General features: G+C 45.5%; 52 protein-coding genes and 1 riboswitch (2 of these 53 running past the window's edge). Of the genes, 18 read left to right on the plus strand and 34 right to left on the minus strand.

Going from position 1 to position 57,671, the window contains the following annotated elements; all coding sequences use genetic code 11:
• On the minus strand, positions 1 to 861 hold the 5' portion of the coding sequence (locus tag EJA10_RS13400) for an ADP-ribosylglycohydrolase family protein (protein WP_125480501.1). It extends 189 nt beyond the left edge of the window; 861 of the gene's 1,050 nt are visible here — the first part of the coding sequence; the start codon lies at positions 859 to 861; its stop codon lies off the left edge, out of view.
• A gap of 195 nt (positions 862 to 1,056) precedes the next feature.
• On the opposite strand from EJA10_RS13400, the gene EJA10_RS13405 reads away from it, so the two are divergent.
• A complete protein-coding gene (locus EJA10_RS13405) occupies positions 1,057 to 1,527 on the plus strand; it encodes a LysM peptidoglycan-binding domain-containing protein (RefSeq protein ID WP_211340571.1) in 471 nt (156 codons plus the stop codon).
• A 173-nt stretch (positions 1,528 to 1,700) separates the two neighbouring features.
• On the opposite strand, the gene EJA10_RS23940 is transcribed toward EJA10_RS13405, so the two are convergent.
• Positions 1,701 to 1,832, minus strand: a complete 132-nt coding sequence (locus tag EJA10_RS23940) for a hypothetical protein (RefSeq protein WP_281274504.1) — start codon at positions 1,830 to 1,832, stop codon at positions 1,701 to 1,703.
• A gap of 98 nt (positions 1,833 to 1,930) precedes the next feature.
• On the opposite strand from EJA10_RS23940, the gene EJA10_RS13410 reads away from it, so the two are divergent.
• Positions 1,931 to 2,683, plus strand: a complete 753-nt coding sequence (locus tag EJA10_RS13410; RefSeq protein ID WP_125480502.1) for an AAA family ATPase — start codon at positions 1,931 to 1,933, stop codon at positions 2,681 to 2,683.
• Positions 2,684 to 2,836: 153 nt separating this feature from the next.
• A complete protein-coding gene (locus tag EJA10_RS13415) occupies positions 2,837 to 3,856 on the plus strand; it encodes an acyltransferase (protein ID WP_125480503.1) in 1,020 nt (339 codons plus the stop codon).
• A 107-nt stretch (positions 3,857 to 3,963) separates the two neighbouring features.
• On the opposite strand, the gene EJA10_RS13420 is transcribed toward EJA10_RS13415, so the two are convergent.
• Both EJA10_RS13420 and EJA10_RS13425 read right to left on the minus strand, forming a co-directional pair.
• The gene (locus EJA10_RS13420; RefSeq protein WP_125480504.1) at positions 3,964 to 4,779 is read right to left on the minus strand and encodes an EcsC family protein; all 816 of its coding nucleotides are present in this window, start codon (positions 4,777 to 4,779) and stop codon (positions 3,964 to 3,966) included.
• Positions 4,780 to 4,840: 61 nt separating this feature from the next.
• Positions 4,841 to 5,623 carry an arylamine N-acetyltransferase family protein gene (locus tag EJA10_RS13425; protein ID WP_125480505.1) on the minus strand — a complete coding sequence of 261 codons (783 nt, stop codon included), beginning with the start codon at positions 5,621 to 5,623 and terminating at the stop codon, positions 4,841 to 4,843.
• 448 nt (positions 5,624 to 6,071) lie between these two features.
• Here EJA10_RS13425 and EJA10_RS13430 point away from each other — a divergent pair, with 448 nt between their 5' ends.
• A complete protein-coding gene (locus EJA10_RS13430; protein ID WP_125480506.1) occupies positions 6,072 to 11,609 on the plus strand; it encodes a pullulanase in 5,538 nt (1,845 codons plus the stop codon).
• Between the two features lie 130 nt (positions 11,610 to 11,739).
• Positions 11,740 to 12,534, plus strand: coding sequence for an alpha/beta fold hydrolase (locus tag EJA10_RS13435; RefSeq protein ID WP_125480507.1), 795 nt, complete (start codon positions 11,740 to 11,742; stop codon positions 12,532 to 12,534).
• Positions 12,535 to 12,588: 54 nt separating this feature from the next.
• Here the strand turns inward: EJA10_RS13435 and EJA10_RS13440 are convergent, their stop codons facing one another.
• Together EJA10_RS13440 and EJA10_RS13445 are read right to left on the minus strand one after the other, a co-directional pair.
• Positions 12,589 to 12,786 (minus strand): hypothetical protein, encoded by a 198-nt coding sequence (locus EJA10_RS13440; RefSeq protein ID WP_125480508.1) that lies wholly within the window; start codon positions 12,784 to 12,786, stop codon positions 12,589 to 12,591.
• Positions 12,787 to 13,522: 736 nt separating this feature from the next.
• Positions 13,523 to 15,262 (minus strand): methyl-accepting chemotaxis protein, encoded by a 1,740-nt coding sequence (locus EJA10_RS13445; RefSeq protein WP_246017787.1) that lies wholly within the window; start codon positions 15,260 to 15,262, stop codon positions 13,523 to 13,525.
• Between the two features lie 147 nt (positions 15,263 to 15,409).
• On the opposite strand from EJA10_RS13445, the gene EJA10_RS13450 reads away from it, so the two are divergent.
• A complete protein-coding gene (locus EJA10_RS13450; protein ID WP_125480509.1) occupies positions 15,410 to 15,988 on the plus strand; it encodes an SMI1/KNR4 family protein in 579 nt (192 codons plus the stop codon).
• A 35-nt stretch (positions 15,989 to 16,023) separates the two neighbouring features.
• Here the strand turns inward: EJA10_RS13450 and EJA10_RS13455 are convergent, their stop codons facing one another.
• From EJA10_RS13455 to EJA10_RS13470, 4 genes are all read right to left on the minus strand, one after another.
• On the minus strand, positions 16,024 to 17,493 hold the full coding sequence (locus EJA10_RS13455; protein WP_125480510.1) for an alanine/glycine:cation symporter family protein: 1,470 nt from the start codon (positions 17,491 to 17,493) through the stop codon (positions 16,024 to 16,026).
• A 47-nt stretch (positions 17,494 to 17,540) separates the two neighbouring features.
• Positions 17,541 to 19,139 carry an amidohydrolase gene (locus tag EJA10_RS13460; RefSeq protein ID WP_211340575.1) on the minus strand — a complete coding sequence of 533 codons (1,599 nt, stop codon included), beginning with the start codon at positions 19,137 to 19,139 and terminating at the stop codon, positions 17,541 to 17,543.
• Between the two features lie 178 nt (positions 19,140 to 19,317).
• A riboswitch (Lysine riboswitch) is annotated at positions 19,318 to 19,495 on the minus strand.
• Positions 19,496 to 19,621: 126 nt separating this feature from the next.
• On the minus strand, positions 19,622 to 21,814 hold the full coding sequence (locus tag EJA10_RS13465) for a beta-propeller domain-containing protein (RefSeq protein WP_125480512.1): 2,193 nt from the start codon (positions 21,812 to 21,814) through the stop codon (positions 19,622 to 19,624).
• Between the two features lie 524 nt (positions 21,815 to 22,338).
• Positions 22,339 to 24,519 carry an EAL domain-containing protein gene (locus EJA10_RS13470; RefSeq protein ID WP_125480513.1) on the minus strand — a complete coding sequence of 727 codons (2,181 nt, stop codon included), beginning with the start codon at positions 24,517 to 24,519 and terminating at the stop codon, positions 22,339 to 22,341.
• A 176-nt stretch (positions 24,520 to 24,695) separates the two neighbouring features.
• Between EJA10_RS13470 and EJA10_RS13475 the strand changes: the two genes are divergently transcribed.
• Together EJA10_RS13475 and EJA10_RS13480 are read left to right on the plus strand one after the other, a co-directional pair.
• Entirely contained in the window at positions 24,696 to 25,838 is a 1,143-nt protein-coding gene (locus tag EJA10_RS13475; RefSeq protein ID WP_125480514.1) for a PP2C family protein-serine/threonine phosphatase, read from the plus strand.
• A gap of 1,599 nt (positions 25,839 to 27,437) precedes the next feature.
• The gene (locus EJA10_RS13480; RefSeq protein WP_125480515.1) at positions 27,438 to 27,692 is read left to right on the plus strand and encodes an ATP synthase subunit c family protein; all 255 of its coding nucleotides are present in this window, start codon (positions 27,438 to 27,440) and stop codon (positions 27,690 to 27,692) included.
• Between the two features lie 91 nt (positions 27,693 to 27,783).
• On the opposite strand, the gene EJA10_RS13485 is transcribed toward EJA10_RS13480, so the two are convergent.
• The 14 genes from EJA10_RS13485 to EJA10_RS13545 all read right to left on the minus strand — a co-directional run bounded on the left by EJA10_RS13485 (position 27,784) and on the right by EJA10_RS13545 (position 40,645).
• The gene (locus EJA10_RS13485) at positions 27,784 to 28,173 is read right to left on the minus strand and encodes a hypothetical protein (RefSeq protein WP_125480516.1); all 390 of its coding nucleotides are present in this window, start codon (positions 28,171 to 28,173) and stop codon (positions 27,784 to 27,786) included.
• Between the two features lie 60 nt (positions 28,174 to 28,233).
• Positions 28,234 to 28,782, minus strand: coding sequence for an HAD-IIIA family hydrolase (locus tag EJA10_RS13490; protein WP_125480517.1), 549 nt, complete (start codon positions 28,780 to 28,782; stop codon positions 28,234 to 28,236).
• Positions 28,783 to 28,793: 11 nt separating this feature from the next.
• Positions 28,794 to 29,705 (minus strand): hypothetical protein, encoded by a 912-nt coding sequence (locus tag EJA10_RS13495; RefSeq protein ID WP_125480518.1) that lies wholly within the window; start codon positions 29,703 to 29,705, stop codon positions 28,794 to 28,796.
• A 114-nt stretch (positions 29,706 to 29,819) separates the two neighbouring features.
• On the minus strand, positions 29,820 to 30,626 hold the full coding sequence (locus EJA10_RS13500; RefSeq protein WP_125480519.1) for a CheR family methyltransferase: 807 nt from the start codon (positions 30,624 to 30,626) through the stop codon (positions 29,820 to 29,822).
• A gap of 39 nt (positions 30,627 to 30,665) precedes the next feature.
• Positions 30,666 to 33,251, minus strand: a complete 2,586-nt coding sequence (locus EJA10_RS13505; RefSeq protein ID WP_246017788.1) for a response regulator — start codon at positions 33,249 to 33,251, stop codon at positions 30,666 to 30,668.
• Positions 33,252 to 33,284: 33 nt separating this feature from the next.
• On the minus strand, positions 33,285 to 33,449 hold the full coding sequence (locus tag EJA10_RS23800; RefSeq protein ID WP_246017789.1) for a hypothetical protein: 165 nt from the start codon (positions 33,447 to 33,449) through the stop codon (positions 33,285 to 33,287).
• 151 nt (positions 33,450 to 33,600) lie between these two features.
• Positions 33,601 to 34,587, minus strand: coding sequence for a carbohydrate kinase family protein (locus EJA10_RS13510; protein WP_125480520.1), 987 nt, complete (start codon positions 34,585 to 34,587; stop codon positions 33,601 to 33,603).
• A gap of 11 nt (positions 34,588 to 34,598) precedes the next feature.
• Positions 34,599 to 36,089, minus strand: coding sequence for a glycoside hydrolase family 32 protein (locus EJA10_RS13515; protein ID WP_125480521.1), 1,491 nt, complete (start codon positions 36,087 to 36,089; stop codon positions 34,599 to 34,601).
• A gap of 57 nt (positions 36,090 to 36,146) precedes the next feature.
• Positions 36,147 to 37,583 (minus strand): PTS transporter subunit EIIC, encoded by a 1,437-nt coding sequence (locus EJA10_RS13520; RefSeq protein WP_125480522.1) that lies wholly within the window; start codon positions 37,581 to 37,583, stop codon positions 36,147 to 36,149.
• 151 nt (positions 37,584 to 37,734) lie between these two features.
• Positions 37,735 to 38,724 (minus strand): LacI family DNA-binding transcriptional regulator, encoded by a 990-nt coding sequence (locus EJA10_RS13525; protein ID WP_125480523.1) that lies wholly within the window; start codon positions 38,722 to 38,724, stop codon positions 37,735 to 37,737.
• 81 nt (positions 38,725 to 38,805) lie between these two features.
• Entirely contained in the window at positions 38,806 to 39,198 is a 393-nt protein-coding gene (locus EJA10_RS13530; RefSeq protein WP_425462093.1) for a hypothetical protein, read from the minus strand.
• Between the two features lie 37 nt (positions 39,199 to 39,235).
• Positions 39,236 to 39,520, minus strand: a complete 285-nt coding sequence (locus EJA10_RS13535) for a hypothetical protein (protein WP_125480524.1) — start codon at positions 39,518 to 39,520, stop codon at positions 39,236 to 39,238.
• Positions 39,521 to 39,698: 178 nt separating this feature from the next.
• The gene (locus EJA10_RS13540; protein ID WP_125480525.1) at positions 39,699 to 39,992 is read right to left on the minus strand and encodes a hypothetical protein; all 294 of its coding nucleotides are present in this window, start codon (positions 39,990 to 39,992) and stop codon (positions 39,699 to 39,701) included.
• 410 nt (positions 39,993 to 40,402) lie between these two features.
• On the minus strand, positions 40,403 to 40,645 hold the full coding sequence (locus EJA10_RS13545; protein WP_125480526.1) for an ABC transporter: 243 nt from the start codon (positions 40,643 to 40,645) through the stop codon (positions 40,403 to 40,405).
• Positions 40,646 to 40,819: 174 nt separating this feature from the next.
• Between EJA10_RS13545 and EJA10_RS13550 the strand changes: the two genes are divergently transcribed.
• Positions 40,820 to 42,553 carry an ABC transporter ATP-binding protein gene (locus EJA10_RS13550; RefSeq protein ID WP_125480527.1) on the plus strand — a complete coding sequence of 578 codons (1,734 nt, stop codon included), beginning with the start codon at positions 40,820 to 40,822 and terminating at the stop codon, positions 42,551 to 42,553.
• 52 nt (positions 42,554 to 42,605) lie between these two features.
• Here EJA10_RS13550 and EJA10_RS13555 read toward each other — a convergent pair whose 3' ends face one another.
• Positions 42,606 to 43,832, minus strand: coding sequence for a helix-turn-helix domain-containing protein (locus EJA10_RS13555; RefSeq protein ID WP_125480528.1), 1,227 nt, complete (start codon positions 43,830 to 43,832; stop codon positions 42,606 to 42,608).
• A gap of 201 nt (positions 43,833 to 44,033) precedes the next feature.
• Here EJA10_RS13555 and EJA10_RS13560 point away from each other — a divergent pair, with 201 nt between their 5' ends.
• The 3 genes from EJA10_RS13560 to EJA10_RS13570 all read left to right on the plus strand — a co-directional run bounded on the left by EJA10_RS13560 (position 44,034) and on the right by EJA10_RS13570 (position 46,553).
• Positions 44,034 to 44,396, plus strand: a complete 363-nt coding sequence (locus tag EJA10_RS13560; protein WP_125480529.1) for a hypothetical protein — start codon at positions 44,034 to 44,036, stop codon at positions 44,394 to 44,396.
• Complete coding sequence (locus EJA10_RS13565; RefSeq protein WP_246017791.1) at positions 44,396 to 45,961, plus strand: sodium/solute symporter; 1,566 nt, start codon at positions 44,396 to 44,398, stop codon at positions 45,959 to 45,961. Before EJA10_RS13560 ends, EJA10_RS13565 begins: the two co-directional genes overlap by 1 nt.
• Positions 45,962 to 46,106: 145 nt before the next feature.
• Positions 46,107 to 46,553, plus strand: coding sequence for a hypothetical protein (locus EJA10_RS13570; protein WP_125480531.1), 447 nt, complete (start codon positions 46,107 to 46,109; stop codon positions 46,551 to 46,553).
• Between the two features lie 54 nt (positions 46,554 to 46,607).
• Here EJA10_RS13570 and EJA10_RS13575 read toward each other — a convergent pair whose 3' ends face one another.
• Positions 46,608 to 46,976 (minus strand): VOC family protein, encoded by a 369-nt coding sequence (locus tag EJA10_RS13575; protein WP_125480532.1) that lies wholly within the window; start codon positions 46,974 to 46,976, stop codon positions 46,608 to 46,610.
• Between the two features lie 253 nt (positions 46,977 to 47,229).
• On the opposite strand from EJA10_RS13575, the gene EJA10_RS13580 reads away from it, so the two are divergent.
• Together EJA10_RS13580 and EJA10_RS13585 are read left to right on the plus strand one after the other, a co-directional pair.
• Positions 47,230 to 48,441, plus strand: a complete 1,212-nt coding sequence (locus EJA10_RS13580; RefSeq protein WP_125480533.1) for a DUF438 domain-containing protein — start codon at positions 47,230 to 47,232, stop codon at positions 48,439 to 48,441.
• Between the two features lie 164 nt (positions 48,442 to 48,605).
• The gene (locus tag EJA10_RS13585) at positions 48,606 to 49,103 is read left to right on the plus strand and encodes a DUF2269 family protein (RefSeq protein ID WP_125480534.1); all 498 of its coding nucleotides are present in this window, start codon (positions 48,606 to 48,608) and stop codon (positions 49,101 to 49,103) included.
• A 59-nt stretch (positions 49,104 to 49,162) separates the two neighbouring features.
• On the opposite strand, the gene EJA10_RS13590 is transcribed toward EJA10_RS13585, so the two are convergent.
• Positions 49,163 to 49,687 (minus strand): hypothetical protein, encoded by a 525-nt coding sequence (locus EJA10_RS13590; RefSeq protein ID WP_125480535.1) that lies wholly within the window; start codon positions 49,685 to 49,687, stop codon positions 49,163 to 49,165.
• 123 nt (positions 49,688 to 49,810) lie between these two features.
• Here EJA10_RS13590 and EJA10_RS13595 point away from each other — a divergent pair, with 123 nt between their 5' ends.
• From EJA10_RS13595 to EJA10_RS13605, 3 genes are all read left to right on the plus strand, one after another.
• A complete protein-coding gene (locus tag EJA10_RS13595; protein WP_125480536.1) occupies positions 49,811 to 50,026 on the plus strand; it encodes a DUF1659 domain-containing protein in 216 nt (71 codons plus the stop codon).
• Positions 50,027 to 50,062: 36 nt separating this feature from the next.
• Positions 50,063 to 50,281, plus strand: a complete 219-nt coding sequence (locus tag EJA10_RS13600; RefSeq protein ID WP_125480537.1) for a DUF2922 domain-containing protein — start codon at positions 50,063 to 50,065, stop codon at positions 50,279 to 50,281.
• A gap of 74 nt (positions 50,282 to 50,355) precedes the next feature.
• Positions 50,356 to 50,493 (plus strand): YvrJ family protein, encoded by a 138-nt coding sequence (locus tag EJA10_RS13605; protein WP_125480588.1) that lies wholly within the window; start codon positions 50,356 to 50,358, stop codon positions 50,491 to 50,493.
• Positions 50,494 to 50,546: 53 nt separating this feature from the next.
• Here EJA10_RS13605 and EJA10_RS13610 read toward each other — a convergent pair whose 3' ends face one another.
• The 7 genes from EJA10_RS13610 to EJA10_RS13635 form a co-directional block, all read right to left on the minus strand.
• Complete coding sequence (locus tag EJA10_RS13610; protein WP_125480538.1) at positions 50,547 to 51,185, minus strand: uridine kinase family protein; 639 nt, start codon at positions 51,183 to 51,185, stop codon at positions 50,547 to 50,549.
• A 486-nt stretch (positions 51,186 to 51,671) separates the two neighbouring features.
• Positions 51,672 to 51,824 (minus strand): hypothetical protein, encoded by a 153-nt coding sequence (locus EJA10_RS23395; RefSeq protein WP_170169138.1) that lies wholly within the window; start codon positions 51,822 to 51,824, stop codon positions 51,672 to 51,674.
• A gap of 753 nt (positions 51,825 to 52,577) precedes the next feature.
• Complete coding sequence (locus EJA10_RS13615; RefSeq protein ID WP_125480589.1) at positions 52,578 to 53,228, minus strand: HAD family hydrolase; 651 nt, start codon at positions 53,226 to 53,228, stop codon at positions 52,578 to 52,580.
• 96 nt (positions 53,229 to 53,324) lie between these two features.
• Complete coding sequence (locus tag EJA10_RS13620; RefSeq protein WP_125480539.1) at positions 53,325 to 53,801, minus strand: 2-thiouracil desulfurase family protein; 477 nt, start codon at positions 53,799 to 53,801, stop codon at positions 53,325 to 53,327.
• 162 nt (positions 53,802 to 53,963) lie between these two features.
• Positions 53,964 to 54,824, minus strand: a complete 861-nt coding sequence (locus EJA10_RS13625; RefSeq protein WP_125480540.1) for an AraC family transcriptional regulator — start codon at positions 54,822 to 54,824, stop codon at positions 53,964 to 53,966.
• A gap of 222 nt (positions 54,825 to 55,046) precedes the next feature.
• Positions 55,047 to 55,772 carry a YwaF family protein gene (locus tag EJA10_RS13630; RefSeq protein WP_125480541.1) on the minus strand — a complete coding sequence of 242 codons (726 nt, stop codon included), beginning with the start codon at positions 55,770 to 55,772 and terminating at the stop codon, positions 55,047 to 55,049.
• A 215-nt stretch (positions 55,773 to 55,987) separates the two neighbouring features.
• On the minus strand, positions 55,988 to 57,070 hold the full coding sequence (locus tag EJA10_RS13635) for an AI-2E family transporter (protein WP_125480542.1): 1,083 nt from the start codon (positions 57,068 to 57,070) through the stop codon (positions 55,988 to 55,990).
• A 461-nt stretch (positions 57,071 to 57,531) separates the two neighbouring features.
• Here EJA10_RS13635 and EJA10_RS13640 point away from each other — a divergent pair, with 461 nt between their 5' ends.
• Positions 57,532 to 57,671 carry the 5' portion of a DUF3994 domain-containing protein gene (locus EJA10_RS13640; RefSeq protein ID WP_125480543.1) on the plus strand. It continues 748 nt past the right edge of the window, so 140 of the gene's 888 nt are visible here — the first part of the coding sequence; the start codon lies at positions 57,532 to 57,534; the stop codon falls past the right edge of the window.

A 57,671-nucleotide genomic window follows, 5' to 3' on the forward strand; every position in this document is an offset into this window, starting at 1 on the left:
CTTGAAGTCCGGTTCTTTCAGGGCACAATACAGGCCGATCGCGAGTGCTTCTTCAGCAATCCAGCCTTCACCCAGCTCTCCAATTGCGTCTTCAGGCTGCTTTTCGCTGCCAGCAAACCCGACCGATGCCTCCAACGCATGCAGTGTTTCTTCATGGTGCGGGTAACTTTTTAAAATGACTATCCCCTGTTCGACGCTGTTTGCCATGCTTTTACCATTGATCAATTCTGCAATGATAACAGCTAGCGCACCTGATGCCAGATAGCCGGACGGATGGCCATGTGTGATAGCCGCAACCTCTGCAGCCACTCTGAATGCCTGTTCAGGATTTTTGTGCAAAAATAAGCCGACCGGTGCAACCCGCATGACACCGCCGCAGCCTTTGCTGTTATTGATTGGCTTCTCGATCGTTCCCATTTTGTTGCTTTCGAGCGCAGATAAGCAAGTATTCCCCGGCGCCCTGGCTGAAAACAACTCTCTATAGTTTAAGATTCTGTGCTTCCCCTCATGTGGCTGAGGGTCGAGCAGCCAGTCGTAATGTTCATCCGGCATCCTTTTCGTCTGCGTATAAAGCCAGCGAAGATACGATTGATAGACCCCGCTCCCGGCATAGCTGCCAATCCCGCGGTCCCTCATGCGCTCGTAAGCCCAGATCATACCGTCCGCTGTGAACAATGTCATCTGGGTATCATCCGAAATCAGCGCATGGCCTGAATAAGGATTTACTTCCAAGTCTGCAATACCTTCTTCACCGTATTTTGCTTTAATTTCATCAAGCTTCATGAACTCAACCGTATAACCAAGAGCATCTCCAACCGCGCCGCCAAGCAAGGACGCTATGAAAAAATCTTTTTTTGACATAGGGACTCCTTTTGCTTCCGTCTTTTAACACTATATTCGCTGAAGGCCACATTATTTCCTGCCTATCTCCCCTGAACCGCCCATGCAATCGGCACATAAAGTATGGGAAAGACGTTTTCAGGAGCTTCCCTCATGATCTATATAGTCCAGCCCGGTGATTAGCTTTATCTGATTGCTCAAAGATTTAGGGTCAGGTTGAGTGACCTTATTATTAATAATCCTCAAATCGAGAATCCAGATATCATTTTTGTCGGCCAGGCCACCCAGATTCCCCCGAAGTTATGCCCGACTCTCCGTCTTGGTGACCGAGGACCGGACGTTAGCCGGATCCAGATTCTCCTTCAATTTCTCGGAGTTTACAGCGGGCGGATTGATGGCATCTTTGGGCCTTTAACACATTCGGCTGTAAAGGAGTGGCAGAGCACAGTGAAGGAAATCGAAATCAGCTCAGGGATTGTTGACACAAACACCTGGTATTCCCTCGGGTTTGAATGTGAACCGAGGCCAGCGATCACGCAATACATGGTCCGTCCTGGAAGCTCCCTCTATATCATCGCCGCCTGGTTTGGAGTGACTGTAGAGAGCATCATGCGGATCAATCCCCAGATTACTGATCCAAATTTGATTTTTCCAGGCCAGGTAATCAACATTCCGGCGAGTTTATGATGGAATTCCTCCTGATGACCGTCAGCTAAATGAATCAATGTGTTTGCGGGTTCCTTGTAGAAATTATCTTGCCAAGCAATCAAAACGGCACCCTGGTCCCCTCCAAACCGGGCACATAAGATTACTTTCGAAGCACAAATAATAAGAGGAAAAACCGGCATCGGTTTTTCCTCTTATTTTACGTCTGATGAATCATCATAATCATAGCGAAAGCCGTCTGTTTCGGCAGTTGTTTGTTCGTTTTTAGTCATCTCTTCCTGATTACTCTGGCTAGATTCTTCTTGTGGTCTTTTGTTCGGATCCATGGGATACCTCCTTCCTCGCCCTCTTATTCTCCCTGCTGCTTCGTAAAGCTATTCTCTCTTATGCTATGATAAAAAAAAACGAGTTCGGGGTTATGGCGATGAGCAATTTAAGCTGGCAATACATTAGAAGAATTGGGTTGAAGCGTGACCAGGTGCCGACGTTCCGGCATTATCCGTTTAACCTTCCAAGTCTGAGGACGCTGGAGGAGCTGGAGCTTCATCCGAAGGTGACTTTTTTCATTGGTGAGAATGGGATGGGAAAATCGACTTTGCTTGAGGCGATGGCGGTGGCGATGGGGTTCAACGCGGAGGGCGGGTCCTTGAACTTCAACTTCTCCACGTTCGATTCACATTCAGAACTGGCTGATTACCTTAGAGTCATCAGGGGCATCGAAAAGCCACAGGATGGATTCTTCCTGCGTGCCGAGAGTTTTTACAATGTCGCTTCCAATATTGAAGAGATGGATGCAGAAGGAGGCGCACCAAAAATTATTGATTCATTTGGCGGAAAGTCGCTGCATGAACAATCCCATGGCGAGTCGTTCTTCGCAACCTTCATACACCGGTTTCGCGGGAATGGCATCTATCTATTGGACGAGCCGGAAGCAGCCTTATCACCGCTGCGCCAGATGTCCATGCTAACCAGGATCCATGACCTGGTCCAGGATAACTCACAGCTGATCATCGCCACCCATTCTCCGATCATCATGGCCTATCCGGACGCGGCCATCTACGAATTCACCGAAGATGGAATCCACCTGCGAGCCCTTGAGGAAACGAATCACTACATCATTATGAAGCAGTTTTTTGATGACCGAAAGCGAATGGTCCATCGTTTGCTGGAGGAATGATACGAATACTTTAAAATAAACTTTTCCTACAAAGCAGGAAATTGGACCTCACGCAAATTCTCAGCTTTAGCACTGTCCATGCATAAATAACTTATTTATTTTTTGGCTAAGGAGATACTAAAAGGTAATCAAAAATTGATAAGAGGACCTAGAATGGAAAGAAATTTCGCCATCGACTTCATCAAATTCTTTGCGATCCTGGCAGTCGTCATCATACATACCTTCCCTGGCAATGATCAGCCGGGCTATTTTGTTCTTGATAACCTTTCGAGGTTCGCAGTCCCTTTTTTCTTCACTGCCTCAGGCTATCTGTTCAGTCTTAAGGTGAGGAACAATCCACAGTCCTTTTCTTACTTCAAAAAATATATCACGAAAATCCTGAAGATTTATGTTAGCTGGCTTGCTTTCTATTTCATCTATGATGTAGCGAGAATCATGCTGATCAATGAAAATCCTCCAGCTGAACTTTCGAAATACATGGAGAATATGACGGCCCTCAACCTCCTCTACTATGGCCAGGGAACAAGCGGTTATCAGCTGTGGTTCGTGAATTCACTGGTATGGAGCATCGCGATTATCTACCTCTTTTACAGACTGAAAAGAGTGAGCCTGTTATTGGTGATTGCCTTTTGTTTCAATCTTCTGGGCCTTTTTGGACAGTCCTATTCCATCTTTGATGAGCTGCCAGTAAGCACAACAAGGGCCGCTCTTTATGTCAGCCTGTTCTATACCGTTATGGGATTCTGGCTGGCTTCAGTTCAAACATGGCGCAAATATAAAGGGAGGGTTTACTTTTACTTGTTGTGTTTCTTTACCATTCTGCAGATTTCAGAGGGCTTCTGGCTTGTAAAGGGGTTGGATGCCAGACATGGAGAGTACTTCTTTTCGACGATTTTCCTTACCTTATTTCTGTTCCTGTATGCCTTAAGCAATCCCAATCTCGGAAAGGGCTTGTTGCTGAATAAGATAGGCGGTAACTCACTCAGAATATATGCCATTCATGTTTTCTTTATTGATATGGTTGATCTCTTCTTTGGAAAAATCGGTTTGGGACAGAGCACCCATAACTTGCTGCTGAACCTGCTGGATGCGTCTCTTGTTTTTGTTTTATCGTATCTTTCCTATCAACTGCTGCAAAAGATTAAGGGATCACTGAAAAAAAATAGAGCCTGAGGATTCAGGCTAACTTTATCGCGGAAGGTCCTGTTCTCTCTTAGCCTTGAAGGCTTGATATCCCATGATTTCATGCTTCATCCCAGCTTCCCTGAGATTTAGGAATTTTACTCATCAATCAACTCTGTTTCCATGTTTGCCAGCCTCTCCAGTATCCTCCTCTTTTGATATAGCATCGTCCCCGTTTCAGCCAGGTCACCGACCATCGAGCGGTTAGCGAAGGCGCCGAATACGATGCCAGCCACGGGCACCATCTGGAGGAGTTTTTTCCAGCCGAAGGATTCGGTGTAGGTCAGGGTGACTTCGCGCCAGCCCTGGAGCTCGGAGATGACTTCACGTGATTTATTTTCGCTGTTGAACTGGGTGAGTTCATTTAATATTGCCTGTTTGCCAACGACATCTGCTGAAGAGAATTGCAGGCATTTGATGATGAACACCCGCTCCTTTTTATCCTTCGGGTCGTATCCATGGACGAGGGCAATATCCTGAAGCGTTTTTAGCGAAAGAGCCAGCACGGCAGGGATATCGATCGCCAGCGTGAAGATCCCGCCGATTCCGGTGCTTGCTCCTTGAATTGTTGCTGCTTTCTTGCGTTGTTCTCCAATCGCGAGCGAAACCTTCTTCATCTCTTCGACCGGCACACTCTCAAGGTCTGCAAGCTCGTTGATGACCCTGCCTGTCTTTTTTTCGATAAAAGAGAACACCGATTTCTCGCTCGATAAATATTGTCCGCCCGTCTGTATGTAGCTCCCAAGCTCATCAAGCAAGGTACCGACCTTTTCCTGGATGAATTTTGGCGTGAACCGGTCAAGCATCTTGAACGGCAGTCGGGTCAACCGTTCCCAAAACCAAAGTCCCTTCTGGTCTTTTTCCCATTTTTCAATTTCTTTTAATTCCTTCAATAAATAGTCTTGTGAATCCATCTCTATTCAACACCTGTCATCATTAATTACATATATTAACGGTTAATACTGTAGGAAGGTTTCATTTTATCTCGAGGTTATAGTATTTCTTCGCCAGAACCTTGAATTGTTCTGAATCAATATCTTCTTTGAACATCTCGCCATCCTTCCACTGGGTGAAACTTGTTTCCGTCAGCACCATGCTTCCGTCAGCTGTCACTCTCGTCATCAAAGGCTTTTTATTGAAAGGGGACTGTGGATGATCCGTGATGACCTTTTTCATTTCTGTCAGCTCCTGCACCTCTACAGATTCCCTGGAATCGAACGCATATCCAACTCTCCAGTCAGCATCCTTTCCCTTCAGCTTCATCTCCAGCAGGTAATCTCCGAATTCACTGTCTTGTTTTTTCACACGGAAAGATCCGGATGGAGTTTGTATTTCACTTCCATCCATCGGTACTGGCCTCAACGGCAAATTCCCGCCGAATCCGGTATCAACCAGATACCTTTTGACTCCTTCATTCATTAAAATTGCTGCGTGGGTCCTGCCCGTCGGACTAAAGCCCTTTAAATCGGGAACATACACCGAACCGCGTACCAGCTGGACTTCAAGCTGGTTCTCCTTTAAAAACAAATACAGGATGCCGTTCAGGTCATAGCAGAGGCCGCCTTCTCCTCTTTGAATGATTTTTTCGAACAAATAATCATCACTTAAATCATCGATGTCACCAGAAAGGGGACATAAGTTTTCAAATGGTAAAGAGGACGCAGTCTTCTCAAGAAGGTCATCAAGGTTCTTAAGAGTAATCGGGGTATCTATAGGAAAGTTTATTCGCTCACGGAACTTACGGTTTAAATCATTCATGATTCAATTCCTCTCTTTTTTTTTCTATATACATAAGAATACAAGAAAGGTATGTGCTGTTCCTAATCTGGAGCGCAAATTTCTTTATAGGTCATTAGAATTATTTTTCATCGTAATTCAGACAACTTTCGACCTGAACCGCATCTAGGTCTGGATCAAATTCTGAAAGTTTTGTGAAAATTAATAGAATTTGATTCTCACCTTCTCGTTTTATGTAGGAATTTGGCACTATTTACATAGATTCGTACCTTCTCCCTTCCATTGCTGGTTATGTCATTGTGTTGTAAAATTAAAAGGAAAGTTTATTGCAAGCGCTTGCATAATCTGCGCCCTTAAATTTTTTTATCTGATTGTGCAAACGGTTTCACTTAGAATTCATTGTAAAAGAAAGGAGGACTTCTTCTACTATTCTTGCAAGATTAATTTATCTAGGGAGGAAAAGATTCGCATGAGAAAGAGCACAAAACGCAGCTTTTCTATTTTCATGACAGCGATCATGATCCTGAGCTTATGGCTTCCTTTTATTCCTGCTCAGCAGGCAAATGCGGAAGGAAGTACTGTAACGTCTGAGACAAACGATCGCAAAGTTCGCTTTACCTACATTCGCGAAGACCAGAACTTTGGCGAATGGAACATTTGGACCTGGAATACCGGCGTCCAGGATGGACAGGTAGATTTTACAACTAGGGTAGGCAAAAAAGCGGTAGTGGATATTCCAGTTGGCCAGGATACGGCACAAATGGGATTCGTCCTTCGCAGCACATACAATTGGGATACTGCCCAAAAAGAATTTGGAGACCGTTTTATCAGAGTAAGCAAAAACGACTCCATCACAAAAGCCTTCATCACGAGTGGTGTTGAACAAATCCGCATCGTTCCTGATGGATCAGCTCCAGTGATTGAGAATGGAAACGCTACTTTCTATTATCGTGATCGTGCGCTTTTCGCAAATGATGCAATGAACACCATTGAAAAAGTAGAATTGAAGTTCAATAACGAAACAATCGAAATGACCTATGAGCCTGAGAATGAGAGATTCATAACTTCTTATGAAAACATTCCAAATGGCACAAATGAATATACGTACCTCGTCACGAAAAATGGCGAAACAAAAGAAGTAACAGATCCATACAACACCGTTGATGGAAAGTCGACGATTTCTTACTCCAGCGCTGAATTAACTGTTTCGAGTTCTGTTCAGCCAGAGGAGATTGACTACAACCAAAATGCGGTGCTGAAGGTTGATGTAGATGGCCTGACAGATGGAATTGAAGTCAGGAAGATCACGGCTGACGTTTCCGCACTTGGCGGATCGAAGGCTCTTGAAGTCGACCCTACGTTAGGCAAAATCACGATTGCGGTCGATGACAATGTAACGGCAGGCACAAAAACGATTCCGTTAACCGTAACGGATTCATTTGGCAATAAGCACAGTGGCACAGCCAATGTCTCTGTTAAAACAAGACAATCTGTTGGTGAGAATGACTTCGACTGGGATGAGTCAATTATCTATTTCATGCTGACAGACCGTTTCTTTGATGGAGATGCCTCCAATAATGATCCTTATAACCTGAACTATGATACAACTGACCGCGGCACGTATCAGGGCGGTGATTTTAAAGGAATCACCGAAAAGCTGGATTACCTGGACGACCTTGGTGTTAACACCATCTGGATCAGCCCTGTTGTGGAGAACATCAAATACGATGTTCGTTTTGATAATAAAGAAGGCCACTCTTATTATGCTTACCACGGCTACTGGGCAAGCAATTTTGAAAGCCTGAACCCTCACTTTGGAACCATGGAAGACTTCCATCAACTGATTGACGCTGCCCATGAACGCGGCATCAAAATCATGGTGGACGTCGTATTGAACCATACTGGGTACGGTCTGAAAGAAATCAATGCGATGGAAAATCCGCCAGCAGGTTATCCAACTGATGCGGAACGCAGCAAGTTCAGCAGCCTGCTTCGCCAGGGAAATGTCGGAGGTGACGAAGTAGTTGGCGAATTAGCCGGACTTCCTGACCTCAAGACAGAAGATCCTGCAGTCCGCAATGCGATCATCAAATGGCAGACTGACTGGATTGAAAAAGCGAAAACTGCAAAAGGCAACACAATCGATTACTTCCGTGTGGATACAGTGAAGCACGTTGAAGATGCAACATGGATGGCGTTCAAGAATGCGATCACGGATAAAATGCCTGAACACAAGATGATTGGTGAAACGTGGGGAGCGAATGTCAATAACGACTACGGCTACCTTGAAGCAGGCATGATGGACTCCCTGCTTGATTTTGACTTTAAAAATATCGCCCATGATTTCGTCAACGGCAACCTGAAGGCAGCAAATGATGCCCTGATTGCCCGCAATGGCAAAATCGACAACACTGCTACTCTTGGCCAGTTCCTTGGCAGCCATGATGAAGATGGATTCCTGCATAATGCCGGAAATGACAAGGGCAAGCTGAAGGTCGCTGCTTCCCTGCAGGCAACAGCCAAAGGACAGCCGGTCATTTATTATGGTGAAGAACTTGGCCAAAGCGGAGCGAATAACTATCCGCAATACGACAACCGTTACGATTTAGCCTGGGATAAGGTTGAAGGCAATGATGTTCTGGACCACTATAAAAAGATCCTGAATTTCAGGGCTGACCATTCTGAGGTTTTTGCAAAAGGTGATCGCACGACAATCGGTGGTTCCAATGGCGACAAGTTCATGATGTTTGCACGCAAGCATGGAAATGACGCTGCCTATGTCGGGTTAAACGTTGCTGACGCAGCAAAGCAAGTGAAGCTGACTGTCAACGCTGGGGCGGTTGTTACAGACCATTATTCAGGTCAAACCTACACAGCAACAGAAGCTGGCGAAGTCACTCTGGCCATTCCGTCAAAGGCGGATGGCGGTACAGTTTTACTGACAGTTGAAAACGGCACAATTACAGCCGCAGCAGCTGGTTCTGGCAACGGCAATGTGGATCCGATTCCGGAAAATCATATCCGTATCCACTACAAGCGTGCTGACAACAACTACAATAACTATGGTGCATGGCTGTGGAACGATGTTAAGTCCCCTTCTGCCAACTGGCCAACAGGCGCTACAATGTTTGAAAAGACCGACAGCTATGGCGCTTATATTGATGTTGAGCTTAGAGAAGGCGCGAAAAACATCGGATTCCTCGTTATGGATGTAACGAAAGGCGATGCTGGCAAAGACGGCGGTGACAAAGGCTTTACCATCACTTCACCAGAAATGAATGAAATTTTCATCAAGCAGGGCGATGACAAGGTGTACACCTATGAACCAGTCGACCTTCCTGCCAACACAGTCCGCGTCCATTATGTACGTGACAACGCTGACTATGAGAACTGGGGTCTTTGGAACTGGGGCGATGTTGCATCCCCTTCTGATGGCTGGCCGACAGGTGCTGCATCCTTCTCGGGTACAGACCGTTACGGAGCGTATGTTGATATCAAGCTAAATGAAAACGCGAAGTCCATGGGAATGATCACACTCAATAAGACCAACGGAGATAAAGACGGCGGAGATAAATCGTTCAATCTGCTTGATAAGTACAATCATGTATGGGTCCGTCAGGGCGATGACAATGTTTATGTCTCTCCTTATTGGGAGCAGGCAACAGGCCTGACATCTGCGGAAATCATTTCCGAGGATACGATTTTACTGAGCTTTACGATGACAGACGGGTTAACAGCTGAAGACTTAAAGTCGAAACTGGAAATTAAAGACGCAGACGGTACAACGGTTAACATTGATAGTGTAAAAATTGCAGGAAGCAAAAAAGTCGAAGTCAAAGCTCAATTTGATTTAGAAAAGCTTCCATTATCCATCACGTATTCAGGCAGAACGGTTTCTGCTTCATCCGGCTGGAGAATGCTCGATGAAATGTTTGGTTACGATGGCGATGACCTTGGTGCCACTTATAAAAACGGAGCTGTTACATTGAAGCTTTGGGCGCCAAAAGCGAGCAAAGTAGTCGCAAACTTCTTCAACAAAGACAATGCAGCAGAGCAAATTGGCAGCATTGAACTGACAAAAGGTGAAAAAGGTGTCTGGTCTGCAGAGATAGCACCTGGCGACCTGGACATAGCCGATCTTAAGGGTTATTTTTACCAGTATGAAGTAACGAATGACGGAATCACGAACAAAGTCTTGGACCCTTATGCTAAATCGATGGCAGCCTTCACGGTCAACACAGAAGGCAAACCAGGTCCTGACGGTGACACGGTTGGAAAAGCAGCGATCGTGGATCTGAGTAAGACGAATCCTGAAGATTTCGATCACGCAAAAATCAAAGGCTATGAAAAACGTGAAGACGCAGTAATCTATGAGGTTCACGTACGTGACTTCACGTCAGATCCTTCTATCGAAGGCGATCTGAACGCAAGATGGGGCTCTTACAAGGCCTTCATCGACAAGCTGGATTACATTAAGTCTCTTGGCGTTACTCACGTTCAATTGCTGCCGGTAATGGCCTGGTATTACGGCGACGAAACGAAGATGGGCCAGAGAGAGCTTGATTACTCCGCTGGCGGCAACGAGTACAACTGGGGCTATGACCCGCACAGCTACTTCTCGCCAGACGGCGCATATTCACTGGATCCATCAAATCCGGAAGAGCGCGTGAAAGAACTGAAGGAAATGATCGATGCGATCCATGATGCTGGAATGGGTGTCGTCCTTGACGTCGTTTACACTCACATGGCAAAAGCCAGCCAGCTGAATGACATCGTTCCTAACTATTATGCGTTCCAGGACGCTCAGGGCAACTTCCTTGGCGGCTTCGGAAACAACCTGGCAACAAGCCACAAAATGGCTGAAAAGCTGATGGTAGATTCAGTGAAATACTGGTTCGAAGAATACAAGATTGATGGCATGCGCTTTGATATGATGGGTGATGCTACCTATCCTTCCATCCAGAATGCCTATGATGCAGCAGCTGAAGTGAACCCTGATGCATTGTTCATCGGCGAAGGCTGGAGAACATTCGCTGGCCACATTGCTGAGCCAGAGCTTGCGGGCATGGGCGCAGACCAGGATTGGATGAACAAGACAGACGATGTTGGCGTATTCTCTGATGAGATCCGCAACGAATTGAAGTCAGGCTTCGGTTCTGAAGGTGAGCCACGCTTCATCACTGGCGGAGCTAGAAGCGTCCAGACGATTTTCAACAACATCAAAGGCCAGCCGTCCAACACGGCACATGACGACCCGGGCGATATGGTTCAATACATCGAGGCACATGATAATATGACGCTTTATGATGTCATTGCCCAATCAATCAAAAAAGACCCGGCAATCCCTGAAAATAATCTTGAAATCCACAAGCGCATCCGCGTCGGAAACTCGCTTATTTTAACATCACAGGGAACAGCCTTCCTGCACGCAGGACAGGAATACGGCAGAACAAAGCAATGGAAAGCCGATGGAGTACCAGAGCAGAAATACCACGAACTGAAGGATGAGCAAGGAAAATCATTCGGATACTTCATCCACGACTCATATGATTCATCCGATGCCATCAACATGTTCGACTGGGAAAAAGCAACCAACAAAAAGAAATACTCCATCAACACGACAACCAGTGCCTATACTAAAGGCTTGATTGAACTGAGAAAATCAACGAATGCCTTCCGCTTAGGCGAAAAAGACCTGGTGGACAAGAATGTGAGTTTGCTTAAGCTTCCTGAAATCAAGGATACCGATTTGGTCATTGCGTACGAAAATGTATCAACTGACAATACAGGCACCTACTATGTATTCGTGAACGCTGATACAAAGTCACGTACGTTGACATTAGGCGACCTTGACTTCTCCAAAGCGAAGGTCCTTGTCGACAACGACGAAGCCGGCAAAACACCAGTTTCCAAGCCATCTGGCTTCAAGCTGGCAAAAGACAAACTGACGCTTGACCCACTGACAACAGTGGTCATCAAGGTCGACAATAAAGGCAAGAAGAAATAAGAAGTAGGCAGGCATCGTCCAAATGTGGATGATGCCTGTTTTTTGCAAAATAAACCATCCTGCCATATGGGTTTACTAGATGAATTCTCAAGGGTATGATTAACTTATCACGATCTATTAAGGAGATGCGATGCTAGATTACAGATTATATAAAGGACGCGGTTCCGAATACATTGTCTTGCTGCACGGAATCGGCGGAAACTCCAACATCTTTTACAAGCAGCTGAAGCCTTTTCTTAAAAAGTATAATATCCTGGCGATCAATTTACCTGGCCATGGAACCTCGCCAGATATTGATTCATATAAAGATCGATTCACCTTTGACATGGTTGTCAGTGAGATTGTTAAAACGCTGGACCATCTTTCGATTCGGAAGGCGCATTTCGTCGGCATCTCACTCGGAACGATCATCGTCCATCACCTGCTTCAAAGAGAACCCGGACGCGTGCGGTCGGCGGTTCTCGGCGGTGCGATTACCAGATTGAACTTTTTTGGAAAATCTCTGATTAAATTAGCATGGCTCATCAAGGACTTTCTCCCGTTCATATGGCTGTATCGCATATTAGCGTTAATCCTGATGCCGAAAAACAACCATAAAGACTCACGGCGTTTTTTCATCCAGGAAGCTTATAAGATGAAACGGGCCAATTTCCTCGCCTGGTACCCGCTTGCCGGGGATGTGGAGGCCACTTACAGCCAGGTCCAGGAACAAAGCCAGGATGTCCCAAAGCTTTATATCTCCGGGGCCGAGGACCATATGTTTGTCCGGGAGCTCGAGGAAGACCTGACTGGCGATGAAAGTTCAGAATTAGTGATCCTCGCTCAATGCGGCCACGTCTGCAATATCGAAAAAGCCGATGAATTCAACGAGCTTTCCCTCGATTTTATGGACACATACAAAACGAAAAAAGCGAATATCAGTTAAATGGTAAAAAGGGGAGTACGCCATGATGGCTTACTCCCCTTTTCATTCCTGGTTTTAATAATAGTAATACGGATATCTTGGCGGCGGGCAGCACGGATATGGCGGGTAAAATCCTCCATAGTAAGGGCGCGGATAAAACAAAGCCCCACCTAATAATCCCCCAGCCAATCCACCTAAAAACGGCAATCCAAAACCCCAGCCAAATCTCTGATCCTGTGAATGATATGAATATGGATGTCTATATGCATGCATACGGCTAACCTCCCTCTTTGTATTCCCTATTTTTATATGCATCTGTCACGGGTTTGGCTTGGGCGAATGCACATGGGATCAGGAATTCTCGGTGGGAGATGGTACAGGATATTGGGGACCTGGTTTGAGATTGTCTCTAGAAAATGGGCGCTAATAAGAGCTATTGGTCACCTGGTTTCGGCTTCTCTTCTAAAATTGGGCACCAATCGGGGCTATTGGTGACCTGCATTCGGCATCTCTCTTAAAATTGGTCACCCATCAACGCTATGGGTGACCTGGTTTTGGTTTCTCTTTTAAAATTGGGCGCCAATCGGGGCTATTGGTGACCTGGTTTCGGTTTCTCTCGTAAAATTGGGTACTAATCAACGCTATGGGTGACCTGGTTTCGGTTTCTCTCTTAAAATTGGGCACTAATCAACGCTATGGGTGACCTGGTTTCGGCTTCTTATCACGAAAACGGGCGCCAATGAGGGCTTGCCACTTATAAATGGGTACCAACAAACTCTCGCAAAATAGGATATTCCTTAAAATTTGATTATTTTCCTGAAACTAATAGATATATTCCTTAAATTTAAAATATATTCCTGAAAAACCAAAAGATATTCCTTAATTTCCGAATATATTCCTAAATAGCCCTTTCCAGGTGATAAAATTGCCCACTAAAGTCGCTCCCGGATCCTCTCCGTCAAAAAAAGAAGCATGAGTGCCATTCTCGGCCCCCATGCTTCGCAAACTATTAAACTCTGAACTTCGCAACCATCTCTCTCAAATTCTCTGCCATGCTCGCAAGGGATGATGAGGAGGATGCGACTTCTTCCATGGAAGCTAGTTGCTCCTCTGTCGCGGATGCGATTTCGGCTGTGCTGGCGACGGAGCCGCGGGCGATTCTGGTGACCTCATCGATGGAGGCGTTCACCTGCATGACGCTCGCTGACATTTCCTCTGAAATCGCGGAAACTTCCTGGATTTCTGCGCTAACGCCCTCGATCGACTTCAAAATATCCTCAAAAGTGCGGCCGGTGTCTTCAACCAGTAAAGCACCATCTGAAATCTCAACAGTTCCTTTGTTCATCATTTCAACGACCTGGTGCGTCTCTTTTTGAATCACTTCAATCAAACCGGAAATCTGGCTGGCTGATTGCCTCGATAGCTCGGCCAGCTTCCTGACCTCATCGGCCACGACAGCAAAGCCTTTGCCATGCTCGCCAGCTCTCGCTGCCTCGATCGCCGCATTCAGCGCCAGCAAATTCGTCTGGTCAGCAATCCCCGTTATGACCTCAATGATCTTCCCGATTTCGGCCGACTTGCGGTCCAAATCCTTGATCACTGCATTTGTCTCGCTTGTTGTATGATTAATCGTCTTCATTTTCTCAATGACTTTTTCTAATGACTCATGGCCCAGCTGTGCCTGTTTCGTCGTTTCCGCCGCAGACTCTGCAACATTCGACGTCGTTTCAGCCACCCTCTGGATACCCGCGGACATCTCACTTACTGCCTTTGCGCTTTCTTCGGTGTTCTTGCTCTGAGTCTCAGCTCCACTCGCGACTTCCTGGATCGCTGTGGCCACCTGATTTGTTGCTGAACTCGTCTGGTCGGCACTCGCCATCATTTCCTCAGCAGATGCTGCCACCTGTTCTGACGTGCTGCTCACCTTGTAAATCAAATCTCTTAGATTGGTCGTCATTTCATTGAACGAATCGGCAAGTTCGCCGATTTCATCTTTGTTCTTCACCTGGACGGCACCAATTGAAAGATTGCCCTTCGCCACTTCTTTTGCCGCCTGTGACACTAATTGGACAGGCTTTGAAATCATCCGGCTTATATATAGGGCAATGACGATTCCAGCGACAAACGCAATCGCACTGAGTGCGATGATCACCAAGGCAACGGTGCTCACTTCACTGGACAGGGCCCGGCTTGTTTTTTGCAGACTGTCTTCCTGGAATTTCAACGCTTCCTTGGCTGCCTCGTTGAGCGTGAAGATGAGCGGATTCGCTTTTTGTTGCATCAGCAGCGTGACTTTTACAATCTGTTCATCCCTTTTTAAAATAAAGGCTTCCTGAGCGACTTCATAATATTGCTCCTCGGCCGCAATTAACTCTTGAACAACCTGTTTATCTTCTGCAGTAGTGGCAATTTTCAAATATGCCTCCGCACTTTCTGCAAAATCATCTGCTCCAGCTTCAAACTCCAATAGACTTTCCCCGTCCCCAACAGCCAGGAATTTTTGAAGCGCCAGTTGTTCTCTCATGGTCGCATCCTTCATGGAGACGATCAGATTAAACTTTTTCATGCGGTCATCAATCGAGGACGAATACTGGCTGTTCATTTTGCTAAATTGAAAGTTAGTAATCACCGCCACTAACGCCAGCAACGCCAATACAGAGAAAAAGCCGGCAAATAGTTTTTTCCGAACCGTAAACTTCGTATTGAGCTTAACCTGCTTAACCTTGAATCGCTTTTTGATCTTCATCATCCGCTCTCCTTAGCAGCGCAAATCGCACCGTATTCTATCTACTATGTATTTCGGCTTCCACCCCGTTTTTTTTAGGGCTTTTGACATCCTTTTTAGAATCATGCGAAAATTAATTAACTAGAATGATAGAAACGAGGTAAAGGTTAAATGAAAAAAATAATCGATAAAATCCTTGAATTCAATGGCCCGGTGGAAAATTATAAACAAAGCGGACTAACGCTTGTTTATCTATCAAAAGAATTAAAAGAGGATCGGAACATCGTTTTTCCCGACAATGTTGCTCATGCTTTTTTTGCTCCTGCCACGGATGAATCTATATTGACGCTGGAAAAAGAAAATCAGCACCAGTTCCCTGAAGTCTACAAAGAACTGATCAAAGAATGCAACGGTTTTTCCCTTGAATCAGGCTGCCTCTCCCTCTTTGGCCTGCCACTCGGGTTGTGGGAAGGTTTTTCCCAAAAAGAAAAAGCGTTTTTCGGGATGGATGTCATTTATATAAATCAATCCTATGCTCCCAGAAAAATCGCAAACAAGTATTTCATCATCGGCAGGGACTATTACAACGGCAATTGGATCGGCATCAATGACAACAAAATTCATGTAATCAATAAATATGGGAAGCTGCTCGGCGAGGTCGATTTTATCGCGGAGATTTTGGAGTCGGTTGAGGAGTATAGCCGGAACGCTGAAGAAACAATAGCCTATATTAAGGATCAATATAAATAACGCCTGGATTCAAGAAAAATCCAGGCGTTTTAAAATCAACCAATCTTCTTTTCTTTATCTCTCTCCACCTTATCCTCATAAAACAACGCAAAGTCCGGATCGATTTTTCCGATTCCAAGATATCTTGCTTTGTAATCCTTCAAAAGGGCGAAGAACTGCTTGCCGAGGATGAGGATGACTACGACGTTGATGAAGGTAGGAATGGCAGATGAGATGTCCGCGAAATACCAGACCGTCTGTCCCGGCAAACCGAATGCGACTCCGTACACGACCATCAATGTTCCCGGGATTGGGTATAAATAGATGAACGTTTTCAGAATCCTGTTTTTTACCTTTGTCTTTCCTTTTAAAAGGTGGCGCAGGACGATTTCGTAATAAGAGTACCAGCCTGTCACTGTTGTCAGACCGAACAACAGGATCGACAGGGCAATCGTGATGCGGCCGAATGAACCGATCCCCGTTTCAAATGCCGTGAGCGTCAGGTCAGCTCCAGTCAAACCAGTTGACCACGCACCGGTGATGATGATTGTGAACGCGGTGATCGATGATACGATAATCGTATCAATGAATACCTCAAAAGCACCCCAGATGCCCTGTTTTACCGGGTGGTCGACCTTCGCAGTCGAGTGAATCATCGGAGAAGTTCCCCAGCCCGCTTCGTTACTGTAAACCGAGCGCGCCATTCCCATGCGGATCACCTGGGCCACTGCCGCACCGGCAAAGCCGCCCACCGCAGCCGTTCCGCCAAATGCTCCGTCGAAAATCAGCGCAAAGACGTCGCCCATCTGGGTAATATTCGAAATGATGATGAATAGCCCTGCCACCACATAGAACAGAACCATCGCCGGAACAAGCTTCGACGCCAGCTTTCCAATATGCTTGATGCCGCCCCAGACAACAAAATAGACCAGGATCGAGAAGATGATCGATGCCGGAATCATCCCGATATCAAAAGTAGAGCTGATCGCTTCAGAGATTGTGTAATTCTGCATCGTAATAAAGAATGTTGAAAAAATACCGAATCCGAAAATGACCGCCGGGAAAATCCAGAATTTAAAATTGCGTTCTTCACCGAGTCCTTTTTCCATGTAATAAGTCGGCCCGCCATACGGGTCGCCATTTTCATCTGTGGTTCGGTAATAAACCGAAAGGGTAACCTCAACTGTCTTGATGATCATTCCAAGCAGGGCGGTCATCCACATCCAGAAAATCGCGCCAGGTCCCCCGACCGCGATGGCCGTGGCCACACCGCCGATATTGGCGACACCAACAGATCCACCGATCGCTGTCGATACCGCTTCAAAGGATGAGATAACCCCTTTTTTCCCATCCTCTGTTTTTTCCTTTTTAAACATGCTGCTGAAGGTCGCCTTCAGGATATGTGGCAGGTGCCTGAACTGAAAGAAGCCGCTTCCGATTGTAAAATAAAGCCCGACAAAAACCATTGTGAGGATTAACGGCAATCCCCATAAAAATGCTGATAAACTTGATAACACGTGATCCATGATGTCTCCCCTTTGCTGTTAGTTGATCATTAATTTCTCCGCTGATGTTAATTCTTGCGATACTTAATCTCCCCGCCAATGATCGTCATGTCGATGTCCATCGCTAAAAGTTCATCTGGATCTGCCATTTCAAATGGATTTGCAGAGTAAACTGTCATATCGGCTAATTTTCCGCGTGCGATTGTTCCTTTTACTGTCTCTTCATTCGTTGGGTACGCACCCAGCTCGGTGAACAAGCGGAAAGCTTCCACCATCGACAGCTTCTGCTCTGGCACATAACCTTCATGGTTTTCACCAGGCTTTTTGCGTGTCACGGCTGCATGGATTCCGAGGATTGGATCAACCGGCTCGACCGGAGAGTCAGAGCCGCCAGCGCAAATGACGCCAGCCTCCATCAACGTTTTCCAAGCATAGGATAGCTTGATCCGCTTTTCGCCAAGGCGCTCCTGTACCCAAGGGAAATCGCTGGCAATGAAGCGCGGCTGGATATCGGCGATCCGGCTCGGTGCTTTCAGGCGCGGAATCAGTTCCTCCCGCAGAACTTGTGCATGGATCAGCCGGTCGCGATAGGCTGCTGCAGGAAATTGATCGAGCACGTCGAGCACATTTTCGAGGGCCTTGTCGCCAATCGTATGGACCGCAATCGGCATGTCCAGTTCCCTTGCACCCCGGACAATTTCATACATCTGTTCCTGGTCATACATCGCATCGCCGTAATGGCCCGGTGCGTCGCTATATTCCTCTGACAGCAGCGCCGTTCTTCTTCCGAAAGCTCCGTCAGCAAAAATTTTAACAGCGCCTATGATCAGCGTATCATTGCCATAGCCCGTGTACATTCCGGCTTCTTTTAAATCGGTTAAGAATTCATGGTTGATCAGCAGGTTGCTGCGCAAGCCCACTTGTTCCCCGTTCAGCAGTTCATTGAAAATATTCCATGTCATTTCAAGACCGCCAAGATAGAGCGGGTCATTCGTATGGACGCTCGTCAGCCCCTTGCTCATCGCAAAATGCATCGTCTGGCGCATCGCGTTTTTCCAATCATCGTACGAGCGTTCAGGAATATGCTGCCTGATCAGGTTCATCGCCGATTCCAGGAACAGTCCGGTCGGCTGCTTCGTCCATTCATCCAACACGATCGTTCCGCCTTCCGGAACCGAAATCGCCGGATGATAGCCGCTCACTTCAAGCGCCTTGCTGTTCACGATGGCCGCATGAAGGCAGGTCCTCGTCATAAACAGCGGGTTGGCCGGTGCCACATAATCCAGCTCCGCAATCGTAGGGATGGTACCGTCTGTAAAAAGGTTCTCATCCCAGCTGCTGCCGACAATCCACTGGCCTGGCTCAAGCTGACTGGCTTTTTCCTGAATTTTAGCGAGCATGTCATGCTTGGAGGTGACGCCGACAAAATCAAGATTGATAAAACTGTCGGCCATGATGGATAGATGAAGGTGGCTGTCAATCAAGCCTGGAGTCGCAGTCTTTCCCTCCAGGTCGATGATTTGCGTGTGGCTGCCCCATTGCAGCACCATATCAGCTGAAGTTCCCATATCGATGAATCGGCCATTTTCAATGACGACCGCTTGTACAATCGGATTGCGTGAATTGAACGTATAAATTGTTCCGTTCGTATAGATGGTTCTCAAGATGATTCTCTCCTTTGGTAAAAGTGAGCCAGATCATGCTTGAAAAATGTTCGAAGTGCGCATACGGATGTATGCAAAAGGAGTTTGAAAGAAGGGGATAGTGGAAAAGCTCTAGCATGCAAAAAAGCAATGATAGAAAATAACCTATCATTGCTTTTTACAATATACGTTATCCTCCATTTCGATCAGTAGTTCTCCATGCACAAAAACAAGCATGACAGTCTGCTCCTTATTCAGGAAGCATCCCAGCAGTAACCAGTTTGACCCTGGCCACGCTTCGGCAAACAACCCTTTCATCCACCATCAACGATGTCATACTCCGATGGACTACTCTTGTTATTCGCTCCTCTACCTCACCGATCTGATAAGATCATATGAAATTACCGTTAATACTATCAGAATATAAATTATATGACAATAGGAAATTTCTGAAAACGAAAGCAATCTCAAAAGAGCCAGACCGCGAATGCCTGGCTCCAACTTCATCATTCCCGCTCGCTCTTGCCGAATTCCAGCTTTCCTATCTGTTGATAACTGCCCATTTTATAGCTGCTTACCCCTCCCGGCGATATAGCGTACAGAGTATCACCGATATACAGCAGGCGCTGGATTTGGCTCTCCCAATCTTCGTAATATGGCATATCACCTTCGATGTGGGAAACCTTTGACTTCAGCTTGAATCCGGTCGCAGGATCGATGCTGTAAATATATGCCCCTTGATACTCAAAAATCGATTCGAATTCGTTCTTCTCGCTGTTCCGGTAAACGGAAACCGGGAAGGCGAAAATGTCTTTATCTTTATTGAAAAGCAAGGCTTTATGGTCATAGTTCAGCGGCGAATACGTCCCCCTGCCGCCGATGATTTCCGTGAATTTCTCTTTAGGGTTCGTCATATCGCTGACATCGAACAGCGAAATCTTCACCCCATCAGTCAGGATCCGCGGCTGGGAGGAACCTTTTTCCGCAACGATCTTTGTATCCTGGCCGAAGCCGATGATGTGGTTTTCATCATATGGATGCAGGTAATTGCTGAATCCAGGTATTTTCAGTTCGCCAAGCACCTTCGGATTGGCCGGATCACTTGCATCAAACACAAACAGCGGGTCGGTTTCTTTGAAGGTAACCATGTAAATTCGGTCGCCCATGAACCTCGCTGAATAAATCCTTTCACCCTTTGCCAGACCTTCAATCTTGCCGGTCTCTTTTAGGTTTTTATCCAAAATGTACAGATGGTTGGACGACGGCCGCTTCTCATCCCAGGCATAGCCTTTCGTCGTCACCACACGGAAAAAGCCGTTGTGCTCATCCATTGAGAACTGGTTCAGCACCGTCCCCGGCACGGTCGCAGAGCTGTGGTATGTCACCTTCATGCCATTGATCGCAAATTTGTGGACATCGGTGTCCGGAGCCATCACGCCGCGGTCTTCAAATTCCATCTCTCCGTAATTCTGGACAGCCAGATACAGGTTTTCCTTGTTCATGTAAATTTGGTTGCCGCTGCCCAAGTACGTCGCGATGGCCACTTCCTTCTTAGGCTGATCAAGGTCAAGCGCGCCAATCATCGTATAGTTCGGCTCGCGTGATTGAGGGAAATAATGTATCTCATCATACCCGATTGTTTTTTCCTCGGAATTGTGGATGCTGTCGGTGAACTTCGGCCTGATATCGATGTCCCGCTCCTCCTTCAGCAGCCAATAATCCGGATAATGCTGCGTGATGAAATATACGAGATTATCAACCTTCCTGGCCGACATAAAGGAACCCTCCAGGCTGACCTCACGGATTTGCTTTGGCTTCGCCGGGTTTTCGACATTGTAGATCAGCACTTTTGTTGAAAAACTCATAGGTGCGATTTTTGTATCTTTTGCCTGCTTTTCGTAAGGCTTATAGTGGTTAAAATACTGTTGCCCAATGACCAACAATTGCTGATCCCCCAGGAAAAGCTGGTTTGGTGAAAAGGTCTCATCATACTTAATCGTTGAAAGCAGCTTCATCTGGCCGCCAGGTACGGCCCCAATGATCCTCACCCGATCATGCTCAGCCTGGAAAATGCTCTTGCCATCTGTTTTGACAATATCCGCTTCATCGACTCCCTGGACCTGCACATTGGTTCTCGAAACATCACCGCCGCCTGCTTTGTCCGCGCTCGATGACTCCGTCGCCTTATCCTCGGTGGCTGACAACGACTCTTTCACCGTGCGGAACCAGCCATGGGATTTCTGTTGCTCCTTTATGATTTCCTCAAAATAGCTCGCCAGTTTCTCCTGCGAGCCGACAACTGGCAGTGTCTCCTTAACAACAAACTTCCACGCCTGCGGAGATTTCAACTCCCTCCCCAAAGCGGATTGTATTCCTTTTTTAAAATGAACCGTAAACACCTTTGATTTCAGATCATAGCCGTTCTCCGGAGGATTGATGTAAATGGTCTTCTGGTCCTCACCCAACTCCAGCGTGGTGTCCAGCTTCTCTCCCCTGTCATTGGTGATGTAAATCAAATCTTTATCAAGACTTTTCAATGATACTTTCTCGGAAAACTCAAGCTTCCACACCTTATTCGGCAGGACCACCTGCTCTCCATCCCACGCATTGACCACTTTAAATTGAGGAAGAGCATAGAACGCCAGCGCAACAATCGAAACAAGAATCAAACCGCTCAAAACCCACCATTTTTTCATCATTTTTTAACCCCCTTGTAAAATTAGACGGGGTTTCGCAACCGGTGTTTCAGGTTTTAGTAAAAATAATCCAATATTGTTGCAAAAAGGGCTGGAAATCAGCGACCCATTTTGGCGCGAATCTCTTTTATTGGCGAAATTTCATTTTTATTGGCGAAGTTCACAACTTTATTGGCGAAAATCAGATTTTATTGGCGAAACCACCTGCTTTATTGGCGAAAATCGATTTTTATTGGCGAACTCCCAGTTGCCTCCTAAATAAGCTCCTCCCGATGCCAGGAAGGGAACTGCTTTATCGGCTAAAGAAGTTCCCTGTCAACAACTGCTTTTTCAATGAAAAAAGTTCCCCGTCAACAACTGCTTTTTCAATGAGAAAAGCTCTCCGTCAATGAACTGTTTTTTCAACGAAAAAAGCTCTCTCCGTCAATGAACTGTTTTTTCAACGAAAAAAGCTCTCTCCGTCAATGAACTGCTTCTTCAACGAGAAAAGCCCCCTGTTTTTTCAACGAAAAAAAGTTCCTCCCACATCAGGAAGGAACTTTCACTTTACTAAACTCTTCTGCCGGGACGGGTTTGCTGAAGTAATATCCTTGTGCATCGTTGCAATGGTGCTGTTTCAGAAGCGCTAATTGTTCCGCAGTCTCGACGCCCTCGGCGATGACGGACAATCCAAGATTGTGGGCCATCAGGATGATGGTCGTGGCGATGTTTTCATCACTTTTGTTCTCGGCGATATCTGTCACGAAGCAGCGGTCAATCTTGAGATGATCAATCGGAAATTTTTTCAGGTAACTGAGCGAGCTGTAGCCTGTCCCGAAATCGTCAATCGAGATGTTGACGCCTAGCTGCTTCAGTTCATGTAAAATCACGCTTGCGGACTCCACATCCATTGTCATACTTTCCGTAATCTCGATGGTCAAAAACTCCGGTTCGACCCCGCTCATTTCAAGTGCATCCCTGATCGTTTGAACCAGGTTCGGCTGGTAAAATTGGCGAATCGACAGGTTCACCGACATCGTCAGGCCAGGCATCCCGCCAGAGTGCCAGTCCCGAAGCTGAAGCAGCGCTGTCCTCAGAACCCACTCCCCAATCGGGACAATCAACCCCGTCTCTTCGGCGATTGGAATGAATTGATTCGGGGGTACATTCCCACATTTTTCATTGTTCCAGCGAATCAGCGCTTCTGCTCCGGTCACCTTATTTTTACAGAGGTTGATGATTGGCTGGTAATGGATTTCGAACTCGCCTCGCTCCAATGCTTTCCGGAGCTCGTTCTCAATCTGCAATTTTTCCAGCGCCTTCTTATCGAGCATGACGTCATAGCTCTGGAAGGTGTTCCGCCCCTGTTTTTTTGCCTGGTACATCGCGACATCTGCTTTGCCGATCAGCGTCTCGACACTCTCACCGTCATCCGGGTAAAAGCTCATTCCGATGCTCGTGGTGATATATATTTCCGTGCCATCAATCAGCACAAGCTCGGACATTTTTCGTAAAATGGCAGCCGCCAATGCCTCCGCATCCTCCCTGGTCGTACGCTCGAGCAAGATCGAAAATTCATCGCCGCCCTGCCTGGACAATATGGCACCGTCCCCCAGACAGCTCCTCATCGTTTGTGAAATGTGATGTAGCAGCTTGTCGCCCACCGAATGGCCTAGTGAGTCATTCACAACCTTAAAGCGATCAAGATCAAGGAACATAATGCAGGCTTTCTCGCCTGATTCCACATTCGCCGAGGCAATCGCTGCCTTTACTTTTTGGTCAAAAAGCCTGCGGTTCGGCAGCTCCGTCAGTGCATCATGATAGGCCATGAAATCGATTCTGTCCTTTGCCCGGTAATGCTGGATGACCAGGCTCGTGAGGTCGGTTGCCTTTTGGATGATTTTCCGGTCCTTTTCACGTGGTGAACTGGCTTGGCAGTAATACATCGCGAATATGCCAATCACCTGCTGGTCATCATCAAAAACCGGAGACGACCAGCAAGCCCTCAACCCATGGGACAAAGCCAAATCCCGGTAGTCCTTCCACAGGGGATCTGTGCCTATATCCTTCACCACGACTGGCTGCCGCAAATACGCGGATGTTCCGCACGAACCGACAGACGGACCAATTGGAATTCCATCCACAGCCTCGTTGTATGCCTTCGGCAAACTCGGAGACGAGCCATGCACCAGTTTCTGCCCGCTTGGATCTGTCAGCAGGATCGAGCAATGCGCTCCATGCGTGAACTTTTCAATAAAATGAATGATATCATCCAGTACCTTCTGGAAAGGCGCACCTTTGGCAATCAGCTGAAGGATTTCGTTTTGTCCGCTTAAAAGGGCCTCGAGCTCTTTTTTCTCCGTCAGGTCCTGGGCGCATCCTACGACACCGAGGATTTCATTGCCGTCCTTGATTGGGACCACAGATAGAAATAAATCCACTCGTTCCCCTGTTCCTTTTTTCAAAATCGTCGTTTCAAATCGCTCGCGATTTCCCTCAAGCACCCGCTTGAAATGCTGTAGCGTTTTCTCGAGCTCATCCTCATGGATCAACGAGACAAAATTCATTTGTAAAATCTCTTCCCGTGAATATCCCGTCATTTCTTCTGCTGCTTCATTGAATAATGTAAAATTCCCCTCCAGATCCAGCGCGTAGCACCCATCATGATTGTAGTTGAATAACGATTGGTACACATCAAAAAGAGAGCTGCTATTTAAATCTGGCACCATAAAAAATCACCCATCCCTGGTCAAACCCATTTCTTTCACTATATATCGGCTTTCCCTAACTATGGTTACACTGGTATTTCTTAACATACAGACGTATTTATTTTTCAACAAGGGTTTAAGCACGTGTTAAGATGGGTATATAAATATGTTGAATCAATGTTGGAGAGGAATTACATATGAGTATTCTGATCGTCGATGATAATGAAGCGAATTTATTTGTAATTGAAAAACTTTTAAATAGAGCCGGATACAAGGAGCATCTCTCATTTACATCTGCCCATGATTTATTTGGCTATCTGGAATCGGATAACCCGTATATCGTTGCGGAGCAGGTGGATGTGATCCTGATGGATATCATGATGCCTGAGGTGGATGGAATCGAGGCCTGCCGACGCCTGCAGGAAATCCCCCACCTGAAAGATATCCCCGTCATTTTCGTCACCGCCCTTGAGGACACAGGCAAGGTGGTTGAGGCACTCGATGCCGGCGGGATGGATTATCTGATGAAGCCGATCAAGAAGACGGAGCTTCTCGCCCGGATCAGGGTCGCCCTTCGGTTAAAATATGAAAAAGACTGGCACAAGAAGCAGGAAGAAAAAATCGTCAATGAGCTGGAACTTTCGATGCAGGTGCAAACCAGTCTGCTCAGCCAGCCTGTCGAGGAAGAGAATCTCCTAATCAAAGCATCCTATCTTCCAGCATACAAGCTCGCCGGGGATTTGTATTACTGGCACAGAATCGATGAGCACCGGTACGCCGTCATCCAGCTGGATATGATGGGCCACGGGATTTCATCATCGCTGGTGTGCATGTTCATCTCCTCTGTCCTTCGTGACGCCATTCGCTCGAATCCTGACCCCGAGTATGTGATTGGCGAACTGAACAAATGGATGAACTCCCTGAACCTGCATAACCAAAAGATTCCTTATTACTTCACCGCGATTTATCTGACACTTGATACAGCACAGCGAAAAATCGAATACATAAACGCTGGCCACCCAACAGCACATGCTTTGATTGACGGCGAGCATATTGAAGAACTGAAGAGCAATACATGCGCGGTCGGATTTTTCCCAGATATACATACAAATAAAACAACCATCTCCTATTCCCAATCCCTGCAACTCCTGATCTGCACCGACGGCGTCCACGAAGCCATCGACAAATACGAGCAAGCAGGCACGGAATTCCTGAAAAACGTCACAATGAAGCTTTTGGATCAGGCCAGAGACAAAGAGCCGCTTGATCTGATCCTGACACCGGAGCAGAAAGAAGCCGGGTCAGACGATATGTGCACTGTGCTGATTCAGGCGAGATAGTGGATACAAAAAAACAGAGTGGATTTCACTCTGTTTTTTCGTGTTTTAAAGAATTTATTGAATACTGTTTGAATCAGTTAAAAAACCGCTCTTTATTGTAAATTAGCACCCGCTCAATCAATACAATTAAGATAAATCTGAAGGATTTGTGGAAAGAAAAAGGTTTTTTATCCATATGTAGAATGCTATATATGCACTTTGAACTACAAGGTAAATAGGAAAACTATAAAATGAATGCCACCCATTAAAAGTAAAGATATGTGCTTTCAATGTTAGAAATTCAAACCCAACAGCTACCATCGAAGAAACAATGATGTAAATGAGTAGTCTTAAACTTCGGAGGTTCCATTTATCCAAACCGTATAGAAAAAAATAACCAAAAGGAGCGTAAAAAAACCATAATAGAAAATCAAACAATTCAAATTTCGAAGTATCGTTTATATCGTAAAAGTCAAACGGTTTTGTTGCTATCATAGTATCTAAGATAATTGGAGTAACCATACAAAACATCAATATAAGAACGGTTATTGTATGGGGAAACCTTTTTGGAAGCAATATCATCAATATGATTGATCCAAGTAGCCCAATGATGATAAACCATTCATTTATGTCAAACTTTTGAGGTGAATTCACTTTTGTAACACCTCTTTTTTAAATAATTTGTGAAAAAAAGCATTAATAACATATATACAAAGTGTTAGGCCTAAATAAAAACCAATGGAATAATTCATATTCCAAGATTCTGTATAGGTAACGATCCTAAATTTTTCAAGAAGATAATCAAAACTACACATCAAAAGGATAAAACCTAGAGTATTAATAACTTTTCTTCCTAGAGAACTAAAAGAGGAATTCACATCTAAGAACCATATTATGGATAGAGGAACAATTAACAGTCTGAAATTTTCGTATGCAAGAAATCCGTGATTATGATCTGGTATTTTTATCAGTGAATAATTTAATACTGCTAAAAAGGCGAGATTGTTATAAATAAAAATTGAAATCATCCATACAAATACTATCTCTAACATATGCATTTTTTTCTTTTTTAATATAAAAGCTAACATCAGAACAATCCCGTAAGAAAAAATTAGAGACGGAAACATATATTGGTCCAATCCTTTTGTAATTATGTTCCAAAGGAACATAAATTATTTAACAGTCGATATTCACACCAAACTTTCGATCATTCTTGATAGTATTTTTTCAGAAAAAGGATTATTTATGCAATACAACCTCATTAACAGGCTCCTTTAGAAAAGTTCGCTGCATCCAATTCCTTTTATAGTCGGGAAAATCTAAGGTGGATGCTAAGTCCTTGTGATAGTTGTTTAGGTCCCACATTGAACAATCGAGGGTATAGATATCAAATCCTCCACGAGAAATATCTGATATAAATTTATCTAATATTCCATAACTCAAAAATAGCTTAACAGATCCATTTAAGAGATTGTCTCCATAACTCCATTTCACCACTCCTCATTGAGCTTAACGATAAGCAGTTAAAGTTGAGCATTTTTACATAAGTGTTTTATCCATACCGGCTCACGATCTCTTGAATATAATGTTAAAAACCTTTATTTGAGAGATGGTGATATTATGAAAAGTTTCATCCAATGCTGTATTGGAGCTGGATTGGCTTTATTGGGTTTCATTGGGATAGGCTATGGCCTTGGGGTTGCAGGTGCTGCAGCTTTGGAAGGGATAGCAAGACAGCCTGAGGCAGTAGATAGGATCGCTAATGTTCTTTTCTTTTTAGTAGTGATTCCGGAATTGATTTTGGCTTTTTTATTAGTCAAGACCGCACTGCGTATTCACAATTGTGGCAATCAAAAAGATCGAGCTGGAGAGTAGTGGCATTCCGCCACTACTCTTTACCTTCGTACAGCCGGGTATGAACAATGAATATAAGATTGAATTGAAAATAGGATAAGCTTTTACATTTTTATCGCGCTAAATCAAGAAAGTAATCTCTCACATCTGCTGGCAATTCTTCAACTGCGAGGACTTTTAATCTTTCAGTGCCTGGTGAGGTCATAATGACATACGTCTTTTCATCATACTCGAACAATGTGAATTGGCTTATGCTGTTGGCAGATGTATCGATCCTATTTATATAATCAAAATCTTTTTCCTTAAAGTTATTTTCATAGCCTTCTAGGGTTAGCTTTGTTGCTTCTTCAAAATCCTCGGCAAACGAAATGGCTTGATAGAGTTCGAGGGAATTCTTAGGTTTAAAGAAAACTTGATAGTATGATGCTGCCCCAATAATTAAAACCGTTGCGATTAAAAAGTTTCTCCACTCTTTCAATGATTTCCCCTGAATGATCCCCATATCATGATCTCCCTTTGATTAGTTACTCAATTAGAATATTCGTTCACCCTTTGAAGCGCTTTAGCCGACTTTATTCCTTATAGTAAAATTCCTGTATAACCAGCCAACCGCATCCTCAAGGTTCTTCGCTACATAATCAATTCTCACGTCTTTTAATCGATCAGCGTGTTCATTCAGCGCAGCTTCACCAGCTCCGGTCCTGACGAGAATCTTCAGGCACCCTGCTTGTTCTGCGGCAACCAGGTCGCTCCAGCGGTCACCGATGACCACACAATTTTCGGGAATCAGATCGTGTTTTTGCTGTGCTGCGAGCAACATGCCTGTGTTGGGTTTTCGACAGGAACATCCGTCATGATGACTGTGCGGGCATAAATAGACATCATCAAAACCAAGCGTTTTTAGCTCTTCCTCGAAGTCTTCAACTTTAGCCAGCCCTCTTGAAATGCCAGGCTGATTTGTAAAAGAAAAGATCTTTACATTGTCTTGTTTTAATTTTTGGATTAGCGAGGCTGAGTAAGGGTAGAGCTCGAATTGTCCAGGGTAGTGGACTGTGTCATCACCGCCAATGGTTCCATCTCTATCTAAAAAAACCGCTTGAATCTGTCTCACAAGATCACCCCTCAATTCTCGTCTTCCATATACTCTACATCAAATAGATACATGGCTGCCCCGGCACCTTGAAAGCTTTCCTGAGTGATATTTCCTCGTTCATCTTTTTCTTCGCTGATTTTCTCTAGCCCAAAGGTTGAGATCGACCATGCCTCGACAGGCAGCTGCTCATCCTTTAATTCTTCTATTTTCCCATCAGAAACAATAAAGTTAGCTTGATCCTTTACGGCATACCCCTCCCGCATCCCTTCACTTCGTATCACATAGGATGAATAGTCTCCCTTCGCTTCTGTAATTGCTTTAAGATCCAGTCCATCGAGCACTTCAAAGAAACGGCGGGCATCAACCAAACGATCGTATTGAAGCCATGTATCAGCCCGACTATAAGTTACTTGATAGTTGCTCTTGTCAGTATCATAACGAATTTTATACAGATCAAAATGATTTTCATTCTGTCCTGCGAGCTGCCATCGTAAATCTATGATTCTGCCATCTTGATCATAATCCACTTCAAAATCCTCAAGTCCCCAATTTTGATCCTCAAGTTTTAGTTCTTGCCTGATTCGCTCATTTTCACCTTTTAAGTCCATTGTATACACAGAGCCAAGTACACTTTCGATGGATTTAGGTCTGCTTTCCCATTGATGATTCGCAAATGGGATCATCCAAAAGGTCAGGATAAAAGCCAGCAACCCAAGAAGAGCAGCCCACCGCTTTACTTCCACATTCAGCTTCGGCCGAAAAAACAACATATACACGAAAAAACCAAGCGGAACTGAAACCTGATTAATAGTAAGGTTCAATGAACCCAGCACAAAGTATCCAATGATTTTGGGCAGGAAATTAGCCTCTTCCTCTGCCTTTTTCCGCGCTAAAAACAGGATACTTCCAATGAACAGGATTGTATAAACACCCGATGCCATTTTGACCTCCGTCTTGACCATGCAAGCATGATTACCATTTTTCCCAATTTTACCATGTTATGTTCCAATAAAATACAAAAAGCAGTGGAATTTCTCCCACTGCTTTGCACAAAATTATTTTTTACGGTAAAGTTTCTCCCTCGAATTAAAGGCTTCCAAAAAGCCAAGTTCCGGCCTGGCGGTTTCCTTCGTTCCGAGACCGAGGAACCCTCCATTACTGAGGCTTTCGTCAAACAACTGGAATACCTGCTTTTGCAGATCCAGATTGAAGTAAATCAGGACATTGCGGCAAATAATGAGATGGAATTCATTAAAGGATCCGTCTGTCACCAGATTATGCTGCGCAAATACGATGTTCTTTTTCAAGGATGGCTTCAGGCGGGCCACTTCACTGTCCGCTTCATAGTACTCGGAAAATGACTTGTTCCCGCCGGCCATGATGTAATTTTTCGTATAGGCCTGCATTTTGTGCAGCGGCATAATCCCTGATTCAGCCTTCGCCAGGACGACTTCGTTCATGTCGGTCGCATAGATCTTCGTTCGATCGGCAAGGCCTTCCTCCTCGATTAAAATCGCCATCGAGTAGGCTTCCTCCCCGGTCGAACAGCCCGCATGCCAGATCCTGATCTCCGGAAGCTCCTTCAAGAGCGGAATCACTTCTTCACGCAATGCCTTGAAGAAAGTAGGGTCGCGGAACATTTCCGTGACATTGATCGAGAAATCTTTGAGTATGTCGTCTAAAACCCTCTCATTATGGATGATTTTTTCGGTCAGACTCGTGATTGTATGCAATTTTTCAGCATGCATTCTAGCAGTCGTTCGCCTCAGAATCGAGGAGCGCATATAGTTCCTGAAGTCATAGCCGGACAGGCGATAGATCGCCAACAAAAGCAATTCAAGTTCTAATTCTTCGTTTTTCACCTTTCAACCCTCTGCTTTCATCCTGATCGTCTCAATCTTCTATGACAGCCAAACCCGCATAGCTGACAGCAGCTGGTCCAGCTTCATCGGTTTGCTGATATAATCATTCGCTCCTGCATCAAGGCATTTTTCACGGTCGCCCTTCATTGCCTTAGCGGTCAGCGCAATGATTGGCAGCTCCTTGTTGCCTTCGTTGCTGCGGATTTGCCTGATCGCTTCGTATCCATCCATGACCGGCATCATGATATCCATGAGGACGATATCGACCTGGCCGGTTTCCTTCATTTTTTCGAGACAATCAGCTCCATTATCCGCTGTGACCACATTCATTCCCTCTTTTTGCAGAACATTTTTCAGGGTGAAAATATTGCGGTGGTCATCGTCAGCAATGACAACGGTTTTACCAGTCAGGACTGTCGTATTTCCGACGATGATTTCTTCTTCCGCTTGGGGCGGTTCTGGTAAAAGCGGTTTAGGTTCGGCTGTTTGCTCAATAGCTGCCGCTACCTGGTCATTCACTTCCATATCAACAATGGCAGGATAGCCATCCGGCAGGTTTGGGATGATCACCGTAAAGGTGCTTCCCACGCCTTCCTTGCTTTCAACCTTGCAGATTCCGCCGAGAAGAAGCGCGAACTCCCTTGAAATCGATAAGCCGAGGCCTGTTCCGCCATACTTCCGCATGATTGCGCCATCCACTTGCTGGAACGCTTCAAAAATCATCCGCTGCTTATCTTTCGGAATGCCAATCCCCGAATCCCTCACTGAGAACTTCACCCATGCATCTGACTGCCCTTTCAGCGGGCACCCAAGCGTTTCTTTTTCACTAGCCTTCTCAATTTTTACGCTGACAGAGCCTTTTTCCGTAAACTTGAAGGCATTGGAAAGCAGATTTTTCAGGATTTGCTGCAGTCTTTGTTCATCTGTGTAGATGATCGGCGTGACATCGTCAGATTTTTCAACGGTAAAATCAATATTTTTGTTCTTCGCAACCTGGGCGAATTGGCGTTCAATCCGTTCCGTAAACTCATCAAGGAAGACCTCTTCGAAGCTTACTTCCAGCTTTCCTGCTTCGACCTTGGACAAGTCCAGGATGTCATTGATCAAGTTCAGCAAATCCTGGCCGGAAGAATGGATGACCTTCGAGAATTCCTTCTGTTCCTCGGAAAGACCGTGCTCCTCATCATCAAGCAGCATCTCGGAAAGAAGCAGAATACTGTTCAATGGAGTACGCAGTTCATGGGACATATTCGCCAGGAATTCTGATTTGTAGGATGAGCTTTGTTCAAGCTCTCTTGCCTTCTGTTCCAAATCTTCCTTGGCCGCCTGGAGCTCTTCTGATTTCAGCTCCGCATCATGCGTGCGCTCCTCCAACTGCTCATTCATCATTCGCAGCTCTTCTGTCTGCATTTGCAATTCTTCAGACTGCGACTGCAATTCCTCTGACTGGGACTGCAGCTCTTCAGATTGTGCCTGAAGCTCTTCCGTCTGGGCCTGGGATTCGAGCAATAAGCGCTCGACTTCCATCCTGCCAATGATATTGGCAAGCCCGATCCCCAAGGTTTCAAGGACATTTTCCAGAAGTTTCAAGCTGGCTGGCGCAAACCCGGACAAGCTCGCCACTTCCACAACCGCAACCACTTCATCCTTCAGCATGACAGGCGCCATCACTATGCTCTTCGGCGGTACATTGCCCAGTCCAGTAGAAATCGTTTTGTAGTTGGCAGGGATGTCATTCATCACAACCGTGCGCTTTTCCTCCACACACTGGCCAATCATCCCTTCGCCGGCTACAAAGCCGTCACGTCCTGCTTCATCAGCGTATGAACCAACCTTTTTAAAATAAGGCTTACCAGTCGATTCATCCTTCAGGTAAAAAGCGCCAAGGTTTCCGTCCATGATTGGCGTCAGCTTTTTCATGAAGTTTTCTGCAAGCGAGGAAACCGTCACTTCCCTACTGTAGAGCTTCACAACCTCTACCGAGTTGGATTGAATCCAGTTTTGTTCCTGCATTTCTTCATTATATTTCTTTTCCTTCTCAGTGAGCTCTTCGATGGATACTGCCATCGAATTGTAGGCCCGGGCAATCTCTCCAAACTCGCCCTTAACGTCTTCATCCATGCGCGGAATCGAAGACAAATCATCATAATCGACCTTCTTGATGGACTCGGTGAAAGAATTAACTGTGCCTACCGTGTCACGAATCACCCACAGCATCACACCTGTGATCAGGACAATCGCCAGGACAACAAGGCCGATCAATCCCATGACAAGGTTGTCATATGTCCCGGTCGCCTCTTTCATGGCCTCGCCCATTAACGTCTCTTGATATTCTTTGAACTCGTCTATCTTCTCGAATAATTGGTTCCTGATCAGCATCTTGCCCTGGTAAATCGCCCGGATATCATCCCGACTAGTCCCAGTAGCCATCTGGTTGTAAATATCGCTCTCCATGAGGGCATATTCCTGATACGCTTCCTGGACTTGAGCCACAAGCACCTTTGATTTGTTCCGGTTCAGCGTCGTTTCCAGCTCGACCAGCCTCTGGCTAATACCCAGCTGGTCCCCGGCAGCCTGAGGAGCCTGAATGTTGGCACCTTCCGCATCTCCGTACTCCGTAATCAACTGAACAAGGTTCCTGTCCCGCTGGTAAAGCTGCTACCTTACGTCCGTTACCGTGCTCACTTTCGTATAACGATCCTCCACAATCTCAAGCAGGTTTCCCTTGATGGAATTCATCATCGCCAGGATCGTAAACAACAGGATGAACAAAAATAACAGTGTCAGCCCCAAACCCACATATTGCTTCCTTTTAAAGCCCATCTTCTCCCCCGCTCCCCCTAAATTTTAACTTCTATTAATATAGCAGAAATCCCGCCAGTTAGCTATTTACAAGGGGCAATTGGCGAACATTGGGAAACCCGGACGGGCATCCGCGAAAATTACCTTCTCTCAAACACATAGAAAAAGACCCTTAAGAAAGGGCCTTTCGATATTCATTGATCAAGTTGAGTACTTGTTTCTTCTCTGGCAGCGCGGAAATCGCTCCTTTTCCTGCTGCGGTAAGCGCACCGCTGGCATTGGCAAACTGGAGGATTTCTGCCTGTTTTTCTTTTAGAACCTCAAGCAGGTTGTCTGGATTCGCACCCGCTTCAAGCAGCTTGTACAAGAAGCCGCCGATAAACGCGTCCCCAGCTCCAGTTGTGTCTTGTACATCAACCTTATAGCCGGATGACTCCCATTTCGCTTCCTTCACGTACAAGTCGGCACCTTTAGCACCCTTCGTGTATATGACGGACTGAACATCTCCTGTAAAAAGGGAGCTGATTGCGTCCTCGATCTCGCTGATTCCCGTGATGAATTCAAGTTCCTCATCGGAAATTTTCACGATGTGGGCCTTGGGCAGAAATTCATGAATGGCTCTGCGGCACTCCTCGGGATCATCCCAGAGCGGCAGCCTTACATTCGGATCGAAGCTGATCAGTCCGCCGTTTTCCGTCATGAGGGAAATCGCCTGTTTATGCGCCTGCTTCATCGGGCTATCCACCAGATCAACCGAGCAAAAATGGAGGATGTCACCTTCTCCAAACCAATCGGCTTTCACATCTCCCTCGGTAAAAAGCAAATCTGCAGACGGCTTTCGATAAAAAGAAAAATCGCGCTCTCCGTTTTCCTTAAGCGAAACAAACGCCAGACTGGTATTCGCTTCCTTTGTACGCAGGATCTTATCCGTTTCAACACCAGCTTGCTCCAGCTGTTCAACCAGAAAATCTCCGAATGCATCCTCGCCCAGCTTGGTGATCATCGAAGCCCTATGCCCGAACTTTGCGACAGCCGCCGCAACATTCGCCGGAGCCCCGCCCGGTGCGCGCTCAAAAGAAACAACATCCTTCAGCGCCGCGCCTTTTTGCTGTGGGATAAAATCAATCAGTACTTCTCCAATTGAATAAAGCTTTGTCATCCTTTTCACTCCTAAATCGAAATGCCCTGTGCCAGTTCATGCTTCTGATAACGGCAGTTTAATTTGCCATCTGCGAAAATCCTGATTCCCTTCGATTCTTCCTTAGGAAAAACACGAGTGGTGAATACAACTTCGCCATCGTTAATGAAGATTTCAGCGATACTGCGATCGACAAAGACCTGTACCTTTAGTGTCTCGCCGATTTGCAGCTCAGAGCTTCTTACAAACCCATACTCCCCGCCGAAGGCAGCAGCTAATTTTTCCCGGTTCAAGCTGACAGTCTGCTTCATACGGTCGAATTCTAAAACAAGACCTTCATTTTCGGAGGCAAACAGCTCCAACCCAAATTGTGTTGAACCTACTTTGCTAAAATCCAGTTCCAGCTCATACTGCTCGCCTGAACCAATTGTTACGGAGCTTCCCTTTTCCAAATCAACCTCTCCAGCTGTTGAATCTTTTCTTAGCTGTTCAAGCTCCCGAGCAGGCTTTTGCGTTAATTTCCCATTCACGATGTCCAGTTCACGCGGAATCGACAGGCAGTGGGCCCATTGCTCGCTGTCGGACGGGTAATCGATTTCGCCCATTCCAGCCCATGCGAACAGCAAACGCTCGTTATTTTTACCAGCAAAGGTTTGGGGCGCGTAGAAATCAAAGCCCTTATCCAGTTCCAGATAATCCTCAACTTCGAAAGTCAGGGTATCGATGTTCAATTCACCCAAAACATAAATGACATTATAAATATTATGGTAATCATGCCCATCTGGCTTCAACCCCTGAGGTGAAACGACAATTACGTCCTTGTCGTTCAGTTCGAAATAATCGGGGCACTCAAGCATGTAGACGGAATCCGGGAGATCCAGCTTCAGGTTCAGTTCCCCTTTGAAAGACCAATCAATACCATTGTCAGATTCATAAACAATAATCGCTCCGGTCAGGTTTTCGCGTTGTGCTCCCAGCAGCATGTAGTAGCGGCCATCTTTTTCAAGCACCTTCGGATCGCGGACATGTCCGGTATAGCCTTCCGGAACTCCTTCGATCAGCGGATTGTTGTCATACTTCGTAATCGTGCCGTCCTGTTCCATGATCGCCAGGCACTGATTTGCTGAACGTTCCACCGGTCCGTATTTAATATTGCCTGTATAGTACATGTACAGCTTGCCGTCAACCTCAAGTGCAGCGCCAGAATAAGCACCATGGGATTCGTAATCTTCAACGGGTACAAGCGCAACCGGAAGCCTCTCCCAGTTCACTAGATCCTTCGATTTGGCGTGCGCCCAGTGCTTCATTCCGTGCATCGCATCAAACGGATACCACTGGTAAAACACATGGAATTCGCCGTTAAAATAAGCAAGTCCATTCGGGTCATTGATCAGCCCATACTGAGGGTGGATGTGGTACGCAGGCTTCCACGGGGACTTCGCCGATTTTTCCCGAAGCTGCTCAAGTTCATTTTCCTTTGCGTCAAAAATCGTCCTATATTTCGGTTCTGTATATCTAGTCATGTTGTTTCCTCCCGCTGAAATAGCGATGAGAGGAATGGCTTCCTCTCATCACGGTGTTTAATCTAAAGTCGGTTTTTTCACTTTAAGGTAAATGATCGTTAAAATGGCACCAACTGCAAGTGCCAATAGGTTGGCAATCACGTAATTGAGATGTCCTCCGCCCTGGGCAGCGACGATCGCAAAACCAGGAACAGCTGTCGCACCAAAACCAAGCGCCTTGATGCCTGTGATATAAACGTACGCACCGCCGATTGCGCCACCGATCATACCCATGATCAGCGGGAATTTATATTTTACGTTCACCCCGAACAATGCCGGTTCCGAGATTCCGAACAGAGTGGAAGCAAATGCGGAAACACCAATCTGCCTTGCTTTTTCGTTTTTCCACAAACCCAGAGTGTAGCCAAGTACGGCACCGCCCTGACCCATCAGGGCAACTGACATTAACGGCATGATGAAGTTAAAGCCTGTGTCCGCAATCAGCTGAGCTTCGACCGCTCCGATGACGTGGTGGAGACCCGTGATGACGATGACCTGCTGGATACCGGCAAACAGCATGAATCCGGCAATTCCGAGGTTATCCACCGACCACATCAGTCCAGATGTAATCGCATCGGCAAGCAAACGTCCCAATGGTCCAACTGCTGTGAACAAAAGGAATCCAGCGACAACAATCGTTAAAAATGGAGCAAGGAAAAGCTTGATGATATCAGGAACTTTCCTGCTGAAAAACTGGTCAAGCTTCGCCACGACAAGACCCATCATCAAGGCGATGATGATCCCGCCCTGGAAGGCAACAAGTGATACGTTCAAGCCAAAAATACTGATGACTTCTGGTTCGACTGTGCCATTACCGACAAGGTAGGCATTCGCAAGGTCTGGGTGAAGCATGATCGCCCCAAGCACCAAACCAAGGACAGGGTTGCCGCCAAAACGCTTCGTTGCCGAGTAAACAACCAGCAATGGCAAGATTGTAAAAATCCCCGTGGACATAATGGAAATGAAACGGTTAAAGCCCTCGATGGCAGGATACATCTCGACTACAGATTGTTCACCAAAAATCCCCTGCTGGCTCAACAGGCCGGTCACACCCATAAGAAGTGCTGCAGCCAACAGGCCAGGAATGATTTCAACGAACACATCAGACAATGCCTTGATTCCTCGCTGGAAAGCATTCTGCTTCTGAGCTGATTGCTCCTTGACATCGCCAAGAGACATTCCCTGGATCCCCGCTTCTTCAGTCAGGACAGCGTATACATCGTTGACCGTTCCTGCTCCGATGATGATTTGCAGCTGGTCACCGGCAACGAATGAGCCTTTTACATGGTCAAGCTGTCCAATCGCGTTCGTATCAGCCAATGAATTATCTTTTAATACAAGTCGCAGTCTCGTCGCACAGTGAGCCGCTCCTTGAAGGTTTTCTTTTCCGCCTATTAATCGGATTATTTCTTGGACGGTAGGCAGGTATTTTGACTTAATAGTTGAATTAGCCATTTCTCTAATTCCTCCCCTTATCGAATCGGAACCGGTTCCATTTGTTTGTAAAAATCATTCCCGTCATTTGTTTTTGTTTGACGGGAACCGGTTCCACAATTTGATAATAAAACAGGATTGCCATTTGTGCAACCCTTTTTTGAAAACGTTATCACCCTTTCAGATTTTGGACACTTTCTCCTTCGATAAAAGAAAAGCCTGAAACCTGCAGCGGCGGTACCACTTCTTCATTTGTCATCTTGATGATGGTATTTGCTGCCAGTATGCCAGTCTCCCGATTATTGTACCGGATGGTCGTCAATGCCGGATGGATAACCTCCGAAATATTGTATCCACCGAAACCAGATAACGAAATGTCTTGAGGAACTTTTTTACCGAGCCTTGACAATGTTTTCAATGCCCCAAAGGCAATCGTATCCGTTGCTCCAATAATCGCGGTAGGCTGAAAATGTTCAAGCAGTTCTTCCGTGATCCTGGCTGCGTCCTGAAGATCAAACTCTGTTTGAAAAACCTTCACCTCATTTGCACCGCCCTGATTCAATCCGTCGAGGATGCCCTGCTTCCGCCTCTGGCCGACCGCAATATCACTCTTGGTCACTCCGAGATAGGCCACAGACTGATGCCCTTTTCCAGCAACATACTGGCCCATTTCGAATCCAGCCTGATAATCATCATTGATGATGCAGTTAAACTGCTCCACTTCCTGGGCAACAATCAAAACCGGAATGTGAAGCGACTGAATCGTCTCAATATGTTTTTCCGTCATCCCAGTCGCAATCAGGATGATTCCATCCACCTTCTGGCGCGAAAGGCTGATCAGGCTCTCAATCTCCCTGTCGATCTGCTTGCTCGTGCTGAGGATCAAAGTCGTGTAATCCTGCTTCCTCAGTTCTTCATCAATCGCCATCAGAACCGTAGACGTAACATAGGAATCCAGCGTCGGGGCAATCACCCCGATGAAGTTCGTCTTCTTCGCCTTCAGACTCTGCGCAAACGAATTCGGCTCATAATTCGTCTCCTCAATCACCTTGCGAATCTTCGCTTTCGTCCGCTCACTGACATTCCCGCCATTCAAATACCGCGAGACCGTACTCTTCGCCACCCCCGCCAGCCTGGCAATATCATTAATCGTCGTATTCATCCCATTTCACCTGACTTCTCCGTGTATCGTTGGTTCCATTATATAGCAAACCGTGAATCAGGGAAAAGGAACGCTTTTCAGCTATCTTTCAATTTCGAAGACAGAATCATCCGGAGTCAGGTATTCTTTATTCCCTATGGAAAAATCGGCTTGCTGACGGTCGATTTCGGCGTACTTAACAACCTTGTCATCTTTTACAAAAACCAATAAATAGATATCATCTCTGCTTTGAATGTTGCTTGGGTCCTTGAAATCGCGCCCTAACTGTTCTTCCATTTCCTCCGGCGAGGTATAGGGCGGAAACAAAAACGCCTTGTCCCATTCGAAGTCGGTTAAAGAACCTATGTCTACTTGACTATTGGATGGATACTCTACAATGGAATAGATGGATTTTTCCAAATCACTATTTTGCTGGCTGCAGCCTGCCAATACAAGCAAAAATAGAAATACAATTGCAAAATGTTTCAATTCCACACCTCCAATATAAAAAACAGCCTGACAACAAGGGCTGTTATTCCTGATCCTTCTTTTCAACCTCAACTGTCTTTCCTTTTTCGGCTGGCTCTTCCGGTACGTCTTCAACAAAAATCAGCGCCAGGACGAGAGTTACGATGAACCCGAGTGTGAAGCCCATCCACGGCTTTTCCCTGTAATGCTTCCCCTTCTGCTCCTGGGCAAACAGCCACATCCCTGCTATGTAAAACACTACGCCAATCAGCGCAATCGGAGCTGCAAGAGCAAAAATCAGCAACACTAGCAGACCAACAATCAAAATTGCCCATTTAAAAGCTTTCATTCTTAGTTCCTCCTGAGGATTATATTTCCAATTATAACAATTCCCTAGATTCCTAGGTTATAAAAATTATATTCAGTATTTTACAAAGGCAGTGATGCTCCGATTCGAAGCAATTGTCGGACAAACAAGCTCTTCTTTCCAATTCTCCTCGTTTAACCGGTATTCTCCGTATTGATCCTTATGTCTTTTTTAAAAGATTGATTGTCCTGGCTTCATCAGGATGATTGGAAGAAAGTGCTCTTCCTCTTTTTCCTTCTTCATAGATATAATGCTCGACGACATCGCCATACTCCATGAATTCTTCCAAGAAAACGAGAAACTCAATGTCTTCCCCTCCGTATTCATACACATAAGGAAGCGAAAGCGGGAGTTCCTTTTTATAAGCTTCTCCGCTTAAAAATCGGTAATCTTTACCCTCAATGTGGAACTTCTCGATTGGTCTCATCGTTGCAATAAAATAGTGGCACGTCATTGATTTCACATCCTTATTAACAGACTTTCAAATTTGGCAAAGCAAATTTGAACTAAATCCTTACCTGATTCCCCTCATTTACGGGGGAAAAGGCAAAGCCAACTCCTTTGAAACACTTTTATAGCGAAAATCTCTTTTTTATAGCGAAATATTCATTATTATAGCGAAAATCATCTTTTTATAGCGAACTGGTAATTGCGCTTGTTTTTTTCCAGTTCTGCTAAAAGTGCAGCGGGAGCTTCAGTTGCTTCTCCTACATTTCAACCTACTCACCAACAACAGCGGAAACCAAAACCTTCCTTTCAGTATATCATTTACGAGAAAAATTGGTTGAAAGTTCCAATAAATCTCGAATTTTATCAAAACAAAAAAACAATCTCACTAAGAGACTGTTTTTTTGAAGTATGGTATTAGCACCTTCCCCCACCAAAGCAGCAACGCCATAATCGACGGAAAATGCAATAGGCAAACAATAACACCAGGATTAATGCAATGATGCCTATAATTGCAGCTATAGTACCAGCCGCTGCTCCTAGTCCAGAGAGAAGACCCGCGATCACACCGAAAGCGACCAACAGAATCAATCCGATGCCTACCAGAACTCCAAGAAATAATTCGAACACACTGCAGGCAGCATGAACTCCATTACTCATAATTCCACCTCCAATCCTTTGTTCATCTACATACTATGCATGTACCAAACTGTTCGTTTCTTATTGGAGGAAAAAAAGGCGAATACCCTGCCTGTCATCCTTATGCATCTATATTTCCATCTGTATTGAAAGTGGTTTATGATGAAATCATCAGATACGTATAGGAGACTTATCATGGAGAAACAACAAACAAGCTTGAAGCCTTTCTTTTTGCTTATTTTATCGACGAATATTCCGAAGGGGGCTCTTTTAGCCGGATTGGCGGCGAGTCTTGTGACGACTCTTACAGGCCTGGCGGTTCCAATCCTGACGAAGAATCTCGTTGACGGTTTTTCGGTAGAAGCGCTCAGCGTTCCGCTTGTTCTTGCGATTGCTGCTGCCTTCGTTCTTCAGGCGTTGATCAGCGGAATTTCGATTTATCTGCTCAGTTATGTTGGACAGAAGGTTGTGGCGAGGCTGCGCGAGCGGATGTGGACGAAGCTGATCCGCCTGCCGGTCCGGTATTTTGACAAGCATTCGAGCGGGGAAACGGTCAGCCGGATCGTGAATGACACGAGCATAGTGAAAGAGTTGATCACCAGTCACTTCCCGAACTTTGCAACGGGAATCATTTCGATCATCGGTGCGGTGACCATCTTGTTGATCATGGATTGGAAGATGACGCTCTTAATGCTGATTTCTGTTCCGCTCACACTGGCAATCATGATGCCACTTGGCCGGAAGATGGCGAAGATAGCCCGCGGCCTGCAGGATGAGACGGCTGTTTTTACCGGCCATATCACCCAGACGCTTGGCGAGATTCGACTGATGAAGGCTTCCACTGCGGAAAAAGTGGAAGAGGATAATGGGTATAACGGGATTGATAAGCTTTTTAACTTCGGGTTGAAGGAAGCACGCATTTTTGCGTTGATTGGGCCGATCATGCAGCTGATGATCATGGTCGTGATTGTTCTGATTATCGCTTACGGCGGCATGCGCGTGGTCAATGGGACGATGTCGACGGGGGCACTGATTGCATTCCTGCTTTATTTGTTCCAGATCATCATGCCGATCACTTCTTTTGCGATGTTCTTTACCCAGCTGCAAAAAGCCAAGGGTGCCACAGAGCGGATCATCGAGATTCTGGACCAACGCCTTGAGGAAGATCAGCAAGGAATTGACATGGACATCAGCAATCTCCAGCTGACGATCGAGCAGGTTTCTTTTGCTTACAGTGATGAGGAACCTGTTATTGAGGGTGTGTCATTGGAAGCGCAGCCTGGCCAAATGGTCGCATTCGTCGGCCCGAGCGGCGGCGGCAAAACGACGATGTTCGGTCTGATTGAACGCTTTTACGAGCCGACTGCAGGAGAAATCCGCATCGGGAACACACCGATCCAGCAGTTATCGCTTAACTCATGGCGCAGCCAAATTGGCTATGTGTCACAGGAAAGCGCGATGATGGCTGGGACCATTCGTGAAAACCTGTATTACGGGCTGGAAAATGGCGATCAAATTCCGGATGAACGCCTGTGGGAGGTCGCGAAAATGGCCTATGCTGACCAGTTCATCGCTGACTTTCCAAAAGGTCTGGATACCGAAGTCGGCGAACGGGGCGTAAAGCTTTCCGGCGGACAGCGACAGCGAATCGCGATCGCGCGCGCCTTCCTCCGCGATCCGAAAATCCTGATGATGGACGAAGCGACCGCGAGTCTCGACAGCCAGTCAGAAGGCATCGTCCAGGAAGCACTGGCCCGCCTGATGGAAGGCCGGACCACATTTGTCATTGCGCATAGACTCTCCACCATCGTCAATGCTGATAAAATCATCTTTATCGAAAAAGGCAGAGTCACCGGAATGGGCACACATCATGAGCTCATCCAGCAGCATGATTTATATAGGGAGTTTGCTGAACAGCAGCTCGCGTAAAACAAGGGGACGGTTCTCGTGTTTCGAAAAACACGAGAACCGTCCCTCTGTTTCAGATAAAGATGATTTCTTCGGTGGCGCGGTAGTCTCTTGGTGAGAGACCGACGTATTTTTTGAAGGTGCCGCTGAAGTAGTTGGGAGTGTTGTACCCTAGTTCTTCGGCGATGGCTTCGACGGTGTGGTCGGTGTGGCGCAGCATCCAGACGGCGCGCTGCATACGGACGAAGGTGACGTATTCGACGAAGCTGCGGCCGGTTTCCTGTTTAAAAATCTTGCTGAAGTATGGCACGCTGAGATTGATGTGGTCGGCGACCTGCTTGATTGACAAATCTTCGGTGCAGTACTGGGCTATGTAATCGATGCACTTTTGAATCTGTATGTCCTTTGTGATTTCCTCGAAGTAACGGAACTGCAGCCGCTCGTATGGCGACGTCCTCCGTGCCTTGCATGCTTCCTTGTAGGAGTGGTGCAGCAGCAGCGGCTCGCGATAGACGGACCCTACCCCGATATAAAGCTGGATTCCGTACTCCTTTTCAAGTTCTTCAATTGCCTCTAGAATCCTTTCCTCTCCCACTTTCCAGTGCTTCAGTGAGCCGAATTCGGCCGGGACCTGGAGCAGCATCAGCAAATGTTTCCTATAGGAAAGGAATGTCAACGGAAAATCTTCAAACTGATTTTTTAAAAAGTCCTGGATGACGGTTGGTGCCTGCCAGCCTTCTTCCATCCTTTTCGACGGACAGCGGACGAAGCCCTGGATAAAAACAACGACATTCGGTACCGCTTCTCCCGGCAGGAAAAAGCTCGAACGCAGCAACTCCTCCTCCGTTTTCACGTCCCCAGCAAGCAGCCTCCGCAAAAAAGCTTCCTTGAAAGGCAGTGCAACACCGTGCTCCCCGTCAATTGGATGAAACCATTCCTCACTTTCAGTGAATCTAGCATTCTCACTGGCAATCTCGTCAAGGGCCTTCTTCAATATCCGAAGGAAGGTCCGTTTTTTCACCGATTTCACCAACAGATAGGTCAGCTTGAACTCAATCGCCAGCGGAGAGGTGTACAGCAGGGACGGATCCAGCAGCGGAATGATCCGGCAGCCTTTGTTCCGTTTGCGGAACCGATGTATTTTTACCCAATCATGCCATTTGTTCACTTCAATGATCGCAATATGTATATCATTCTCGTTTTCTACGAGCTTATAATTCTCATGGCATTCCTCCGCGATCCAATCGGCCATCTTCCCGTACTCTTCATCATTTTCAACCGCCAGCCAAATGGAAAACACCCCTTATACCTCCTTTGTTATTATTCACTTTATCGTATAAAAATCTAAATTAGATTAAATATTTGTATATTTCTGATAATTTATTGTAAGGTATTGGACATTTCTCTCCTGTAAAATCAACTTAATCATACCATGGCTTGCCTGAAGGAGGGAAATATTTGAAGACGCCGGCAGCCAAAATATTTAAAGGGGGACTACCAGATGGCAGGAGAGTATCAAGAGTATAATTATGTAGCAGCTGATACGATTGACGTCAGCGAGCTCGAGCCGCTCGATCCGGAAACGAAGAAAATCATGAAAAGCGAATTCAGTACAGGAATTAAACTTACGCTCTTTTATTATGTCTTTATCCTTTCCATTCCTATTTTGAACTGGTATGCCGGAGAGTTCATGTTCTCCCGGATGTGGGGCGGCATGACTTACAGCTGGTTTTTCACAAGCATCGTCGCGATGGCGATGGCGTTTATCATTGCATTCATCCATACCACTTTATATGAAAAGCGTCTGAAAAAAAATCAGTCAGAGCAATCAACATCTCCTGCTGATGGAAGGAGGATTGGCTGATGTCGATGTTCCTTGAACCGAAATTTATCATGACGCTGATCCTGATGGGGACCATCGTCTACATCACCTACCTGACAAAAAGAAACGCGACAGCCTCCGATTATTTCGTCGGCGGGCGCAGCTTCGGCTGGTTCACGAATGGTTCCGCGATTGGCGGCGACTACTTGAGCGCGGCAACCTTCCTAGGAATTGCCGGCCTCACCTACCAGCTCGGCTATGATGGCGCTTATTATGCTTTCTGTTTCTCCATCGGTTTGACGTTGCTGGCGATTTTCGTCGCTGGACCGCTTCGCCGTTTTGGAGCGTACACTGTTGCTGACTTTTTAGCTTATCGCTTCCACAGCCGCCGCGCGCGTCTTGCGGCCGTTGCTGTCGTCCTTGCGATTTCCGGCTTCTATGCAGCACCACAGCTGCTTGGTGCCGCTCAGATCCTAAGCATGTTTTTTGGGACTAGCTACGAATTCGGAATCATTTTTACCTGCTCCGTCATGATTTTCTATGTGGGCATCGGCGGCATGAAAGGTACCACTCTCAACCAGGCGCTTGAACTATGGATCCGCCTAGGTGCATTCCTGCTCATGGTTGGCGCGGCCATCTGGGGCGGGCTGCATTACCAGGAAATCCTGGCAGCCATCAATGAATTCAAAGGGACGATCACTGGCACGGCAAGCTTAACGGCTGACGGAAAAGACATTCCGTTCGACGGCTCTGTCTGGACTGGAACAGGCAACTACTTCCCGTCCTTCTGGCAGACGATCTCGATGACAATCGGCCTTTCGCTTGGTACGATCGGTCTTCCGCACATCCTGTTGCGCTTCTACACAAACCCAAGCGCCAAAGCTGCACGCCGATCTGCGTTGATGGCAATCGGAATTGCGAGCGTATTCTTCTTGTTCGCGGTTTACCTTGGAGTAGTTGGACGCTCCATCTTCTTGACTGGAGATGCTGATCCGGCTGTCATGAAGGACCTGATTGCAGGCGGAAACAACATGGTTGTACCTTCAACGGCACAGGCTCTTGGAGGAGAATGGCTGCTCGGACTTGTCATCGCTGGCGCATTCGCAGCTGTTTTTTCAAACCTGTCCGGCCTGTTCATCGCAAGCTCTGGTGCTTTAGCGCATGACTTGTACGCCACCTTCTTCCGTAAAAACATCACGGAAAAAGAGCGCGTTATCGCTGGTAAAGTTTCCATCATTGTACTCGGTGTGCTGTACGGAATCCTTGGGCTGATGGTAAAAGAAGCCTCCATCGGCCACCTGGTCGCGCTGGCCTTCACCGTAGCCGCAAGTACATTCACACCAATCTTCATCCTGGGAATCTGGTGGAGAGGAATGACCGAAAAAGGAGCCATCGCCGGCCTCGTCATCGGTCTCGTGGCATCCATGTACATGATCTTCTTCAAAACAACACTGCCAGAATTCCTGCAATTCAACGTACCAGGAATCATCACCGTACCAATCGGATTCCTATCCGTTTACATCGTCTCTAAACTCGACCGCCGAGTCCCAGCCGACGTAAACGAATTCATGAAACAAGTCCACTCAAAAGAAAGCGAAGCAGCGTAACACAGGGACGGTTCTTGTGTTTCGGTGAAAAAACACGGGGACGGTTCTACTGTTTTTTGAAACAGTAGAACCGTCCCTTTGTTTCAGCTTCACACAAGTCAAAAAATGTGGGATAGTTTAGGCATCAAACCAAAAGGAGTCTGAGATGAAAAACGAGGATCGGTTACTTGCGGAAAAGGTATTAAGGCAACTTTTTATCGGAGCGAAAGTGGACGGATTACAGCTGGGCACTAACAGGATTTTTTTTAAGAGGTTAGATCACGCGGATGGACAGCTTTATTTGAATATCGAATCGAAATGGTGCCTCTTCCCTTCCCCACCTGAAGCCTACCCGAAAAGCGAAGATGAAATCGAGAGCTATTCAGAGCGTGAAGCCCTCAGGAAAATTGATGATATTCGAGGACAAGAAGCTGTGAATATAGAGCTGGGAGCTGACTCCCCGCATCTCATTATCACATTCACAAACGGAACCACCCTTTTCATCAATGGCAGAGACCATGAATATGAATGCTCGCAAGCCGGAGTCCATCCCAACGACGACTGGCTCATCGTCGCCCTTCCTGGTGACGATATTGCCGTATGGACACCTTAAAACAGAGGGACGGTTCTTGTGTTTCAACGAAAACACAAGAACCGTCCCTCTGTTTCAGTTATGTACTTGCAGCTTGTTGCCGCTTGGGTCATAGAAGCAAAAGTAATGATGTCCGTGATCTTTTTGTATCGGTTCGACTTCCACACCTTTGTTTTTTAAGTGGTCATGCAGTTCTTTGATTTTTGATGTGGAGAATCCAACCGAAAATTCAGGCTGTCCATTTTTCGTAAAATGACCGCGCGATTCCTGATCTGCTTGTACTAGAACGAAAAGAGGTCCTGTTTTAAGCTCTAAAACAGCTAACTCCCCCTGGTTAAACCTCATTTGAAAGCCTAAATATTCAGTGTACCATTGAATTGATTGTTCAAGATTGCTAACAGGGATGCGAAAATAATGGATATGGTCTAAAAAATCTTCAGTCATTGGTTCCCCTCCTATTTTGAATGAATATTCCGGGCGGGTAGCGATCTGGATTCAGAACATACCATCACACCCCCCTCCCGTTCTTCTTTATCGTAACACATCTCTTCTTCCATATTTAACCGCAAACACAAGAAACGTCCCTCTGTTTTATGATTTACATCACTACTTTCGATTTTTATCCGTGGTACTTTTATCTTGAGAGACATGATCAATCTATGACTACTTTTATATAGATTCAGGAGGGGACCTAGCCATGAGCGAGATGATTAATAATCGTGAGTTGAAAGCGATCGATTCGGCTAAACGGAAGGTGATTTTAAAGCAGCTTTTCAAGGATTTGCATGAGGGTAAAAATCCTTATGAAGTGAAAGCACATTTTGATGCGCTGATTGGAAACGTGACAATCGAGGAAATTTCTCAGCTGCAGCAAGATGAGGGCAATCTTTCTGTGGATGAGATGAAGCGTCTGTACGAAGCGCACTCCTTTTTTAGAGGCGAAGAAACCTATTCCATAAAAGGGCCTGAAGACGAACCAGGGCATCCGGTTCATACATTCGAATTGGAAAACCGGGAAATCGAAAAGCTTTTACAAAATAGGCTTCGGGTTCATCTGGAGCAATTTACGCTCGAAGACAGCGCTGAAAATATCAATCTGTTGCTAGAGGACTGCAATTTGCTCTATGACATCGATAAGCACTACAGCCGCAAGGAGAACTTAATCTTTCCCTACCTGGAAAAGTACGGGATATATGGCCCGACAACAAATATGTGGCGGATCGATGATTTCATCCGGGACGGAATCAAGCTGGCGAAGAAGAAGCTGGCCGATTATGACGGGGACAAAAATGGCGTCATCGAAGAGCTCCAATTTGTGCTTAGAGAAGTGAATGAAATGATCTACAGAGAGGAAAACATCCTCTTCCCGATGGCGATGCAGAATTTTACCGAAGATGAATGGGTAAAAATCGCCCGCGAAAGTGATGAGATTGGCTATTGTTTGACAGCACCTTCACAGGAATGGAAGCCAGCGCGGAAAGAAATTGACGCCAATGCCATTTCCGAAGGCTTTATCAAAATGGGAACAGGCATCCTTTCATTGAAGCAGCTTGAACTGATCATGAACCACCTGCCTGTCGACATCACCTTCATCGACCAGGATGATGTCGTCCGCTACTTTTCCCATGGAAAAGAGAGAATCTTCGCGCGGACAAAAGCTGTCATCGGCCGCACCGTCCAAAACTGCCACCCGCCGCGAAGCGTCCATGTCGTCGAGGATCTGCTGGCAGACTTCAAGGCAGGCACAAAAGACACCGAGGATTTCTGGATCAAATTCCGAGACAAATACGTCTACATCCGTTACTTTGCCATTCGCGATGAAGACGGCCAATACATGGGCACACTCGAATTCACCCAGAACATCGACCCAATCCAGGCCATCGATGGCGAAAAGAGGATATTGTCTTAAAACAGGGGGACGGTTCTTGTGTTTTTCCAAAAACAGGAGAACCGTCCCCCTGTTTTCAAAATACGACCACAGAAGTAGCCTCCATTACGGCTGTGGCTCATTATGAATCTATTTTTCAACCATTATAATGAGGTTCGTCACTAAAACAAGTTGGAGGAATCAACATGAGGAAAATCGGACCTAAGGGTATGAAATGGCTGAAAATGATTCACGTATTTCTGGTGGTCTTATTCTTTGGAGGAATATTGAGTTCGGTGGCGTTAAATCTCCACATTGATTTCACTCGGTATGACGAGGCCTATCTCGGCTATAAAAACATCGTCACCGTCAGTGACCAGATTGTCCGCTGGGGCGCCATCGGAACGCTGCTCGTCGGATTCACATACGGATTCTTCACAAATTGGGGCTTTTTCAAGCACCGATGGGTAGGCGTGAAATTCATTCTATATCTCATCCAAACATTTGTCGGCATTTTTATCGTGGACGAGCTGATGATGGAAAACATGGAGCTATTGGAAGCACAAAAAGAAGCCGCTCTAAATAACCCCGTGTTCATTCAAAACCACGAAACCAGGCAACTCGCAGTCTACTTCCAAATCGCCGTCACTATCTTCATTTTTATTATTTCCTTTATAAGACCATGGAGGAAGAAGAAGGCTTAAAACAGAGGGACGGTTCTTGTGTTTTTCCAAAAACAGGAGAACCGTCCCTCTGTTTCACTCTATTTCTCCCCCAACACCATGCCGGCTGCTAACATAAGGATGACTCCGTAAAACATGATGGCACTTAAACCATATAGTAGTTTACTATCTTCCTTGAACAGCCGGATCACTTCCAGGATGAAAATGACCAGCCTGCAGGCGGAGAAGATGGTAAACATGATGAGGAAAGGTCCTGCGAATAAAAAGGCTAATCCGTCACTGGTTGCCTCAAACGGGAACTTTCTATGGATAAAAAATCCGATAATTGTACTGCAGTTGAACAGCAAGACAATTTGCAAATAGAGCACCCAGGTATACAATCCCCATCCGTACGCCTTCATATAGGAATGTGTGGTCATCATATAAAAGTTAGGGAAGATATACTTAATCCCCATAAAGCAAGTTAAAATCGGATGTTTCCAGGCATATGTAAAGTTTACTTTTTTCTCGTTAAAATAATACTCATCCCCAAAGGCCATTTTCAAATACTCACTACCATGCTTCTTAACAGTTGGCTTCTGCATTCTTCTCTTTATTTTCCCCACTCAAATCCCCCATTCCCCTTTTCCATATTATAGGAATCCCACAATAGTTAACAAGAATTTTTTCTCCCCCATGTCCTTTTCCCCTCCCCATCTGTATATAGAAGGTGAAAGGAGGTGAGGCAAATGGCAGCGGCAATCTTAAAGGGTTCGAATGTGAAATTGATGTTTGATGCGGGGATGGACGGCGATGGCGAAACGATCTACAAAGCCAAGACATACCGAAATGTAAGGAAGGAAGCGACTGCTGAACAGCTTCAGCAGGCAGCGATCGCTCTTGGCGGTCTTAGCGATTACATGCTGAGTTCAGTCGAGCGTAATGACAGCTTCGATATCATCTAATCTGCCATTCTACTAATTTGATAGGAGGTGAAAAACATGGCAAAAACACTTGAGTTGCAATTCACGACCGACCTTGGCAAGTACGCTAAACTGACGGTTGACAGCCCGAAGGAACCGGTTGATCCCGCAGCGGTTAAGCTAGCAATGGAGCAAATCATCGCTTCCAATGCGTTCCTGCCAACGAATGGCACCATCGTTGCCGTTCACAGCGCACGCGTCGTCGAACGCAACGTATCCGATTACGAACTAGTGTAAAGAACCAGAGCCGGTCTTCTTAACGAGACCGGCTTTTATTAAATCTATTCCATAAAATAAAGGAGGAAATGCACATGGAACAGCTGATTCCCTTCATCAGCGAGGTAGGATTCCCGATAGTCGTGACCCTGTACCTGCTTCACCGCATCGAGGCGAAGCTCGACACAGTCGTCCAATCCATCCAAAGCCTTCCCGCCAGAATGCAGGAATAAAAACAGAGGGACGGTTCTTGTGTTTCGTAAAACACGAGAACCGTCCCTCTGTTTCAACTCCATTTTTCCACGGTATAATCTTCGTTGGAATTTTTAATGACGATATCAAAGTTTTGATGATAAGGATGCATGAATACCTCATACTGGATTCTGCGCTGGTCATGGGATTTTCTTAAATACCCAAGATCGCTTCCTCTTTCGGAAACATCACGGCTGCTCCTTCTCACCAACTCGGTTTCTCCATCAGTATATAAGTATATTTTATAATCATATAAATCGGGATTTGTAAAAGCCATGCTCATGCCTTCTACAATATTGATTTTTTTATCTGAGGATAGTAACTCACTCTTTGAATAATGGGTCCCTATTGTATAAAAATCAACCCCATCCCTTAGCATATGTACATCTCTTTCAAGAGCAAGTATATTATGAGCAGCCGGATGACAAGCCGTCATTTTATCATGATGGAGTTCATTCTTATATTCATATTCAATTGAAGTGAACTTTCTAAGATTCGAACCTACAATATAGGAATCTGTATTCATATAATTCACCTCTGCAGGTTGCAGGAACTTCATAAGATTATATGCAAACGTCGTTTTTCCCGATCCTCCATGCCCGGAAATCCCGACGACGACTCTTTTATCGGTACGATTAATCATATTAGCAATCTCTTGTAAAACCTTATCCATATTCTCTCCTGCTTCCGCTATTATTCCTTCTTTGCTTTGCTGAACAAAAAAAAGCCAGTCTGCCCAACAAACTAAGAATTTATTTCTCCCACAGCTCACAAGTCTGCCTTCTGGATCCTCAACCCAAATGAACTTGCCAAATTCACTATCTTCTTTTTCCTTCACAAGTGGTACACATATTTGTTGGGTGGCTTTTTAAACTTTTTATGAGAGCTAACGTAATAAAAAGATAAAAGCAACAGCTTCAATACCTATCCCTAACAAGAATATAAATATTCTTCTTACTATAGACGGAGTAAGTTTATAAATGATTAGTAGGATAACCTCAAATGCATTCGTTGGTATACCCGGCCCAAACTCCTTGAGGTCCTTTTTTTACTGAAAATGGCCATTCATATGCAAAATATCCCCAAAAGTATTAAAAAAACCGAAAAGAAAACTTTACCCATCTATTTATCTCCTCCTAAACCAAGACGTTGCTTCCCCTTACTTCCCCTCGCTTCCACCTCTCAATTCATGAACCTTCAATGACTTACCCATTTCAGTTCCTGGATAGTATTCGACTTCACAGAAGTAACTCCCTTCCTCTATCCCCTGGTAATTCTCAGAGAAGGTTATTATTCGTTCTCCTAAATCCACTGAAGTGTGCCCTCCCTTAGAAGATTCAAATATCGAAATCTCACAGTTCCCTTTATATTGTTCCGTTTTATTAGACAAGACATTGGGCAAATCAAATAAAGTATAAATAAACACTGACCCTGATAGAAAAATAAACAAGACCAGGATAAATCCATCTTTTACTGGTATTTTATAAGAATCCCCGCTCTTCTTTTTTCCTGATGAGACGAAATAGGTAAGCTGACATCCCTACAAAGAAGATTAAAGATAGGATTAGTATATAGAAATATTGGTTCAATTAAAGGCAGCTCCTTCCTATTGGGACACAATCATGTCTATTGCTTCATTTGCAGATCGGCTGACGATCTTCAGCTTTCTTTTTAAAAGAAAACCGCTTATCGCCTGGTTATTACTTTAACCACTATGTAAATAAAGCCGAATACCAGAAATGAATAAGCGATCACCAAGATTGCTCAACTTCTTGGATTTCTTTACCTTGTGTCATGATTATCAGAAGAATCCTTGAAAGAATCATGATAATACCTATTAGATATCTGCCCATTTTTACTGCTCCCTTAATAAAACCGTTTGATGAGTGTCTAACAAGAAAACAACACAAAAATGCGTTAACCCGACCTGGATCAACGCTGTCTATATTGGTTATGACTTATTTTTTCACAGAAATGCTGCTGCTTATACAATACAAACAAATGTGCTTTGTGGCAGCCAACAAAAAGCATACATTAGTTGACATAAGCCACTCCAGTTCTTAAATCAAACACTTTTCACCTTAGTTTCCAAGAGGGAGGGAAGGAGGTCATTGATGTTGCTAAATACTTGATTCGGTTGAAGGGTAAACTCACTTGTCTGATAATTTGGCAGCCAATGTACTCCGATTGTATGCACTCCCGCTTGGTTCCCAGCCATAATATCTGCATCACTGTCTCCCAGGAAGACCGCCTCATTGTGCGACACGTTCAGAACGTCTAACGCTTTGATTATACCTTCTGGATGGGGTTTTGGAAACTCCACGTCATCGCCTGTGATAATCACATCAAAGATATTATTTAATCCAAGACAATCCAAAGATATATCAAGACTCCTTCTTGCTTTTCCGGTGACGATTCCAAGTTGATATCCATTTGTTTTTAATTGTCCCAGCAATGCGCTGATTTCCTCATTATTTTGAACGAGATCGTGTCGTTCTTTATAGACTTGATAATATAATTCAATCGCTTGATCCAATTTACTATTCTTTAAGTTTTCACGGATAATCCCAGTCTCCGAGGGCCCGAACATAGCCTTGATCTCTTCTGTTGTTACCACTCGATTATCAAAGTTTTTGAATACCGTTTCAAATGCCTCGAAACACACCGGCAAAGTATCAGCCAGAGTTCCATCAAAGTCAAAAATAACTGCTTTAATCTCAATCACATCCCATTTTTTCTTTTACAAACTATGTATTCCATAAAAAGTAAGGAAATCCTACCTGAATAAGCGTGATCTATTTAATTAAATTACTCACCTGCCCTTATGCACCATTAACAACAATCCAGCAAGCCCTGCTTCTGAAACGACCTTGATTCCATTTCTTTTTAATAAAGCAGCGTTAACCCCATCTCCCGAGATTTTTTTACCCTGAAATTCCCCATTATAAATACTGGAACTTCCGCAGGACGGGCTGAACTCCTTAAGTACCACCGTATCGACCTGGAGCTCTTGAGCGATTCGCAGAGTATTGTAAGCTCCCTTTATATATAACTCTGTAACATCTCTTCCCGACCTTTCAATGACTTTGGCTTTCATGTCCAGAACATCATTCCCGTCACCGCCTACAATCTCGGCAGGTTCCCTTGGAGTCGAAAAACCGCCAAGCAATTCAGGGCACACAGCAACCGCTTTATTCTCAGCGATCATCTGCCGGATCTTACTGTTTAAACAATGTGTCCCGTTATACCTTACCTCCAACCCCGCTAAACAAGAACTAACCAATATCATCTTACTCCCCCCTATAAAAGAAACAGCCCAATGCAGGACTGCCCATATAGTTGTAAAAACGCACTGATATCAAGCTTCATATCAATTTAATCAAACGTTTGATTAAAACACGGGGACGGTTCTCCTGTTTTTGGAAAAACACGAGAACCGTCCCTCTGTTTTTTATTTCACCGGTATCCACACTTCGGAGTAATAGTCCGGGTCCGTCGGGTTTCCGGCTGTGTACACTTCGAGATCTGGAGTGCCGGCATGTTGATATCCATTGGCCGGGAACCATTCGGTGAAGATTTGCTTCCATACCTTTTGAATCGCATCTGGCATCGGGCCATGGACCTCGAAGATTGCCCATCTGGATGCCGGTATCTCCATTTTCGAATAACCATCAGGTGTTTCACCATCGCAGGCTGCCGCCACCCAATAATCCATCTGCTTTTCCTTTACCTTGCTTTGGTCCACACAGACCCCAAGCAATCCTTTTACCGTTCCATTGTTATTGCAAAGCAAAAAGTCGCTCGTGCCATCGTGATTCGCTTTGCCCCACATTTTTGGAATGCCGGCCGTGTTTTCTCCATTGGCATAAGAAAATGATTCTTTCACACCAATCACTTCAAAAGCTTCCAACTCCACCACTCTGTACTGCATCGGTTCGACTCCTTTCAAACTCACCTGGATTCCCAGGCGGCCATATGAATTCAGCTTCCCCGCGAACTTCCGCGCTTCACTTGGCGAAATGCCATGCTGCCTGCGGAAAGCCTTCGTAAAAGCTTCGGGAGTATCGTAGCCATATTTCAGCGCAAGATCAATGATTTTCACGTCCGTGCTGCCCAGCTCATGAGCCGCCAGCGTCAATCGCCTCCGTCTCATGTATTCGCTGACGGAACTGTCCGTCAAAATGGAAAACGTGCGCTGAAAATGAAAGGGTGATGAATTCGCTACTCTCGCAATCTCTTCAATTGTGATGTCCTCCAGCAAATGCTCCTCCATATAATCAATCGCCCGCTGCAACGCCTCTATCCACGCCATATGACTCACTCCCTTATCATCATCCTATCAAGGATCCCATTCATACTCCGGTCATTTTCTGCTCACTTTTGTCAGTATGTAACATTAGCCACTAAACATCGCTTTCCCTTCTTTTTGTCATGAAAAAGACTCGGGAGATGCCGAGATTCATGATAATCATCATGAAGAAACAGAGGGACGGTTCTCCTGTTTTTGGAAAAACACGAGAACCGTCCCTCTGTTTTATTTATAAATCGCCTTCAACTTACGGCGATTTTCCATTTTGATCAGCTGCCACATCGGTGCGTACGTGATGCTGAAGACAATCAGTGCCGCTGCTTCAAGGTTGAGATAGTAGAGAATTCCGCTGCCGAAGAACGATAGGATGGTTTTCGATTCGGTCGGACTTGCCAGGTAAAAGTAGTTCGTATCGAAGAGCAGGTTAAAAAAGAAGATTGGCACAGCCGCGAGATTGACGACGAGAAAAGTGAACAGAATGGCTTTCCGGGGAACTCTGTAGCCTTCGAAAAGGATGAAATACAACGCGGCGATCGGGATGGCAGAATGGTGAAGGAAGTACTCGATATAGTGGAAATGAGGAAAAACATAGGACATTTCAGGTGTGACCATGGCCAAAATGGCCGGCAGGGTGCCGATGAAGTACAGAACATAAAAGCCTTTCACACTCTTTTTCAGGAAAATGTAAATCGCCAGGAACGAACTCATCGAACAGAGGTGCAAAGGCAAATCGCCAATTTCCCATTGCCCCGTCAAAATCAGCCACGACTGGGCCGACACCTCACACACCACCAACGTCCAGAAAATCGACCATTTTAAAATATTTTTATAAGGCATAAGCCTTTCGCGAAAAAGCACCAGAGCCAGACAAACAGCAAAGAACAAACCAAGCGTAAACAAATGACTCGGCGAAAACAACACAAAGCCCTGCATCCCCGTAACAGAAAACAAGATGAATCCCCCCTCTCCACGCAAAAACCTGTTACCAATAAATGTATTCGAGGAATAGGGATTTAGAAACATGTCCGGAACACGGGGACGGTTCTCCTGTTTTTGGAAATTCAACACAGCATCCACTTTTTTCGCCAAGACACTAAGAGACAGATGCCACTCAATAAAAAAAAGGAATGGTCCCCTTGCATCAAACACAAGAGTACCATTCCATATCAAGTAATAATTTTATCTTCACGTTTTCTCAGTTTGTATATTTTCCAAAAGTCCTTAATCAGCACCCTCAAGACTGAGTACAGAGGGACAGCAATCAGAATGCCAACGAAACCATAAAGCGAGCCTCCTACCAGAAGCAGCAAAATGACGATCGCTGGATGGAGATGAAGCTTCTTCCCCATGATGTATGGGGAAATCAGATTGCTTTGGAGCTGCTGAACGATCAGCGTCAGGATAATGACTTTCACTACCATTCCCGGACTATCAAGCAGGGCGACGAGCAACGCAGGTATGATTCCCAAAATCGGGCCAAAAAAGGGAATGATTTCGAGGATCAGCGGAAATAGCGCCAGTGCCAGCCGATATTCGATGCCGATCACCCAAAAGCCTATATACATCAGCACACCGACACTAACAGCAACCAGAAATTGACCAATCACATAAGTGGATAATGTTTGATCGACATCTTCCAAAATTTCATTTCCCTCTTCTTCATATCCTGCAGGAATCATTTTTTGGAAACTCGCCTTTATTTTCCCCTCATCCCTCAGCAGGAAGAATAATAAAAATGGAACCACGACCAAAATCACTGCAACATTGGTGACCGCGTTTAAGATCCCAAAGATTGTCTCTCCTGTATTTTCGAAAATGGAACTGATATAATTAACTGCTTTTTCCTCTAAATCTGCATCTTCAATAAAGCTAATATTATAGCTTTCAAGAATTTCCCCAGGCTGACTCGAAAGCTCGGTAACGCGTTCAGGGAAATCCTCTGTAAGATCCTTCATCTGCGAAGCCAGCACGGAGCCGCCAAAATAAATCGCTGCAAACCCACCCGCTGCCAGTACAATAAACAAAACGATGACACTCCATGCCCTGGAAAGGAACCTAGACAAAAAATGGACAACCGGACGGAGCAAATAATAGAATAACCCAGACAAAATCAAAGGAAAAAAAATCGTCGCAATAAACTCCTGCAACGGATTCACAATGTATCCAATCTTACCTAAATAATAAAGCGTGACCACCACGATCAAAGCCCCAGTAGCATACTGAAAAAATGGCTTATTAATCCACAACATAAAAACCCCCGACAACTGTCATCTATTAGACCTTACCCGAACAAGGCAAGGTAAAACAGAGGGACGGTTCTCCTGTTTTTGGCAGTTCACGAACACAGAGGGACGGTTCTCCTGTTTTTAACATATCACGAACACATGGGACGTTTCTCGCGTTCAGGATTCCAATTGAGCTTAAAACCATTTTGAAACCAACGCTCGCTTGGTTGTCTATAAAACTTCTTTATTGGATATTAAAACATTTAACCTGCTGATTGCTTGATATGTGTATTACACAACTTGCATCCGCCCTTTTGAAATGCCGTAAAACTCCCCCTCACTCGCACCTTAGTAATATTGTCTTCATAGTATAAAAGTCTCAAAAACTGGAAATCACACCATCTTTACTTTACATATTTTTCCTAAACTCTTAATATCAAAAAAGTACGGTCTGAATTTTTACATATAACGGAGGTAGTCAAAGAATGAAAATCAAGCTTATGGGCCTATCTTTGTTGGCAATGCTCATCATTGCAGGCTGCAGCGCTGAGCCGACCGCTGAAAAGAAGGAGCCACTTAAAGTTGAACCAGTGGAAATTTCTGAGGAAGAATATCCGAATAAAAT

The sequence above is a fragment of the Mesobacillus subterraneus genome, from assembly GCF_003937825.1.
Lineage (GTDB): Bacteria > Bacillota > Bacilli > Bacillales > Cytobacillaceae > Mesobacillus > Mesobacillus subterraneus.

What these genes read in the sequence shown, in the direction of transcription:
- EJA10_RS13610 (WP_125480538.1), bottom strand. Translation starts at nt 51,185, where the DNA reads ATGGATAAGGTTTTACAAGAGATTGCTAATATGATTAATCGTACCGAT.
- EJA10_RS13430 (WP_125480506.1), top strand. Translation starts at nt 6,072, where the DNA reads ATGAGAAAGAGCACAAAACGCAGCTTTTCTATTTTCATGACAGCGATC.
- EJA10_RS13575 (WP_125480532.1), bottom strand. Translation starts at nt 46,976, where the DNA reads ATGACTGAAGATTTTTTAGACCATATCCATTATTTTCGCATCCCTGTT.
- EJA10_RS13440 (WP_125480508.1), bottom strand. Translation starts at nt 12,786, where the DNA reads ATGCATGCATATAGACATCCATATTCATATCATTCACAGGATCAGAGA.
- EJA10_RS13415 (WP_125480503.1), top strand. Translation starts at nt 2,837, where the DNA reads ATGGAAAGAAATTTCGCCATCGACTTCATCAAATTCTTTGCGATCCTG.
- EJA10_RS13425 (WP_125480505.1), bottom strand. Translation starts at nt 5,623, where the DNA reads ATGAATGATTTAAACCGTAAGTTCCGTGAGCGAATAAACTTTCCTATA.
- EJA10_RS13520 (WP_125480522.1), bottom strand. Translation starts at nt 37,583, where the DNA reads ATGGCTAATTCAACTATTAAGTCAAAATACCTGCCTACCGTCCAAGAA.
- EJA10_RS13465 (WP_125480512.1), bottom strand. Translation starts at nt 21,814, where the DNA reads ATGATGAAAAAATGGTGGGTTTTGAGCGGTTTGATTCTTGTTTCGATT.
- EJA10_RS13450 (WP_125480509.1), top strand. Translation starts at nt 15,410, where the DNA reads ATGAAAAAAATAATCGATAAAATCCTTGAATTCAATGGCCCGGTGGAA.
- EJA10_RS13565 (WP_246017791.1), top strand. Translation starts at nt 44,396, where the DNA reads ATGTCGATGTTCCTTGAACCGAAATTTATCATGACGCTGATCCTGATG.
- EJA10_RS13525 (WP_125480523.1), bottom strand. Translation starts at nt 38,724, where the DNA reads ATGAATACGACGATTAATGATATTGCCAGGCTGGCGGGGGTGGCGAAG.
- EJA10_RS13605 (WP_125480588.1), top strand. Translation starts at nt 50,356, where the DNA reads ATGGAACAGCTGATTCCCTTCATCAGCGAGGTAGGATTCCCGATAGTC.
- EJA10_RS13420 (WP_125480504.1), bottom strand. Translation starts at nt 4,779, where the DNA reads ATGGATTCACAAGACTATTTATTGAAGGAATTAAAAGAAATTGAAAAA.
- EJA10_RS13510 (WP_125480520.1), bottom strand. Translation starts at nt 34,587, where the DNA reads ATGACAAAGCTTTATTCAATTGGAGAAGTACTGATTGATTTTATCCCA.
- EJA10_RS13410 (WP_125480502.1), top strand. Translation starts at nt 1,931, where the DNA reads ATGAGCAATTTAAGCTGGCAATACATTAGAAGAATTGGGTTGAAGCGT.
- EJA10_RS13550 (WP_125480527.1), top strand. Translation starts at nt 40,820, where the DNA reads ATGGAGAAACAACAAACAAGCTTGAAGCCTTTCTTTTTGCTTATTTTA.
- EJA10_RS13625 (WP_125480540.1), bottom strand. Translation starts at nt 54,824, where the DNA reads ATGGCGTGGATAGAGGCGTTGCAGCGGGCGATTGATTATATGGAGGAG.
- EJA10_RS13535 (WP_125480524.1), bottom strand. Translation starts at nt 39,520, where the DNA reads ATGAAAGCTTTTAAATGGGCAATTTTGATTGTTGGTCTGCTAGTGTTG.
- EJA10_RS13485 (WP_125480516.1), bottom strand. Translation starts at nt 28,173, where the DNA reads ATGGGGATCATTCAGGGGAAATCATTGAAAGAGTGGAGAAACTTTTTA.
- EJA10_RS13620 (WP_125480539.1), bottom strand. Translation starts at nt 53,801, where the DNA reads ATGATATTGGTTAGTTCTTGTTTAGCGGGGTTGGAGGTAAGGTATAAC.
- EJA10_RS13455 (WP_125480510.1), bottom strand. Translation starts at nt 17,493, where the DNA reads ATGGATCACGTGTTATCAAGTTTATCAGCATTTTTATGGGGATTGCCG.
- EJA10_RS13495 (WP_125480518.1), bottom strand. Translation starts at nt 29,705, where the DNA reads ATGGCATCGGGTGTTTATACAATCCTGTTCATTGGAAGTATCCTGTTT.
- EJA10_RS23800 (WP_246017789.1), bottom strand. Translation starts at nt 33,449, where the DNA reads ATGGGCTTTAAAAGGAAGCAATATGTGGGTTTGGGGCTGACACTGTTA.
- EJA10_RS13480 (WP_125480515.1), top strand. Translation starts at nt 27,438, where the DNA reads ATGAAAAGTTTCATCCAATGCTGTATTGGAGCTGGATTGGCTTTATTG.
- EJA10_RS13545 (WP_125480526.1), bottom strand. Translation starts at nt 40,645, where the DNA reads ATGAGTAATGGAGTTCATGCTGCCTGCAGTGTGTTCGAATTATTTCTT.
- EJA10_RS13445 (WP_246017787.1), bottom strand. Translation starts at nt 15,262, where the DNA reads ATGATGAAGATCAAAAAGCGATTCAAGGTTAAGCAGGTTAAGCTCAAT.
- EJA10_RS13540 (WP_125480525.1), bottom strand. Translation starts at nt 39,992, where the DNA reads ATGACGTGCCACTATTTTATTGCAACGATGAGACCAATCGAGAAGTTC.
- EJA10_RS13595 (WP_125480536.1), top strand. Translation starts at nt 49,811, where the DNA reads ATGGCAGCGGCAATCTTAAAGGGTTCGAATGTGAAATTGATGTTTGAT.
- EJA10_RS13570 (WP_125480531.1), top strand. Translation starts at nt 46,107, where the DNA reads ATGAAAAACGAGGATCGGTTACTTGCGGAAAAGGTATTAAGGCAACTT.
- EJA10_RS23940 (WP_281274504.1), bottom strand. Translation starts at nt 1,832, where the DNA reads ATGGATCCGAACAAAAGACCACAAGAAGAATCTAGCCAGAGTAATCAG.
- EJA10_RS13515 (WP_125480521.1), bottom strand. Translation starts at nt 36,089, where the DNA reads ATGACTAGATATACAGAACCGAAATATAGGACGATTTTTGACGCAAAG.
- EJA10_RS13635 (WP_125480542.1), bottom strand. Translation starts at nt 57,070, where the DNA reads ATGTTGTGGATTAATAAGCCATTTTTTCAGTATGCTACTGGGGCTTTG.
- EJA10_RS13470 (WP_125480513.1), bottom strand. Translation starts at nt 24,519, where the DNA reads ATGGTGCCAGATTTAAATAGCAGCTCTCTTTTTGATGTGTACCAATCG.
- EJA10_RS13600 (WP_125480537.1), top strand. Translation starts at nt 50,063, where the DNA reads ATGGCAAAAACACTTGAGTTGCAATTCACGACCGACCTTGGCAAGTAC.
- EJA10_RS13475 (WP_125480514.1), top strand. Translation starts at nt 24,696, where the DNA reads ATGAGTATTCTGATCGTCGATGATAATGAAGCGAATTTATTTGTAATT.
- EJA10_RS13580 (WP_125480533.1), top strand. Translation starts at nt 47,230, where the DNA reads ATGAGCGAGATGATTAATAATCGTGAGTTGAAAGCGATCGATTCGGCT.
- EJA10_RS13435 (WP_125480507.1), top strand. Translation starts at nt 11,740, where the DNA reads ATGCTAGATTACAGATTATATAAAGGACGCGGTTCCGAATACATTGTC.
- EJA10_RS13585 (WP_125480534.1), top strand. Translation starts at nt 48,606, where the DNA reads ATGAGGAAAATCGGACCTAAGGGTATGAAATGGCTGAAAATGATTCAC.
- EJA10_RS13560 (WP_125480529.1), top strand. Translation starts at nt 44,034, where the DNA reads ATGGCAGGAGAGTATCAAGAGTATAATTATGTAGCAGCTGATACGATT.